At 44.9% G+C, this 45,083-nt stretch carries 43 protein-coding genes and 3 pseudogenes (1 of these 46 only partly in view); 14 read left to right on the plus strand and 32 right to left on the minus strand.

Annotated features, from left to right (window positions below):
* The 5 genes from DKT73_RS15740 to DKT73_RS15760 form a co-directional block, all read right to left on the minus strand.
* A protein-coding gene (locus DKT73_RS15740) for a sensor histidine kinase (protein WP_111639505.1) crosses the window boundary here: on the minus strand, window positions 1-219 show its beginning. Its footprint begins 1,260 nt before the window's first position; only the first 219 of its 1,479 coding nucleotides appear in the window; the start codon lies at window positions 217-219; its stop codon lies beyond the left edge, outside the window.
* Window positions 182-865: a response regulator transcription factor gene (locus tag DKT73_RS15745; protein WP_111639506.1), complete on the minus strand. Its 684-nt coding sequence runs from the start codon at window positions 863-865 to the stop codon at window positions 182-184. Before DKT73_RS15745 ends, DKT73_RS15740 begins: the two co-directional genes overlap by 38 nt.
* A 158-nt stretch (window positions 866-1,023) precedes the next feature.
* Entirely contained in the window at window positions 1,024-2,544 is a 1,521-nt protein-coding gene (locus DKT73_RS15750) for a tripartite tricarboxylate transporter permease (protein WP_111639507.1), read from the minus strand.
* A 1-nt stretch (window position 2,545) separates the two neighbouring features.
* Window positions 2,546-2,986, minus strand: coding sequence for a tripartite tricarboxylate transporter TctB family protein (locus tag DKT73_RS15755; protein ID WP_111639508.1), 441 nt, complete (start codon window positions 2,984-2,986; stop codon window positions 2,546-2,548).
* Between the two features lie 99 nt (window positions 2,987-3,085).
* Window positions 3,086-4,078, minus strand: a complete 993-nt coding sequence (locus DKT73_RS15760) for a Bug family tripartite tricarboxylate transporter substrate binding protein (protein ID WP_111639509.1) — start codon at window positions 4,076-4,078, stop codon at window positions 3,086-3,088.
* 254 nt (window positions 4,079-4,332) lie between these two features.
* Here DKT73_RS15760 and yddG point away from each other — a divergent pair, with 254 nt between their 5' ends.
* Entirely contained in the window at window positions 4,333-5,268 is a 936-nt protein-coding gene (gene yddG, locus DKT73_RS15765; protein ID WP_111639510.1) for an aromatic amino acid exporter YddG, read from the plus strand.
* A 53-nt stretch (window positions 5,269-5,321) separates the two neighbouring features.
* Here the strand turns inward: yddG and DKT73_RS15770 are convergent, their stop codons facing one another.
* Window positions 5,322-6,560, minus strand: a complete 1,239-nt coding sequence (locus DKT73_RS15770; protein WP_111639511.1) for a pyridoxal-phosphate-dependent aminotransferase family protein — start codon at window positions 6,558-6,560, stop codon at window positions 5,322-5,324.
* A 332-nt stretch (window positions 6,561-6,892) separates the two neighbouring features.
* On the opposite strand from DKT73_RS15770, the gene DKT73_RS15775 reads away from it, so the two are divergent.
* On the plus strand, window positions 6,893-7,330 hold the full coding sequence (locus tag DKT73_RS15775) for a DUF3010 family protein (protein WP_111639512.1): 438 nt from the start codon (window positions 6,893-6,895) through the stop codon (window positions 7,328-7,330).
* A gap of 64 nt (window positions 7,331-7,394) precedes the next feature.
* Here DKT73_RS15775 and DKT73_RS15780 read toward each other — a convergent pair whose 3' ends face one another.
* Window positions 7,395-7,634 carry a DUF6429 family protein gene (locus tag DKT73_RS15780; protein ID WP_111639547.1) on the minus strand — a complete coding sequence of 80 codons (240 nt, stop codon included), beginning with the start codon at window positions 7,632-7,634 and terminating at the stop codon, window positions 7,395-7,397.
* 497 nt (window positions 7,635-8,131) lie between these two features.
* Here DKT73_RS15780 and DKT73_RS20505 point away from each other — a divergent pair.
* From DKT73_RS20505 to gloA, 4 genes and pseudogenes are all read left to right on the plus strand, one after another.
* Window positions 8,132-8,902, plus strand: a pseudogene (locus tag DKT73_RS20505) (PAS domain-containing protein); the annotation flags it as partial.
* 105 nt (window positions 8,903-9,007) lie between these two features.
* Window positions 9,008-9,445 (plus strand): annotated as a pseudogene (locus DKT73_RS20510) (methyl-accepting chemotaxis protein); the annotation flags it as partial.
* 213 nt (window positions 9,446-9,658) lie between these two features.
* Window positions 9,659-10,615, plus strand: a complete 957-nt coding sequence (locus DKT73_RS15790) for a ribonuclease Z (protein ID WP_111639514.1) — start codon at window positions 9,659-9,661, stop codon at window positions 10,613-10,615.
* Between the two features lie 90 nt (window positions 10,616-10,705).
* On the plus strand, window positions 10,706-11,230 hold the full coding sequence (gene gloA / locus DKT73_RS15795; RefSeq protein ID WP_111639515.1) for a lactoylglutathione lyase: 525 nt from the start codon (window positions 10,706-10,708) through the stop codon (window positions 11,228-11,230).
* A gap of 118 nt (window positions 11,231-11,348) precedes the next feature.
* Here gloA and DKT73_RS20225 read toward each other — a convergent pair whose 3' ends face one another.
* The 8 genes and pseudogenes from DKT73_RS20225 to DKT73_RS15830 form a co-directional block, all read right to left on the minus strand.
* Window positions 11,349-11,501 carry a hypothetical protein gene (locus DKT73_RS20225; RefSeq protein WP_198666643.1) on the minus strand — a complete coding sequence of 51 codons (153 nt, stop codon included), beginning with the start codon at window positions 11,499-11,501 and terminating at the stop codon, window positions 11,349-11,351.
* Between the two features lie 120 nt (window positions 11,502-11,621).
* Window positions 11,622-11,831, minus strand: a pseudogene (locus DKT73_RS20330) (antibiotic biosynthesis monooxygenase family protein); the annotation flags it as partial.
* A 196-nt stretch (window positions 11,832-12,027) separates the two neighbouring features.
* Window positions 12,028-12,999: a transposase gene (locus DKT73_RS15805; RefSeq protein WP_111639516.1), complete on the minus strand. Its 972-nt coding sequence runs from the start codon at window positions 12,997-12,999 to the stop codon at window positions 12,028-12,030.
* A gap of 415 nt (window positions 13,000-13,414) precedes the next feature.
* On the minus strand, window positions 13,415-16,297 hold the full coding sequence (locus DKT73_RS15810; protein ID WP_111639517.1) for a TrlF family AAA-like ATPase: 2,883 nt from the start codon (window positions 16,295-16,297) through the stop codon (window positions 13,415-13,417).
* A gap of 114 nt (window positions 16,298-16,411) precedes the next feature.
* Window positions 16,412-16,942 carry a hypothetical protein gene (locus DKT73_RS15815; RefSeq protein WP_111639518.1) on the minus strand — a complete coding sequence of 177 codons (531 nt, stop codon included), beginning with the start codon at window positions 16,940-16,942 and terminating at the stop codon, window positions 16,412-16,414.
* Window positions 16,943-17,039: 97 nt separating this feature from the next.
* On the minus strand, window positions 17,040-17,777 hold the full coding sequence (locus tag DKT73_RS15820) for an HNH endonuclease family protein (protein WP_111639519.1): 738 nt from the start codon (window positions 17,775-17,777) through the stop codon (window positions 17,040-17,042).
* The gene (locus tag DKT73_RS15825) at window positions 17,770-19,023 is read right to left on the minus strand and encodes an AAA family ATPase (RefSeq protein WP_111639520.1); all 1,254 of its coding nucleotides are present in this window, start codon (window positions 19,021-19,023) and stop codon (window positions 17,770-17,772) included. The genes DKT73_RS15820 and DKT73_RS15825 overlap by 8 nt, the downstream gene beginning before the upstream one ends.
* A 96-nt stretch (window positions 19,024-19,119) precedes the next feature.
* The gene (locus DKT73_RS15830) at window positions 19,120-20,013 is read right to left on the minus strand and encodes a DUF2971 domain-containing protein (protein ID WP_111639521.1); all 894 of its coding nucleotides are present in this window, start codon (window positions 20,011-20,013) and stop codon (window positions 19,120-19,122) included.
* A 348-nt stretch (window positions 20,014-20,361) separates the two neighbouring features.
* Here DKT73_RS15830 and DKT73_RS15835 point away from each other — a divergent pair, with 348 nt between their 5' ends.
* Both DKT73_RS15835 and DKT73_RS20425 read left to right on the plus strand, forming a co-directional pair.
* A complete protein-coding gene (locus tag DKT73_RS15835; protein WP_111639522.1) occupies window positions 20,362-21,324 on the plus strand; it encodes an integron integrase in 963 nt (320 codons plus the stop codon).
* Window positions 21,325-21,404: 80 nt separating this feature from the next.
* Window positions 21,405-21,530 (plus strand): hypothetical protein, encoded by a 126-nt coding sequence (locus tag DKT73_RS20425; RefSeq protein WP_269814510.1) that lies wholly within the window; start codon window positions 21,405-21,407, stop codon window positions 21,528-21,530.
* 50 nt (window positions 21,531-21,580) lie between these two features.
* On the opposite strand, the gene DKT73_RS15840 is transcribed toward DKT73_RS20425, so the two are convergent.
* Window positions 21,581-23,062 (minus strand): carboxypeptidase M32, encoded by a 1,482-nt coding sequence (locus tag DKT73_RS15840; protein WP_111639523.1) that lies wholly within the window; start codon window positions 23,060-23,062, stop codon window positions 21,581-21,583.
* 138 nt (window positions 23,063-23,200) lie between these two features.
* On the opposite strand from DKT73_RS15840, the gene DKT73_RS15845 reads away from it, so the two are divergent.
* Both DKT73_RS15845 and DKT73_RS15850 read left to right on the plus strand, forming a co-directional pair.
* On the plus strand, window positions 23,201-23,404 hold the full coding sequence (locus DKT73_RS15845; RefSeq protein ID WP_198666644.1) for an addiction module protein: 204 nt from the start codon (window positions 23,201-23,203) through the stop codon (window positions 23,402-23,404).
* Window positions 23,404-23,700, plus strand: coding sequence for a type II toxin-antitoxin system RelE/ParE family toxin (locus tag DKT73_RS15850; RefSeq protein ID WP_111639525.1), 297 nt, complete (start codon window positions 23,404-23,406; stop codon window positions 23,698-23,700). The genes DKT73_RS15845 and DKT73_RS15850 overlap by 1 nt, the downstream gene beginning before the upstream one ends.
* A 95-nt stretch (window positions 23,701-23,795) precedes the next feature.
* Here the strand turns inward: DKT73_RS15850 and dld are convergent, their stop codons facing one another.
* Window positions 23,796-25,535, minus strand: coding sequence for a D-lactate dehydrogenase (gene dld / locus DKT73_RS15855; RefSeq protein WP_111639526.1), 1,740 nt, complete (start codon window positions 25,533-25,535; stop codon window positions 23,796-23,798).
* Between the two features lie 109 nt (window positions 25,536-25,644).
* A complete protein-coding gene (locus tag DKT73_RS15860; RefSeq protein ID WP_232827903.1) occupies window positions 25,645-26,508 on the minus strand; it encodes an alpha/beta hydrolase in 864 nt (287 codons plus the stop codon).
* Between the two features lie 284 nt (window positions 26,509-26,792).
* Between DKT73_RS15860 and DKT73_RS15865 the strand changes: the two genes are divergently transcribed.
* Complete coding sequence (locus DKT73_RS15865; protein ID WP_111639527.1) at window positions 26,793-27,065, plus strand: DUF3800 domain-containing protein; 273 nt, start codon at window positions 26,793-26,795, stop codon at window positions 27,063-27,065.
* 47 nt (window positions 27,066-27,112) lie between these two features.
* Window positions 27,113-27,292 carry a DUF3800 domain-containing protein gene (locus DKT73_RS15870; protein WP_198666645.1) on the plus strand — a complete coding sequence of 60 codons (180 nt, stop codon included), beginning with the start codon at window positions 27,113-27,115 and terminating at the stop codon, window positions 27,290-27,292.
* A gap of 53 nt (window positions 27,293-27,345) precedes the next feature.
* Here DKT73_RS15870 and purU read toward each other — a convergent pair whose 3' ends face one another.
* The 8 genes from purU to DKT73_RS15910 all read right to left on the minus strand — a co-directional run bounded on the left by purU (window position 27,346) and on the right by DKT73_RS15910 (window position 35,946).
* Window positions 27,346-28,212 carry a formyltetrahydrofolate deformylase gene (gene purU / locus DKT73_RS15875; RefSeq protein ID WP_111639529.1) on the minus strand — a complete coding sequence of 289 codons (867 nt, stop codon included), beginning with the start codon at window positions 28,210-28,212 and terminating at the stop codon, window positions 27,346-27,348.
* Between the two features lie 102 nt (window positions 28,213-28,314).
* The gene (locus DKT73_RS15880; RefSeq protein ID WP_111639530.1) at window positions 28,315-28,995 is read right to left on the minus strand and encodes a sarcosine oxidase subunit gamma; all 681 of its coding nucleotides are present in this window, start codon (window positions 28,993-28,995) and stop codon (window positions 28,315-28,317) included.
* A complete protein-coding gene (locus DKT73_RS15885) occupies window positions 28,988-32,020 on the minus strand; it encodes a sarcosine oxidase subunit alpha (RefSeq protein ID WP_111639531.1) in 3,033 nt (1,010 codons plus the stop codon). The genes DKT73_RS15880 and DKT73_RS15885 overlap by 8 nt, the downstream gene beginning before the upstream one ends.
* 12 nt (window positions 32,021-32,032) lie before the next feature.
* The gene (locus tag DKT73_RS15890) at window positions 32,033-32,326 is read right to left on the minus strand and encodes a sarcosine oxidase subunit delta (protein ID WP_111639532.1); all 294 of its coding nucleotides are present in this window, start codon (window positions 32,324-32,326) and stop codon (window positions 32,033-32,035) included.
* A 32-nt stretch (window positions 32,327-32,358) separates the two neighbouring features.
* On the minus strand, window positions 32,359-33,612 hold the full coding sequence (locus DKT73_RS15895; RefSeq protein ID WP_111639533.1) for a sarcosine oxidase subunit beta family protein: 1,254 nt from the start codon (window positions 33,610-33,612) through the stop codon (window positions 32,359-32,361).
* A 458-nt stretch (window positions 33,613-34,070) separates the two neighbouring features.
* Window positions 34,071-34,490 (minus strand): gamma-glutamylcyclotransferase family protein, encoded by a 420-nt coding sequence (locus tag DKT73_RS15900; RefSeq protein WP_111639534.1) that lies wholly within the window; start codon window positions 34,488-34,490, stop codon window positions 34,071-34,073.
* Between the two features lie 60 nt (window positions 34,491-34,550).
* Window positions 34,551-34,790 (minus strand): type 2 periplasmic-binding domain-containing protein, encoded by a 240-nt coding sequence (locus tag DKT73_RS15905; RefSeq protein WP_232827904.1) that lies wholly within the window; start codon window positions 34,788-34,790, stop codon window positions 34,551-34,553.
* Entirely contained in the window at window positions 34,759-35,946 is a 1,188-nt protein-coding gene (locus DKT73_RS15910; RefSeq protein WP_111639535.1) for an MFS transporter, read from the minus strand. The genes DKT73_RS15905 and DKT73_RS15910 overlap by 32 nt, the downstream gene beginning before the upstream one ends.
* A 110-nt stretch (window positions 35,947-36,056) precedes the next feature.
* On the opposite strand from DKT73_RS15910, the gene DKT73_RS15915 reads away from it, so the two are divergent.
* Window positions 36,057-37,043 (plus strand): AraC family transcriptional regulator, encoded by a 987-nt coding sequence (locus DKT73_RS15915; RefSeq protein ID WP_111639536.1) that lies wholly within the window; start codon window positions 36,057-36,059, stop codon window positions 37,041-37,043.
* 17 nt (window positions 37,044-37,060) lie between these two features.
* Here the strand turns inward: DKT73_RS15915 and DKT73_RS15920 are convergent, their stop codons facing one another.
* The 6 genes from DKT73_RS15920 to DKT73_RS15945 form a co-directional block, all read right to left on the minus strand.
* Window positions 37,061-38,131 carry an ABC transporter ATP-binding protein gene (locus DKT73_RS15920; protein ID WP_111639537.1) on the minus strand — a complete coding sequence of 357 codons (1,071 nt, stop codon included), beginning with the start codon at window positions 38,129-38,131 and terminating at the stop codon, window positions 37,061-37,063.
* Window positions 38,119-39,123 carry a glycoside hydrolase family 68 protein gene (locus DKT73_RS15925; protein WP_111639538.1) on the minus strand — a complete coding sequence of 335 codons (1,005 nt, stop codon included), beginning with the start codon at window positions 39,121-39,123 and terminating at the stop codon, window positions 38,119-38,121. Before DKT73_RS15925 ends, DKT73_RS15920 begins: the two co-directional genes overlap by 13 nt.
* A gap of 18 nt (window positions 39,124-39,141) precedes the next feature.
* Complete coding sequence (locus DKT73_RS15930; RefSeq protein ID WP_111639539.1) at window positions 39,142-40,020, minus strand: carbohydrate ABC transporter permease; 879 nt, start codon at window positions 40,018-40,020, stop codon at window positions 39,142-39,144.
* On the minus strand, window positions 40,021-41,103 hold the full coding sequence (locus tag DKT73_RS15935; protein ID WP_111639540.1) for a carbohydrate ABC transporter permease: 1,083 nt from the start codon (window positions 41,101-41,103) through the stop codon (window positions 40,021-40,023).
* Between the two features lie 130 nt (window positions 41,104-41,233).
* Window positions 41,234-42,508, minus strand: coding sequence for a sugar ABC transporter substrate-binding protein (locus DKT73_RS15940; RefSeq protein WP_111639541.1), 1,275 nt, complete (start codon window positions 42,506-42,508; stop codon window positions 41,234-41,236).
* Between the two features lie 119 nt (window positions 42,509-42,627).
* Window positions 42,628-43,674, minus strand: coding sequence for a LacI family DNA-binding transcriptional regulator (locus DKT73_RS15945; protein ID WP_111639542.1), 1,047 nt, complete (start codon window positions 43,672-43,674; stop codon window positions 42,628-42,630).
* Window positions 43,675-43,866: 192 nt separating this feature from the next.
* Between DKT73_RS15945 and DKT73_RS15950 the strand changes: the two genes are divergently transcribed.
* Window positions 43,867-44,931, plus strand: a complete 1,065-nt coding sequence (locus tag DKT73_RS15950; protein ID WP_111639543.1) for an FAD:protein FMN transferase — start codon at window positions 43,867-43,869, stop codon at window positions 44,929-44,931.
* Window positions 44,932-45,083 lie beyond the last annotated feature (152 nt).

The raw sequence follows: 45,083 nt of genomic DNA on the forward strand, positions 1-45,083 counted from the left end.
GTCTATCTGCAGCAAAGCACTGCGCAACAGACGATCATAAGACAAATCCGCAAGCTTTTGACTGTAATCGAAAATCAAATTAATCGCCAAACCTGCAATAATACCGATGACCAGAACACCGGCTAAAATAAAACGAAAACGCAAAGAAGGCGCATTAGCTAATGCCCGTTTTTCCTCTTCTTCACTGAGGTTTTGGTGGTCGAGCGATTTCTGCCACATAACCAATGCCTCTTAGGGTGTTAATGACTAAATCCCCTTTGATCATTTTTTTTCGCAAACGCCCAACGTACAGCTCAATCGCATTAGGACCTGGGGTTTCATTGAAATTAAATAAATGATCGGTAATTTCATCTTTGCTGAGCACTCGCCCCAAGTGCCCAAGAAATATTTCCAGTAATCGAAACTCTCGGTTGGTAATCGCAGTCAGCTCCCCCTCAATAAACACCTGTCGGCTGTCCCTGTTTACCACAATATTGCCATGCTCGGTCACATTCGCCGCATAGCCTTGTTTGCGGCGCAGCAAGGCACGACAACGGGCTTCAAGCTCGCCAAAATCAAAAGGTTTAGTAAGGTAGTCGTCTGCGCCCTCATCCAAAAGACGGATGCGATCCTCTATCTGATCTCGAGCCGTTAAAATAAGAACAGGGGTGTCGTCATCACGCTGACGCAATTTCTGCAGCAACTGCAAACCAGACAAACCGGGTAAATTCAGGTCTAGTAAAATCAAATCAACCGATTGATACCTCAGCAGCTCATCGGCTTTTTTGCCGTCGCCCATCAAATCCACGCCATGTCCTAAGCTCGTTAATCGTTCACAGATCGCTTGCCCTAGAACCTGAGTATCTTCTACCACTAAAATTCGCATAACACGTCAGCCATATCGTTATTATTTTTTTATAAAATATTAAAAATCTTAAATAATAAAAAGCAAAAAATTCGAACAGCCTAAACTGTTCGAATTCCATTTTTGCGTATTAATAGTAACCGCTTAGCGCAGACAATAGTACCGAATAATATGCCGACTTAGTCGTCCTTTTCAGACGCTTTTGCTCTTGCCATTTTAGCCCGAACTAAAGGGCCAACAATGATAGGCAAAATCAAACCAAGCAAGGCAACAGTCCAAAGACCAATACTCAATCCACTGTTGAACAAAATGGTCCAATCACCATCAGAAAGTACCAAAGCATGACGAAGACTACTTTCCATTTCAGGCCCAAGCAACATGCCTAAAATAATAGGTACTAACGGAATATCCACTTTACGAAGAATATAGCCCAACACACCAAAGCCGACCATGAAGTACAGATCCAAGGCGCTGTGACTAACCGAATAAATCCCTACAGAAGCGATCAAAGTTACAATCGGCATCAAATACTTAGGTGGAATACTCAACAATTTAACGAAAATACCGACCATTGGAATGTTGAGCAACAAGAGCACAAAGTTACCAACAAACATGGCAGCGATAACGCCCCAAACAAGATCTGGGTTTTGCTGGAACAACATAGGACCAGGAGAGATGTTCAACGAGATCAACATCGCCAACAGCACCGCTGTTGTACCACTACCAGGCACACCAAGGGTCAACATAGGCACAAGCGCACCGGATGCCGCACCGTTGTTACCCGCTTCAGGCGCCGCCACACCACGTGGATCACCCTTACCGAATTCGCCTTTGTCTGAGAAACGTTTTTCCAAGGTATAGCTCATAAAGCTACCCAAAGATGCACCCGCGCCAGGCAAAACACCCGCAACAAAGCCTAACACCGCGCCCCTGAAAGAAGCAGGCAAGACTTGGATAATGTCTTTTGCGGTAAGCTTTAATTTATTAACCGCCACTTGCTTAAGACCATCACCCGCGTGACGCTCCAAGAAAAACAACAACTCACTGATCGCAAACAAACCCACGATCGCAATAATGAAATCAACGCCTTCAAACAATTCCAATGTACCAAACGTAAAGCGCTGCACTCCCGTTGATATATCGATACCCACGGTCGCAATCATCAAACCAATCGCTGCCGCCATCAGGGTTTTAAATTGGTTTTTACCGGTAATACCGCCCAAAGTCGCAAACGCCAACGCGAACAAAGCGAAGTATTCAGAAGGCCCGAATCGAAGAGCGAATTTCGCCAAGATGGGTGCCAAAATAACCAAACCAATTGTCGCAATAAAACTACCAATGAAAGAGGCAATGGCAGAAATCGCTAATGCTTCAGCAGCCTTTCCTTTTACTGCCATTGGATAACCATCTAAACAGGTCATCATAGCAGGCTCGTCGCCTGGAATATTCAATAGAATAGACGATATACGACCACCATACATGGCACCGGCATACACAGACGTCAACAAAATAAGAGAAGAAGTAGCAGACAAACCTAAACTAAATGCCAAAGGAATCAAAATTGCGACACCGTTAGCAGGACCAAGACCTGGTAAAGCACCGATCAACGTACCTAAAATGGCACCAATGATCGCAAACATAATACTTTCTGGCGTTAATGCGACAGCAAAGCCTTGCATTAATAAGCTCATAGTATCCATATTAAAACTCCAATAGACCTAGAGGCAGTGCTAGTTCTAGCACAGTATTGAAAAGGAAAAAGATAAACACGGAGCTTGTCACACCAGTGATAATACTCTTTGTTATACTTGCCCCCATACGCCAGCTTAAAAAACTCACCACAATAGCGGCGGCTGGCATAAAACCAATTGGTTCAATCGCCCATGCAAAAGCAAGCATGGCAAGCACCACGACACTAAGTTCAATCAACATAGCAGCTGGCGCCCATTTCTCATCCGGATCAGGACGAACAATCATGTAAATAGAACTAATGCCTAAAATGATTGATAGCATAATAGGAAAGGTTTCAGGTCCGACACTTTCGTGTCCACCAAAAGGAATGGGGAATTGCGTCGCTTCCCAGCCGTAAGCAACGGCAAGTATCAGCATCAGCATGCCAAACACACGATCGTTAATACGCATGTCTCTGCTCCGTGTCAGTAAATCAAAGGGTGAGTAACAAGTAAAAACAGGAGGGGCACTGCATCAAAACAAATACCCCTCCAAATAGCGGTTCAAAAATTATTTAATCAAACCGATGTCTTTAGATAAGATTTGGATGTCTAGAATTTGGTTGTTAACGAATTGCGTGAACTCTTCACCAGATTTGTGGAACGGCATCACACCATTTTTCACCATGATGTCTTTCCATTCGTCTGTTTTGTAAAGCTCGTCCATGGTTTTAACCCACCAATCGTAGGATTCTGCACTAGAATTGCCTGGCATATAAAAACCACGCCAGTTTGGTGCAACAGAATCAACACCTTGTTCCATCGCGGTTGGAATCGCAGCAAATGGTTCAGGTAGACGCTCTTCAGAAAGCACCGCTAGAACACGCAAGTCACCAGAATCCATGAAGCCTTTCACTTCAGAAATATCACCAGTGAAAGCATCAACGTGTCCGCCAACCACTTGAACTAAAGCTTCAGAACCACCGCTGAAAGCCAAATAACGTACTTTAGGCAGATCGCCCACGTTGGCTTTTTGCGCAGTCATCAAAACTTTTAAATGGTCCCAACCACCAGACGCACTACCACCGGCAAACTTCACAGACGTTGGATCGCTTTTCAACGCATCTAACAATTGAGTCAAGGTGGTGTATTTTGAATCTTTGCCTACTGCAATGATGCCGTAGTCTGCACCCAAGGTTCCAATCCATTTAACTTGTTTGGAATCCATACCTGGGAACTGGCCTTGAGCAAGGCGTGTGGTTGTCGCCGTACTAGCAGCAACAATTAGGTTATCGTCTTTGTCACGTTTACTGATTGTGTGCGCGTAAGCCACACCACCACCAGCACCGGTCATGTTGACGGTTTGAACATTGCCTTTAAAGTATCCTTGGTCAACCAATACTCGACCCACACTACGGCAAGTAAAATCCCAACCACCACCAGGGTTTGCTGGAGCAATACATTCCGCACTACGAGCGGGTTCATAAGCGTGAGCTTGTCCTGCGATGGTCAGTGCGACAGCACCAGAAATAAGAATAGACTTCAAAGAAAGGGTATTAAGCATGGTTATCTCCTGCTTGTTATTTTTTTTGTTGTTAGCTATTCGAGTTTCTGAAACGCTTATTTTAGAAAACTCGATGAACAAACATTACCTGTCAAACCTGTCACCACCCTGTCAGAAACCATATTTCTGACAGAATTATGGTAAAAAACGCATTTTTGCCAAAACACATTGCGTATTTTTGACAATGTTTTTAACAACCAGACACGGTAATCTGTTGTTTATTTAGACTAGGACAGGTTTTAGGAAACAACAAGATGACCGCACACAATCCACAAGCCACTCTTATTGGCAGCATCGCTATATTGTTATGGAGCAGCCTTGCCCTTTTCACCACGCAAGCCAATTTGGTGCCGCCGCTGTTATTGCTCACACTAACATTTGGTGTCGCCAGCTTACTCTTCTTTATTGTGTATCTATTGAAAGGCGAACTTAAAGCATCATGGCAACACACCCCAAAAAGCGCGATTATCATGGGGGGATTGGGCTTTTACTTTTATCATCTTTGCTATTTTTATGCCTTCCAAAACGCACCACCAGTCGAAGCGGGACTTATCGCCTATTTATGGCCTTTATTGATCGTCTTAATGGCCGGCATGAGCAAGGGCAGTGCATTATCTTGGACACACTTGGTTGGCGCCGTGGTTGCCTTTATTGGTACTGGCATCATGCTGCAATCAAAAGCACAGGTCGTAACAATAGACAGTGACACTCGTTACCATTGGACAGGATACGCAGCGGCATTCGCTTGTGCTTTCATTTGGTCAAGCTATTCGGTGGCAAATCGACGCTTTCAGAGCGTTCCTTCCAGCGCCGTACTCTGGTATTGCCTCATCACCACGCTGCTGGCGGGCGTGTCACATCTTATGTTGGAAGCCCAAGAATGGGCGTCATCTACCACGTTTCCCGCCAGCACATGGATTGCCATTTTAGGTCTTGGCTTTGGACCGGTTGGCATCGCGTTTTTTTGTTGGGACTTTGGCGTGAAAAAGGGCAACCTATCCTTGCTTGGCGTCTTGTCTTATACCGCACCCGCCCTATCCACCGCGTGGCTTGGGCTTTTTACCGAAGCACAACTCACCACAGGACAAATCATCGCCTGCCTATTCATTACCTCAGGTGCCTTGTTTGCCAGCCTAATGCCAAACAAAAAAATGCCCTTGGCTCCGAAACAAAAAGCCAAAGGCATCTGATCAAAAAGGCGCTTAGCATAAATAAGCGCCTTTTATGGTTACGCTATTGTTAATTAAGCCACTTGCACCTGATAAGCGTTACGCGGAATTTTTTGCAAATAAGCTTCCATTTCCGCCATACCGTTGGGTTGATCGACTCTCACCCCCAAATCACGCATGGTACTACCTAACGCGTGCAAAGTACGAAACAGATTATGCTCGCGACACTGCTCACCCATTTGTCCAATGCGCACAATAGGTTGACCAAAAGAGCCTGCGATTTCAACGCGATACATCTCTGATATGTGTCGACAAATTTTGGGGGCGGTTAAGCCCTCAGGAATATTAATCCCTACCACCGAATTCAAGCGTGATGACGGCGGAATAAACAACGCCAATCCCATACCTTCAATACCGGCTTGCAAGGCTTTAGAACAACGCAAATGACGCGAAAAACGATGCTCTAATGTTTCATCACATACCAACTTCAAGGCTTCATGCAGAGCCATGATGCCAGACACAGGCGCCGTATAATGATAGCCGTCATTGTGCCAAAAATTCTCAGCAAGCTGCGCATCAAAGCACCATTGAGCCGTTGGCTTAGTACGACTTTTCACCGCCGCCCATGCCTCATTAGAGAACACCAACAGCGACACCCCTGGAATAGAAGACAACCCTTTTTGTCCCCCCGTAATCACTACGTCCACCTGCCATGCATCCATTTTCAATGGCATGGTACTCAATGTACAGACCGCATCCACCACCACTAAACAACCGTAAGATTTGGCAATCTTCGTAATCTCTTCTAGGGAATGGTTAAACACCGTATTCGATGTTTCACCTTGCACCAAGGTCAATACTTTTGGACGTGTCTCTTCAATGGCTTTTCGAACACGCTCAGGGTCCGCCGCTTCATGGGCACCAACATGCAATTCATGCACATCCGCACCAATACGCGTCGCCATTTCCGCCATGCGATGACTAAAAAAGCCATTGTTAATGCAAAGAATTCGTTCGCCCGGTTGCAATAAATTCGCCACCGCCATTTCCATCGCTGCTGACGCTGGCCCTGCTACACCAAGCACCCATTTAGACTCTGTTTGAAACACATAACGCGCCATTGACTTAACTTGCCCAATCACCTGCGCCATCACACTACCAAGGTGGTTTATCACCACAGAATTGGCCTTGGCAACACGCTCAGGAATAGGAACAGGGCCCGCGCCCATCATCAACAAAGGTTCGTGAGGAAGAATTTCATCTAAAGATTTCACCTGGGGACGAGGAATGCCCATTGGCGAGGAAGCAGTCATTTTATGCAGCCCTATTAGTTAAAAGTAAAAACCGCTTGAAGTTAAAAAACGGTCCAAGTTGAAAAAAACACCTCTAGAGTAAAAATCCTGTTTTTACGCTTTTACAGTAGAAAATGTCGATAAAATGAATTTAACAAAATAATATTTTGAAATAGTACATTATTCATTGTAAAAATAAGAGACGGCAAAATGAAAAGAGTGTAATAAACCACAAGCCTTCACTTTCACCTTAGATCTGACGTGTTTCCATTTCAACAAGCAGTATTTTTTACTCTGCTAGATGGGAATAAAGTATGCGATAATGCGCGAAATTCCCTATTCAGGATAACGTTATGATTACTTGTGGTATCGAAATCAAAGGCAGCGAAGTCATCCTTTGCCTTATGTCTAAACAGGACGGACTCTTTCAAATTCCGGATTGCCGCCAAACTCGACACACATTGAACAACCCAAACGACAGCGAAAGCGTGCGCAAATTTCAGTTTGCACTGAAGAAACTGTTTGAAGACTACAAAGTAAAACGAGTCGTTATTCGTGAGCGCCCAACCAAAGGCAAATTCGCTGGCGGCGCGATTGGCTTTAAAATTGAAGCGGCGATTCAATTGATTGACACCGTTCAAGTGGATTTATTCAGCGGTGCCAAAGTGAAAGAGATTTTACAACATAACCCGATGCCCATTCCATTCAAAGCAACGGGCTTGCGTGCATTCCAGGAAGGCGCCTTCACTGTGGCCTACACAGCCTTGTCTGAGCACATTCCAGAGGCATAAGTCATCAGTATCAGAATAAAAAAACGGACCCGATCAGGTGTCCGTTTTTTGTCTACGCCCTATTTCATTTTCCGGCGTCCTTCGTAAAAAGCGCTTTAAACAACGCTTCTGATTTCGCCAGCCCTTCCTCGGTTAACATCACTGATTTTGACTTACCAACTGGATTATAAATATAACCTTTCTCATGCAATCTATTGGTTATACTCCAATCAACTTGCTTCCAAGCGTGGCCAAAATTATCGTGCAAAGTAAGGTAGAAAAGCGCAAGCGCAGCGTCATCGATTTTGTCTTCATCTATGTCCACAGTGGCTTCCTTATTCAATATAATGGTCAAAAACCAGCTTAACACGCCCTTCAAGCTCCTGACCAGAGACAGAACACAGCGAGTTGTCATAGTAACAATACGATACCGACCCGTGAGATCGTTCTTCAAATAATCGAACGTGGGGCAATTGAGTTAAGGTACTCGCATTAAAAAGCCAATCCCTTGATATGACGGCGTTCTAAAGGTGGGTGGCTTGTTAATACTGCCATGCCCAAACTTAGCCGTCGCTTTCTTGTGATCGTCATGTCACACTTTGTTGTTTTGATTACGTAAATTTAACCTTTAGAGCAAAAAGCTAAGTGGAACATGGTGTTGCTATCGATGGCATTCTTATTATTTTTCAAACAGAGAGAATAACGCGAGAACCAAGCCATGCCTTTACAGCGTAAAAGCACTTGTTTACACCTTAACTATTTAAATAAATACTCAATATCCCGTTCAGCCTGCTTATTATTGAGTGTCATTGGAGTGTTTTAATGTTTAATCGCCATCTCAAAAAAGAACACGAAGCACAGCTTAAGGAATTAGCGGTTCTTCGCCAACTCGCGGATCAGATGGATCGAGGTATGCTTTGCATTACCCTGGATGCCGACTTTCGTATCTCCGCTGTTAACAAAAGCTTTGCGGATGCGCTCGATTTTAAACAAGAGCAACTGGTAGGAAAGTTACTGTCAGAGATTGTGCCGTCTTATGTTTCTAAACTGCCTTGTTTTCGGAACTTCAATGAAGCCATGGCTAAGTTCGAGCCGGTCAGTGACGACTACCGCTACTTCCGTGCAGACGGCTCCCTAGCTTGGATAAATGTCCAATGGATTCCAGTACGAGGAGAAGACCGCACACTCTCCTTCGTAAAGGGCTATGGCCGCGACGTCACAGAAGAAATAGTAAGCGCGAAAGAAAGCGAATCTTTCATTAACGCGCTGATCCGCTCCACCGCGGTTATACAATTCAATCTTGATGGCACTGTGATCACAGCCAACAAACAGTTTCAGCAAGCCATGGGATACCGTTTAGATCAACTCGTCGGTCAACATCATCGAACGTTTTGCACCACAGAAGAAAGTGCCTCCCCTGAATACGCAGACTTCTGGAAAAAGCTCAACAACGGCGCTTATGTGGCAGACCGTTTCAAACGGATAGACAGCAAGGGCGACGAAGTGTGGCTAGAAGCCACCTATAACCCCGTCTATGATGCCGAAGGCAACCTCAGCAAAGTAGTGAAGTTTGCCAGTGTTATCACTGACCAAGTAGCACGCGAGACCCAGGTAAGAGAAGGCGCAAGCGTGGCCTACGACGTTTCACAACAAACGGACATAAGTGCCAAAAAAGGCGCAACGGTCGTACAGCAGACAGTCGAAACCATGCAGCAGATAGCCGCGCAAATGCAGACAGCGACCGAAAGTATTGAAGCACTGGGTAAACAGTCACTACAAATCAACGCCATAGTGCAAACCATAGGAGGCATTGCAGAGCAGACAAACTTGCTGGCCCTAAACGCCGCCATTGAGGCGGCCAGAGCAGGTGAACAAGGTCGAGGATTCGCCGTGGTAGCCGATGAAGTGCGAAAACTAGCGGCCCGCACCAGTTCAGCCACTGAAGAAATAGTGGGCGTGGTAAAGAAAAACCAAGGACTCTCAGATGACGTCATGCGTCAAATGCTCAACTCCCAAGAAAAAGCAGAACAAGGCCTAGAACTGGCGAATCAATCAGGCACCGTGATTGTAGAAATCCAAGAAGGAGCCAAACAAGTAGTGCAAGCTGTAGGTCGCTTTGCCAAAGAATTGCAATAGAAGACACTGAAAATTAAGCGATGTTAGAATCAGATGAAAAAGCACTACTTTCATCTGATTCCAATGATAAGGCCTGAGTGTAAGTCTTTTTTCTAGCCCTTGATGTGGATGCTAGATGGAGTCAGAGTGAATGTTGTATCTGACCCTAATATCTACCTTGAAGACATTAGGCTTAGACACACGCCACCTGTCTTTTATGTATTAAGGTAAAAAATGAATATTGTCTTTCTTGGAACCTCGTCAGGCGTTCCCACTAAAACCCGCAATGTCACTGGCATCGCCGTGCGTGAAGAAAGAGGCAGCGGCTGGTATCTTATCGATTGTGGCGAAGGCACCCAGCATCAAATCCTTCATACCAATTTGTCGATCAACGCCTTACGAGCCATCTTTATCACCCACATTCATGGTGATCATTGTTATGGTTTGCCAGGTCTACTCGCAAGTGCCGCCATGAATGGGCGCAAGGAGCCATTGCAAATTATGGCACCAAGTGGTGTGAAAGAATGGATCGACGCCACCCAGCAACATACACAATTATATCTGCCCTTTGACATTGAGTTCATCTCGACCGATGACCTGCCGTCTGTCGAGTTCAGAAAGGTGCGTGTGGAAACCGCGGTCCTATCTCACAGAGTCCCCTCTTATGCCTACTGTTTTACCGAGAAAGACATCAACCCGCGTTTGGATATAGACAAGCTGAAGCGAGATAACATCCCCAAAGGTCCGCTCTGGGGACAGTTACAAAAAAGAGAAAATGTCGAACTCAACGGCAAGCAAATCCAGTGTGAAGACTATTTGCTATGCGATAAAAACCCGCAAAAAATCATTATTGCAGGCGACAACGACCAACCTGAACGCTTGTCTCAACTAAGTCATGGCGCCAGTGTGCTGGTTCATGAAGCCACCTATACCAAAGACATCGTTACAAAAACGGGTAACAGCTACGGCCACAGTGATGCCGAACGGGTAGCCACCTTTGCCGAGCAAGCCAAGATCCCAAACTTAGTGCTAACGCATTTTAGCCCTCGCTACCAAGCTAACCCGAACGTATCCCCTTCCATCGCAGACATTTATCATGAAGCAAAAGCACATTATTCAGGCAATCTGTTTCTCGCTAACGACCTTGACGAATATCAGCTAAACAAAAGCCATGAATTGACAAAACGGTAACACACTCATCAACGTCATAAAGGGGTTGGAATTTCTCATCCAGTCCCCAACTCCTAAACTATTCATTCATGACTACAAGGGAGTACCACTATGAGTCGTCATTTTGATCAAGCCGAAGGCCTGTGTGAAGAAAAAGACCCCGCAACAAATGGCTTTGTGTTCAACCAAACCATGTTACGCATTGCCGATCCTGTGCGCACGCTCGATTTTTATACCCGAGTGATGGGGATGACGCTATTAAAAAAACTCGATTTTCCAGACATGAAATTCAGTTTGTACTTTCTGACTCACGGTGAAGATTTTTCTGATATCAGTAACAATGAGTCAGAGCGAACAGCGCAAACCTTTGGCCGCCCAGCCATGTTAGAACTGACCCATAACTGGGGCGATACCCCAGACAATACGCAATACCACAATGGTAACAGCGACCCTCGTGGTTTTGGTCACATTGGTTTTCATGTCCCCGATCTAGAAGGCGCATGCCAGCGTTTTGAAGCTTTAGGTGTGCCATTCCAGAAAAAACTAAGCGATGGCAAAATGAATAACATTGCCTTCATTAAAGACCCCGACGGCTATTGGATTGAAATATTCGATGCCAGCCGTATGGCAAATTAAGCGACACAAAGCAAAAGGCCCCTTTGTGTGAACTGACAAAGGGGCCTTTTTCTGCTGTTCAATTTCGCCAAGGCGGTACTAAGAAACCACGCAAAAACCACGTACTGACAAAGTGTTACTAGCCTTTTTTCACGCTGCCTTTATTTGATCTTTCGTTTCTTTTCTGTTTCTTGCGGTTATTTTTCTCAGTGACGATCTTGATGGCTTCATCCTTGGTTAGGTGAGGATGCTTAGCGATCAACTCTTCCACTTTGGTATCAAATACGGTCATTTATAAATCTCATGTAGTGAAGTACGAACTGAGTCGGTATTTTAACTCAGCAAGGGCATAGAAGATAGAATTTCGCGTCAAATGAAAAATCACCCTCTGTTCTATTATCTTCATTACCTATTAAAAACCGTAGTCACGCTCTACCTTCGATATGCGAGTTTTGAAAGATGAATACCATTTCTCATGCCCTAATCGTTGAGCTTCTTCATGCTCCGCATTCGTCTTCCAACGCTTTATAGATTCAAGATCAGACCAATATGAGACGGTAATACCAACGTCCTCGCGTGCAGACTCTACACCCAAAAAGCCCGGCTGCTTTGAAGCGAGCTCGAAGCTTACTAAGACACCCACGTTAAATAATCATACAAAACCATCTTCTTCACAGAAAGAATTTATATGAAAATTCATCTTTTATCGATTCGTTAATAGCTAATTAATTGGTAAACAGGCTGGTTATTAGATTTTTAGGCGAGTGAATTTACTAATACATGATTAGTAAATAAAGACGATGAATGGTGGAATGAAGCTAGGCGAGTAGTCGGTTATGACTGGATCTTGGTTTTCTATTTAGTTTGTTTGAATCACAGTAATGAGCAATAGATTGTTCAGCACCAACCACGGCACCGGTTCTTGCGCCAAATTCTGTCGCGATACAGAGCCAGTTTTCTGAGGATATATTGAGTCGTTGAAGAATCGGTAACAGTGAAGCATCTATTGCGCCACGTTTATCTTCTCGGATGATCCGCCCAGTCATATCAACCAATTCAAGGTAATCTGATAATTCAAAAGGTAGACCATCTGGCATATTTTCTCTAGGGTTACCAACAAATGGATAAAGCAATTTTGGTTGCTTTTGATGCCTTGCAGCGGCGACGCGTTTTTTAACACTGGTGAACCCAGAGGTTTCGGGTGTTTGGCTTATTTTTGCTCTCAGTGGGTTAAGATCAACGTAGGCCATACAAGCCGCTAGCGCAGAATCATCAAGCAACGCTTGAGATTTGAAGCGCCCTTCCCAGAACCTTCCTGTGCAATTGTCTTCAAAATTCGCTTGGCGAGCAATAGGCTCATTCAGTTCTCTCATGAACCAACTAATATCCGTAAGCCGATTTCTAAAGGTTTCGGCCGAGGATTCCACCAACGTCATAGCATAATCAGGCAATGACTCACCTCGCACGAACTGCTGAGTAAAAAAGGTGCCTTTATGTAACTTATGCCATCTTTGCAAAACCTCTAATGTAGACCACTTCGCGGCTTTTTCTGCATTGATATGCAACACAACATGCAGATGATTACTCATTACCGCATACGCACAAACATCGATAGCAAAGACACTGGCTAAAAATAACAAACGCTTTTCAACCCAGCCACGGCGGTGCTCAAAGCTTTCACCAGAGACAGGATCTTCGCCACACAAAAACGCCCTACGAACACAGCGTGAAACACAGTGATAGTAAGGCGTATCTTGTAAACTAATTTGCTGACTTCTTGCCCTTGGCATGACGAAACCTCTCTTCCATAAGAAATATACTGGTTAAATATACAGCATAGAAAGAAATCGTCAAGTTTGTGTGGGTGTCTTGTTAGTCTCAATATATCTTGTTAGTCTCAATATACAGCATAGAAGGAAATCGTCAAGTTAGTGTGGGTGTCTTGTTAGTCGCAAACAGCAAACCGAATACTCCGGTTAAGCTCAACTGCTGACTCGTACTGCTGCCTGCAATATAAAAGAAACATACTAAGAAGAAGAAAAACGAAACTGCAAAAAACTTGGTTTTGTCAGAATGCTTTAGTGCAAGTTCATGCAATATTTCAGGTGATACCACTTACTACCTCGTGCAATTTAACGCTCCACTCACCGGAATTTTTGGAGCGAAGCGAGTAAAATTTCCGAGTGCAGGTGCTTGTTATATGCGTCACGCAATCTGGTACTTATCTTTTCTTAAGGAAAACGCCGGTATAGTACCTTCTAGAACTTCTACTATCTGCTCATTAATCTTTGGCTTCTCTATACCACCTGATATAAAACAGAATTCGTTGCCATTTTCCTTATCTATACTAACTTTTATAACCTGCTCAGAATCAGCGACTACGGCCAAATTAGGGTTGTGAGTTACCATAATTATCTGGCGATGTTTTTTAGCTTCTTTTATATAAGGAACAAGGACCTTAGCAACGCTATTATTATCTAAATTATCTTCTGGTTGATCGATAACCAGAGGAATATCCTCTTTATCAAGCACTAGATAAAAAACAAGTAAAAGAGCACCTTTTTCTCCCGGAGATAGCTGCTCCAAACTCTTACCCTTTTGACGCAAGTCATAATAAGGTTCAATAAAGCTCAACCCATAAACATAACTATATAGCTCACCTCTATCCTTAGTGACCTCCCCGATAAACGTTTTTTCATTCTTAGAACTTGCACGCTTATCAAACTCCAAATATTCAATGAGTCGACGTAGAAAGGTTTCCACGGACGCCTCGTCATTCCAGTTAGTTGCTGAAATTAACTCTTCCTGAAGCAATGTTAATCCATCTTCGCTACCATAAAAAGAACCTACTCTATTTTGCTTTATATTTCGCAGGATCGTATTTTTAAATTCATTTGAACAATAGAAAGAGCTAGCTATGCTTAATCCTGAAACATCAGATCGTGATAATTTTTTTGATATTTCCTCTTTTATCTCTTCATAAAACTCTTGAATTTCCTTCTTTTTCGAAAATATCGAGATAGATTTCTTGATTCTTAAATCTCTTTTTTCGCTAATATCTGATTCAAGTGTTTTGTCTAGATAATCTAACTTTTCTCGCATATACATCAAGCTGTCAGCAGTTTCAGAATCGCCCATAATTTCATTTTTTCTTATCTCCCACTCTGCCAGAGCACTTAAATAGTCCTGAAATGCCTTTTGCTCGCCGGTAAATTCGGAATGAATAGCCTTTATCTTAGCTTTCAGAGATTCGAGTTTTGAGGCTGGCGAAAGTGACTCATATTCCTTTTGTTCCCAATCATCTTCCACCTTGATAAGATCAGCGTCTTTCGCGTTCATTTCCTTCAACAAGAGAACTCTAGAACTAATTACATTCTCGTCAAAATCAATACGAATCGCTTTAGAAATATCGAATCCGCACTTATCAGAAAAATCGCTACTTTCAGATATTATTGAGGTTATCTCACTGAACTTGTTCTTCAAGTCGCGATTTAGCTTATCTGCCTCGACAATTAAATAGTTCCTATCCGATATTTCCTTAGTTATAGATTGAATCTGTTTTTCGATCGCTAATTTCGAAGATTCTAATTCTCCGAGTACCTTTTTCTTCGTTTTGCTATCTTCTGACTCAGCATGCTTTGACGGATCCTCTACAGCTTTTGGCTTCGAAGACTCATGGGCAGTAAGCTCATCTTCCTTAACTTTAATTTTACTAAGAAGATTTTTTCTAAAACTTGGATCAATTTGATTCTCAAGCTTTATAATTTCATCATTAAGCTCGAGTATCTGTTCATGGATATGATGAATCTCTTTATCAGCAGATTTCTTCTTTAAGTCAATGAGCTCTTCAAACGTAGTCTGTCCCATTTTTTTCTCCGTAGGGACATATTGAAATACGACCTTCTCAATCTCTGAGCGAAAAGCATCCACTTTATCAATTTCATTACAAACTTTCTCAAAGTAGCTTTGCGGTAAGTATCTAACGAGTCTTTCTTGGCTTTCATCTATCACATGCGTAAGCAATCGCTCTTCGGTCCTTTTCCCACTCTCAAACTCAACAAAAGCACTAAACCGATCAGCAAGTCCTTTCTTTTTAAACTTTTGCTTATGGAGAAATATATAATCGTCAGAATGATCTGCGTCTGAGCATAAAGCTAGAATGTCAGACAGAGCACTCTTGCCACTTCCTTTATGGCCGATCACAGTAACAAGTTCGCTGTTCATTGGTATGGAAATATCTTCAAACCAAATTGAACTGGCATCTTCTTTTCCTGTTCTCCGGATGTTGATGGACTTGATATACTTGGTAGGATTACTTCTAACCCGCTTTAGTATTTCCGGTTCATCACCAATATAGAACCGACTCTCTGGCTCATTTAAGGCATATTTTAAGCCTTTGAAAGATGGATCACCCTTGATCCATAACTTCTGTTTTAATTGGTATTTTTTAATATTGTGATTATCAGAGCAAATAATCATTGGTATTGTTTTGCCGATGTTTGGAAAAACAAACTTTCTGTACCCGTCTTGGTCATTTTCCTTGCCGAGCTCATATATATCAACAGCCTTAGCAATTTCTGTTTTCTGGGCGGTTCCATGTGGTAGTGAATGTGTAATATTCTCTACAGTCCCACTCTTTTCACCGGCATGTATTGTAACAATTCCACCCAATTCCTTTACCAAATTTATTGTGTCTTTAAGATCACAATAAACTTGATTTTCTCTAAGGCCTTCCGAATCCACTTTATTGATATCTGTTTTGTGCTTAATTTGCCCCCAAATATGTTCTATATTTGAATCTTCAGGAAATATACCGATAAAGTGTACAGGGTCTTTACCTCTTGCATCTGAAAGAAACTCGATGCCAGGTAAAACTGTAATTCCTTCCTTTCTACCCAACTCTTTCAGTTCTTTATATCTATTTATATCAATTACATGATGATCGGTAACAGCAAACGCCGCTATTGAATTTTTTTTCATTTCATTGACGATATCGACATTTGAAACTGTCTTATCTTTATAGTCATACGAGGATGGAGTGTGAAAATGTAAGTCCCACCTATTCCATTCCGAACCTTTACTATTCATCACATTCCTTACAAATCAAATTATTGAAATATTTAAGTACTCACTTAAGCATATAACGCCCGCAACACCGGCGAACCGGCGCGCAGCATAGGTTTGTCCGAGTGCTTGCGATTGTTAGCTCTTTGGGGCCGCCCACATGTTTGGTTGGCGAGTTCCAGAAAGCCAATCCTCGTATGATGGCATTACATCCCATGATTCCTCCTTGCTCAAAGTAACGACACCTGTATCCCTCTCGTTTAATTGCTTCGCCAATAGGCGTGCTTTCTGGGTGAATCCTTCCCTAATCTTAAGGGGACGATCATCGTAGCCCTTAGCGTCATTGGAATCTCTAACGAAGAGAATTTTCTGCTCTCCATCCACGTTAAAAGTCGGATCTCTGAGAACGCCCTCATGCTCATGCACGGTGTGGCGCTCAGCCTCAATGTACTTACCTTTTACGTACCAGATTTTGTAACCGTGAACCTTCTTTCCACCTAGCCGCTCGATTAGCTTCTCTGCGTTCATCTCACAACAACTCTGCCGACACCAAGTCTCTGGGGTTACCTCGATAAAAACGGGAGTTGCACTGCTCAGCTTCCGACAAAAAGAGGATACCTTTTGGTCTATGTTGTTCGGTGTAGTTAGACTTTTTGGATCAAGTTGCATCTGCGACCTCTTTTGCAGCTAACGCTGCCAGCAGGGGTGGAAAAACCAGAGCGAAGCGGCGGTTTTGACATCCCTCTGGCTGGCCTTGTTATGCAATCTATTCACCAACGAGTCTTTTTGCTTCATGATATGGAGTGCATTTTTGTAGATACGCTTTGCAAAAACCTGAAAACTTCTCAGAGGGATTCGCCAGAACTTCTATAGCTTCCAGTGCCTCTCTTATTTTCCTCTTTCTGTTTTGCTTCTTAATATCCGTTTCAGCTTCTTCATAATCTTTTATTGCTTCATCAAGTGCTTGGCTAAAGCTATGTAGGCTTACTAAAATATCAGCCCTAGGCTTCATCAATCTCACAGAATTTAGACCGCAGACCCTTATAGTTCGCTCACCTACTTCTTCATGCGCATCATTTGCAGCGATCTTTATATCGTTGTAATGAAATATATCTTCCGGATTTTCATCATAGGGATTAACTATAGGAAAATTTCCCGTGTCATGGTCATCTTTGCTTCCATTACATTTTCTACATGCCGGAAGAAAGTTTTCCCACTTGAATGCTAGCTCAGGATAAATCGACTTAGGAGCAAAATGCTCCACCTCGATATTTCCACTTTCTCCGGGCTTTGTCTCACAGAATGCGCACTTTTGAAGTGAACTTTGAAATAAGACGCTTTTTATTTCTTGGTGTCGATAATGAACAAGCAGCTTTTCTTTTTTCTCATTAGGGATTTTTGAATAATCTCCGAAAGCAGTGATGGCATCCATTAGTTGGGACGTCCACGAATGTTCGTTATTTATTAATATTTCTGGCTTAGCATCACGATTTAGCTTAATCATTCGACAGTGCCACCATCGATGCATATCTGGTATTGAGAACGGTCAAAATTGAATCGCTCGGATGAGCCACCTCAGACAGTCTATCAATGGCACTCCTTAAGCCTTTAATAGATCCCTCTTCAACTTTATCAAAGGCTTCGGAGATAAGTAGCTCGTAGTCCTTATTATCCAGACTGACTACACCCATAACTTCGGAAAGTATTTGATCAGTACTCCAGCCAGAAAATCTCTTAGAAGTCGGCTTTAGAAAATATTCACTTTGGCCTCTTTCTCGACCCATTATAATTACTTCACCTTCCTTTGCAGATGAAAGTAAATGTGGCGAATGAGTCGTTACTATAAATTGAATTTTAGGAAATAAGCCCTCCAATCCATCTCGCAGTGTAAATTGCCACTCAGGATGCAGGTGAAGATCAAGCTCATCTATTAAAACTGAACCTGTAGCATTTACAGCTAATCTTCCACCTCCATTTCTTGTTCCTTCAATCCATTCAAAAATATTTGCAACTATTGATAATACAGCCTGGAACCCGGCGGACAGTTCCTCCATGTAACACTCTTCGCCATAAATTGAAAATATTGGCTCGAGTTCCTTCCCTGTTCGAACATAAGAGAAATCACTATTAAATGGTGCCAAAGTAGGAAGTTGCTCTATTAGTCTATTCCAATTCTCTCTTTCTTCTATTGCCCATTCCTTATCAATCATAAAATATCGGTTAACAAACCACTGTTTGATATTGCTAGGATTTTCTCCATATAATGATGCCGTACCCCTTGATGAATACTGCTCGAGCTGCTGTTCAAAGCCTTGCTCTCGAGTCATTCCATGTATCTGCTTATATTTAATACTTCTTTCCGCTCCAATAAATAATGGGCAGAACCCATCCAGCTTTTCATTAACCTCGTGTAACACAATAGACTCCCGGCCTTCTTCCGGGTCAGGATAATTCCATGCCTTTATCGACTGCTGTCTATAGCCCTTGTCGGCGATTGAATTCTTTCCTATACCAACTCTTTTCTTCCTTCCTGAAACTATCAGGTCTGTCCAAAACTCTGAGTCCTCTTGGAATCTGGAATACTGAAAGGTAGAGTGGTGTAAGCAGTGAGATATTCCAGCAAGAATTGAAGTTTTGCCGCAGCCATTTGGTCCGGCGATAAAATTAAAGTTTTTGTTGAATTCGACATTTAGACTTTTGAACTGCCTAAAGTTTTTCAGATGAAGCTTTTCGATGTAGCTTGATGTCAATTTATACCTCCATCTATACGTGCATAACGCCCGCAACAGCGGAAATTTAGGAGCGCCAGCGAGTAAATTTTCCGACTGCTTGCGCTTGTTAACACTTTACAGTGTGTGATTAGCAATATCGCTCAATTTATGCTCTTTAATCATCCAGCGAGCCATTTCACCAAACTGATTTTGAAGCTCGGTAAATATATGGGCTGTTCTTGGGCTAATCAAAGGATTCATTTCAGAAACAGGCTGATTATATTTAATCGGTTCCTTTCTGAACTCGTATCCCCAGTTTGCAATGGCAGCAAGATTTAATGAGATATTCGTATTCTTGATTTTATGCCATATTTCTCTTTGAGCTTCTACAGGCATCCTTTCGCCAAGGGTAATAGACTTTATCGCATCTAAGGGAACGTCCATTACATATACGGGAAAACCATTATATTCACCAACTTTCTTACAATCCGATAGATTTCTAACAATTCTAAATTCTTTTTCATACTCCCAGTCCTTGGGTTTTACACAAAGTTCGGCTATCGGAATTGGTGATTCACAACTTACATAAGAACTGATGTCCTTCTTAGGTCTGTGCTCTCGATAATCTATATCAAATAGGCCCTTGAAAAATTCATGCTCTTCATCAAACTCAATAACTGCTCCTGAGTACTCACCAGCATAGTGAGACCACATTAATAGAGATGACTCATTTTTAGATAAGCACAAAATGCCAATGGACTGATTCAACGACCTTAAAATGTTTCTAGAATTTATGTCATTACAATGCTCAGACTCAAAGTCAACCGCCAATTCACCAACACTCGGCTGTCTTCTTGGTGCAAGGATATCAAAACTTATAAATATATCTTTAGGTTCGAAATCTTCTGGTACATGTAGTTCAGGCACCATTTCAAACGGATCATTAAATGCCCCTGGTTGAGTAAACCTTACAGTTCCGTCTAAAACTCTCAACGCATTTTCGGTTGTCAAATACTTATACAGAGGCACAGTCTCTCCTTGAGTGTTAACATTTTAATAGTGCGCATGCGCATCTACGCTGTTTTTAATTTCCATATAAATCCCTATAAAAAACTGATTCTATGGCACTTTTTAACCTTTCCCACAGGCTGGTTAATTGGAAATCCGAGCGGGCGGGTTTACACATTTATTCACAGCCTGTTATTTCGTCTGCCAATATTCTTATCCATTGATACTAAAAGACTTTCTGACTTGCTGCCAGTACAAACGAGCAAAAATATGATTATTTTTTAGGCAAAGCGTGCCAATAATTGGCAAATATAAAAATAAACTGTATATTTGTACAGTTTTCGATCAATTATCCACAAGGAGTGTGTGATGTCTTCTAGCCCTTTTCTCAATTTTATTCGTAATGAACTTCGCCTACGTGGCTATAGCTTAAAAACAGAGAAGTCTTACCTGTATTGGATTAAATATTTTATTCGTTTCCATAAGCTGCAACACCCTCAAAACATGGGCGCAGAAGAGGTAAGAGCATTTTTGTCGTTTCTAGCCGTTGAGCAACATGTCGCCATTAATACACAAAAATCTGCCTTGAATGCCCTCGCTTTTTTGTACAACAAGTTACTGGATCAACCATTGGGAGATTTAGGGTTTCAGCATGCTAAGCAAGGTCGACGTTTGCCCATTGTTTTGGCTCCCAATGAAATTCAAAAAATCCTAAGCTGTTTGAATGAACGGGACCATTTGATTTTTTCATTGCTGTATGGATCGGGGCTTAGGATTAGTGAATGTTTGCGGATTCGCATCCAAGATATTAATTTGGATCAGGGCAGCTTGGCCGTTCGGTGCAGCAAGGGCAACAAAGACAGAACCACCATTCTTAGCCGTAAATTAGCCGAATCTTTAAACAAACAAAAATCCTATGCTCAACAAATCCAACAAAATGACAACGCCAAGGGATATGGCCCATCTTTGCCCTTTGCGCTGTCTAAAAAGTACCCAAACGCATTTCGTCAATTAAGTTGGATGTTCTTATTTCCCTCTACATCAATAAGTCCACATCCTTTGACTGGTGAACTATGCAGGCACCATTTACATGATTCTGTGCCTCGTAAGGCGTTGAAAAAAGCGGTCAACAAGGCAGGGATCAATGAAAAAAGAGTTAATTGTCATACTTTCCGACATTCTTTTGCGACTCATTTACTCATGGCAGGGCGAGACATAAGAACCGTTCAAGAGTTGTTAGGTCATAACGATGTATCGACAACACAAATTTATACTCATGTTATAGGTCAGCATTTTGCGGGAACCAATAGCCCTCTTGACCAAATTTTATAAACCATGAGCAGATAAGGGGTATTCGTCATTTTGCCCATAATTACCCTAAAGGCTTGGTCAATTGAGGGGCGTGGAAGATCATGTGGCATGTCGATAAGGTAGACGGTAATTATGAGTTTTCAACGCCTGATTACGGTCGTGCCTCCCTCATGCAGGCCTACGTGGACTTTGGTGTTCGACAAGTTAAGATAAAAGCAAAACAATAACCCCACCCTAGCCCTCCCCTTGGAAGACATAAGGGGAGGGAATAGATCTATTACAAATACCGCCCTTCTAGGTGTTTTCTAAAATGTGCGGCGTTTAGGGTTTCACCAGTAGCGCGTTTAACTAGTTGATCGGTGGTGTGAAGCGAGGCTTGTGACCAGATGTTGTCGCTGAGCCATTGGAAGATGGGGGTTAGGTCGCCACTTTGGATAGAGGCGTCGAAGTCGATGCTTTGTGTCATGGTGGCTTTGTATTGGGCGGCGTACATGGCGCCGAGTGTGTAGCTTGGGAAGTAGCCGAAAGCGCCGTCGGTCCAGTGGATGTCTTGCATGCAGCCGTTTTTGTAGTTGTCTTTGGTGGAGATGCCAAGGGCGGCTTTCATTTTCTCATCCCACAGTGCGGGTACATCTGTGTGTTCTATTACGCCGTTAATGAGGTCGCGTTCGATCTCGTAACGCAAGATGACGTGCGCTGGGTAGGTTAGCTCGTCGGCGTCGACACGAATGAAGCCTTTTTCCACTTGGGTGTAAATTTTGTAGAGGTTGTCTTCGGCAAAGACGGGGTCGTTGTGTGCGTTGAAGGCTTCGGCAGAGAGTCGTGATAAGTGGGAAATAAACGGCTTGCTGCGCCCTATTTGCATTTCAAAGAAGAGCGACTGAGATTCATGAATGCCCATGGAACGGGCTTCGCCAACGGGTAATCCGGCAAAAGCTTTTGGTAGACCTTGCTCATAACGGGCGTGCCCTGTTTCGTGCACTATGCCCATTAAGGCTTGCACAAAGTCTTGTTCGTCATAACGTGTGGTAATGCGCACGTCCGTTGGAACGCCGCCACAGAATGGGTGAACGCTTTGGTCGAGTCGGCCACGGTTAAAGTCGAATTGCAGCAGCTTCATGACTTCTAAGCCAAGGGCTTTTTGCGTTGCGGTGGAGAAAGTACCCGATGGCAGTAGGATGGATTCAGACTTCTGCTTTTCCAGTACTTTTTCAATCAATTCTGGCAGCCAGGTTTTCACATCGGTAAACAAAGTATTAAGAGATGCCGTTGTGGTGCCCGGTTCGTATTTGTCGAGCATGGCGTCATATGGTGTAAGGCCAAGTGCTGCTCCGCGGATTTTCGCTTCTTCACGGGATAAGGCAACGACTTCTTTCCAGTTTTTTTCGAAGCCTGTCCAGTCGTTTTCTTGACGTTGTGAGCGCCACGCATGTTCGCATTTAGAACCCGCAATGGATTGCGCTTGCACTAGGTCTTCTGGCACTACGGTGGCTTGTTGCCATTGGCGTTTCATCTCACGTAGGCTGGCTTGTTGTTCTGTGCTTAAGGCTTCTTGTTCAGCCTTACCAAACCATTCTTCTAGTTGGGGTTGTGTCGATAGTCTATGAATGTGAACCGATAATTCCGCCATAGCATTGGAGCGCGCTTCGCTGCCGCCCGATGGCATGTTCGCGGCCGCATCCCAGCCCAACATGGCCTGTGCGTGGTTAAAATGACTGAGTGTTTGATAGTGTGACGTTAACTTGTCGTAATGAGACATGGTTGTTTTTATCCTAAGTAAAAGTTGTTCTGCTTGTCGGATCGATATAAATAGTGATAGTGGGTTAAAGTTTGTCATCCGTTACATTTAGTCTAAATCGTTTTATACTTCTTAGACATGAAATATTGCTAGGTGACAATGATGAAACTAAATGATTTAACTGCGAGCGAAAAAGTGACGTTAGCTCAGCAGCTTTGGGACTCTGTCGCAAGTGATCAAGATGCCATAAAGCTCACTACAGCCCAAAAAAATGAATTAGACAATAGACTGGCACAATTCGAATCCGATCAAAATGTCGGCTCAGACTGGAACACAATAAAATCTAAAATATTAGGCTCATAATGCTATATAAAGTAAGGATACGCCCAGAGGTCGAGGATGGCCTGAAAGAAGCTTACTCATACTTCGAACATTGCAAAGCAGGACTTGGCACTGAATTTATGCTTTGTATTGAGGATACGTTGTCAAAAATTTCAACTCATCCAAAACAATACCCGATTGCTCACAAGACACTTCATAGAGCTTTAATAAATAAATTTCCATACGGTATTTTCTATACTATTCAGCAAAACATGGTTGTTATTTTTGCTGTCATGCATTGCGCTCGTGATCCCAAAAAATGGATATTGAGAAGCTAAACTAAAGATTTAAACTCACAACTTATCAAACAAAAAAACCGAGACCTCTTTAAAAGAAACGTCTCGGCTTTTTGCATTTACTGCTGTTCTAACGCTTATTTATGACAGCCACAGCCTTTATGTTCGTGACTCAGTTCTTGCCAGTTTTTCAATTTACTGGTGCCGCCGATGCCTGAGTTGAAGCTGTTGGTTGGGTCGGTTTTTTGGTAAAACTCGCGCAATGCTGGTTTCGCCATGTATTCGTGCCCTACGTTATGCTCGGCTGGGTATTCCGCACCGCGGGCGTCGTAGCTTGATAGAATCTGCTTCTTCACCGCTTTGGCGTCGACACCTTTTTTCATGATGTAGTTTTGATGCATGACGTGACAGAAGAAATGCCCGTAGTACATTTTAACGGCGACTTTGTCTTCGATGTCTTTGGGTAGTTCTTCAAACCAATCACGTTCATTACGTGGGAAGGCCACGTCAATGGTCATGATCGAACCGAGCTCTTTGCCGTTCATTATGTGATAACGGGTCAAGGCACCACCGGTAACGAAGCGATGTAAGATGGCTTGGTCTGCTTCACGCTTGGTACAAGCAAAGAAGTCCCCTTCGTTCTCTTTAAAGAAGTTGTCTAAATAGGCTTGTGCTTCCGCGACACCGTCATTGCTGGTTTCGACTATCCAATGGTGCTCGTATTTTTCACGGAAATCTTCCATGCGTTTTGGCAGGTGGTTCGGGAAAAGCTGACTGGCATATTGCATGACGCGATCAGAAAACTTGTTCGGCATGAACTTCACTTTGCCTGCCCATCTGTCTACCGTTCGTTTTAGAGCAAACATTTTCGGGATGTATTTGGTGCCCAGTTTGTCGATCACCAAATAGCTGTCTTTACCGTATTTTTTACTGATGTCATAACTGCTGCTGTGCATGTATTCGCCTGACACAGGCAGATTTTTAAAGGTAGACAACATGTCACGGCGCATTTGTTCCATCACTGCGGGATCATTCGTGCCAATGTAAAAGACTTGATACTTTTCAGGAATGGGGAAGGTATCGATACGCACGGCAAACACCGCCAATTTCCCCGCACAACCAGATGCTTCGTACAAACGACGTGGGTCGTTATTAAAACGTGATGGAGTATCTGCATCTACGTCTCGAATACGCTCGTGGTATTCGTTGTCAGAAGCACGTTTATCTGGGAACTGAATGTCTTTTTCTTGGTAGGTTTTGTTTTGCAAATTGCTCAGAATTTCTTCTGGATCGCTGCCCAACTCAATGCCTAAGTTGTTCACCAACTGCAGTTCGCCATCTTGTGTGACTTGGGCAAACAAGGACATTTCTGTGTACGCAGGACCACGTTGCACTAACGCGCCGCCAGAGTTGTTACACACACCACCAACAATTGACGCACCAATGCAGGAAGAACCAATAACAGAATGCGGTTCACGACCATAGGGTTTTAACGTGTCTTCTAAACCAAACAAGGTGCTGCCGGCAAAACCGACAATTTGTTTGCCTTGGTCAAGCAGCTGAATGTCGTCGATGCGCATGGTACTAATGATAACGATAGGACGATCATAGTCCGCACCATTGGGCGTTGAACCACCAGTCAAGCCTGTGTTAGCCGCTTGCATAATAACGATAACATCGGCTTTCACACAGGCTTGCAGACACTTCCAGATTTCAACCAAGCTACCAGGACGAACAACTGCATACGCCTTGCCACCGCCGAGACGAAAACCTTGGCTATACGGCTTGGTCTTGTCTTCGTCTGTTAGCGTGTATTGATTTCCTACGATGGCCTTTAACTCAGCGGCCAAATCTAAGCTGAAACTGGATTCCGTCATAAAAGGGTACTTCGCAATGTGTCGGGGGAAAGAGCCGAGTATACTAAACTTAACGGCTTCTAAAAAACACTCTAACCATAGAATTGGGAATCATCTTCATAAGGAATGCTTATGCTGATGAATTGTGACGCCAAAAAAACGCATCCACATCCTCTAAAATTGGCGCTTTGCTTTTCAAAAACCACACAAGGCTAGACACCATGTCGGCATGGCCGACACCGTCGTAGATTTTGCTTTCCACCATGCCCTGCTCGGCGTGAATTTTGGCGATTAACTTGTCCATATTGCTTTTACCCACGACAGTATCGTCAGCGCCCCAAAGCAGTAGCATTGGCGGCTCTTTGCCATCAATAAAGGTCGTTACCTGCATATTTGGGTAATTTTCTGGTGGGCCAAACATATCCATATAGTCTTCTTCGTAAGGCACAAAATCATATGGCCCCGATAAGCCAGCAAAGGCTTTGATAATAGAAGGCGTTAAGCCTTCAGCTTGCAAGTATTGTTTGTCTGCCGTGATCATGGCACCGATGTGTGCGCCAGCAGAATGTCCGGCAATAAACAAACGTTCTGGATCGCCTTGGTAATCGGCTATATGCCGATAGGTCCAGGCCACTGCCTTAGCGCCATCTTCAACAAAGGTAGGAAATTTCACCTGCGGGTATTTGCTGTAATCGGCAATCACCGCGATATAGCCTTTGCTTGCTAGGGCTTCCCCCATAAAGGGATACATGTCTTTCGAACCATCTTTCCAGCTACCACCATAAAAGAAAACCACCACAGGAAGGGATTGACCTGAAGAATGAGGCGGAACATAAATGTCTAGTTTTTGCCAAGACTCAGTACCATAAGCAATATCTTTTGTTGTCTCGGTATCGCTGAATGAATTAGGTAAATTGGCAACACCCAACCCAACTTTAGTACAGGCAACGAGCAATAAAGAACTCAGCGCCACACACACTTTTGCTATCGTCAAAACTGACCTCTTGCGTCTCTTAAAATGAATTTATTAGAAGTCATACGGAGTAAAAACAAAAATAGACCAGAATTCTCATACTTTAATTTGCACCCAAAAAACATCAAGCGGTTGAATTAACAAAGCATATTACCTAAAATCCTTAATATGCGGTTGGAAACAACTCAGATTGGCGGGCTGCCTTAATGCGGTGCGCTGAGCATTAGCTCTTTCCCCCGCCTTTTTTCTTGCACCTCATAATTCAAGTATACTCGTTCAGAAAATCGACTTCTTAAGGACTAAGAATGTTTTTACTCTATGCGGATGAATCCGGAACTCCCGGCGGAGCAGATCAGGAACATTTCGTTCTTGCTGGAATAACAGTATTTGAAAGAAAATCCCATTGGCTATCTCTCGAACTAAACAAAATAGCAGCTCGTTTCAGTAATCAAGATCCCAATTCTGTTGAGCTGCATGGTGCCCCAATGCTCTCTGGCAGAAAACATTGGCGGAAATTTGATAAAGAGGACTTATCCTCTTTGACAAAAGCAGCAAAGAAGCCCCTATCCAAGCCCTAGCTACAGAATTCAAAATAGATGGACACGAATGGGGAAAATTACGCAATATGGCTGATGTCCCCGTTTTTATAGATAGCCATGCAACAAGATTAATTCAACTAGCAGACCTAGTCGCTTACGCCATATTTAGAAAGTATGAAAAACAAGATAATCAGTTCTTTGATCTGATTGAAAACAAGTTTGATTATTTTGGTGGCGTTCAACACGGCTTGCATGTCAGCGTGTAAGAAGCCGCTCCCCCGAACGGCTTTTCACTTTACGCCACTTTTAAATAAGCAGATTACCCACCAAACACAACGGTACGTTTGCCATTCAAGAACACACGTTTTTCCACGTGGCATTTCACCGCATTAAACAAGGTAACACGCTCGATGTCTTGGCCTTTGGCGATGAGGTCTTCAGCATAGTGAGCGTGGTTCACCACTTGAATGCCTTGGGAAATGATTGGCCCCTCATCAAGATCGTTGTTCACATAGTGTGCGGTTGCGCCGACCATTTTCACGCCTTTTTCCCACGCTTGATGATAGGGTCGAGCGCCTTTAAAGCCAGGCAGCAGTGAGTGATGGATGTTGATCGCACGACCATCAAGGTATTCACACATGCTCGGCGAGAGCACTTGCATGTAGCGCGCCAGTACGACCAATTCGGTATCGTATTGTTCGATCAAGTCACGCACTTGCGCTTCTTGCTCTAGCTTAGTGTCAGCCGTGATTGGCAAATGGTAGTACGGAATGCCATGCCATTTAGCAAGGTCTTCCAAATCGGGATGATTAGAAATAATCACGGTAACATCGATGTTTAGCTGACCGGTACGAAAGCGATACAACAAGTCATTCAAACAATGGTCGTACTTAGACACCATGATCGCCACTTTGGGTTTGTGATTGGGCGCCGTTAACGACCAATCCATATCAAATTCTGCCGCGCGGGCTGTGAATTCGGCATTAAAAGCGGCTTCGCTAAAGTCCACATTTTGTGGCAAAAATTCTATGCGAATAAAGAAGCGACCAGACTCTCTATCATCAAAAGAATGGATTTCGTCAATATAATTGCCCGCTTGCGCCATATATCGAGTCACAACATCGACGGTTCCTATGATGCTGGGGCAGCTGGCGGTAAAGATCCAAGGCGCGGTTTTTGATTTCATAAAATAGTCTCTTATTGTCTTATGCTGTTTACGTCACAAAACAGGCTGACCACCAACAGTGGCCAACCCAAACCGTGAATGACACAAATGGATGAATAGTCGTCAGTGGTGAACGACCAAACCGTATTCTCGACTGGCGTCTTGAATCCATAACCAGAGATAGTCGGCAAAACTGCGACGGACCACTAATTCAAACTGGTCTTCTGCCACACGACAAATCATTGCCCCGCTTTTAGCAAACACGGTAGACACGACTTTACCGACAGGAAATTCACTCCCATGCAAATCCACTGGTGTCGACTTTTTCAGCATGTCGACCACATGACGGCCAGACACATCAAAAATCGTTGTGCCGCCACTGATGTTCACTAATGAATAATGCCCCGTTAGTTGCTCAAAAAAACGCGTTTCCAATTCAAAAGCCTGCTCACCCGCGACAATAATGAGCCATTCGTCTGGTGATACCCAGCGAACGGAAACCTTACCTATTGGTGAATCATCCGCTGTTACTGACGTCAATGGCTGCATTGGCAATGCCACGCCTAATAAGGCTTTTATCACTTCTTGCTGCTCTGCAGATGGCAAACAACGCAAGGTTAATAATCCCATCAGCTTACGTTCATGAAAGTGTACGCCGCCTTCCTGCGGGCCATGCTCAGCCACGCTGATAAGATCCGCGTGGTGCAAAGGGCTTTCCCCCACAATCTCGGCCGCAGGCAATTGCTTGGTCACCAACTTGTCTACTGGCGCTAATTCAACCGCTTCTACTTTGACATCAGACATGTTGACGCTCCCCTTTTGGATCTAAAAATACTGGGCTGCAAATTTCAGCTTCAATAACACGGCCATCCGCCAATGGATAAAAGACTTTTTCACCCATCTTATCTAAGCCACCTTTCACAAAGCCCATGGCAACGGAACGCTTCAAATTCGCACTCCAATAACTAGACGTAACATGCCCAACCATTGGCATGGGAATGGGCGCTTTCGGATCCAATACACCTTGGGCGCCTTCTGGTAAGACTACATTGGGGTCAAGGGTTTTTAACCCCACCAGCTGTTTACGATCCGCCCGAACACAGTCTTCCCGTTGCATGCCTCGCTTACCGATAAAGCTAAAGGGTTTCTGCATCGATACCGCCCACGACATGCCCAAATCAAACGGATGCACGGAACCGTCTGTGTCTTGCCCCGCAATGATAAAGCCTTTTTCCGCCCGCAAAATATGCATGGTTTCTGTGCCGTATGGCGTTAGATTAAATTCTTCACCCTGCTCAAATAACGCTTTCCAAACGTGCATACCATAGTTGGCCTGAACGTTGATCTCGAATGACAACTCGCCCGTGAAAGAAATTCGGAACACCCGTGCTGGCACGCCCGCCACTGTCATGGGCTTCCAGTCCATAAAGGCCATGTTTTCTTTGGAAACATCATAGTCTGTTAGTTTTTCCAATAGCTTGCGGCTGTTTGGTCCAGAAATTGTCATGGTTGACCAATGGTCGGTGACACTGGTGAAGTACACCTCCAACTCAGGCCACTCGGTTTGGTGGTAAATCTCTAACCAAGACAACACACGGGCAGCACCGCCTGTCGTTGTGGTCATCAAGAAATGGTTTTCCGCCAAACAGGAAGTCACACCGTCGTCGAACACCATGCCGTCTTCACCACACATCAAGCCATAACGACATTTACCAACGGGTAATTTCGCCCAAGCGTTGGTGTAAACGCGGCCTAAGAACTCTCGTGCGTCTTTGCCTTGTATATCGATCTTACCCAACGTAGAAGCGTCCAAGATGCCGACCGATTCACGTGTCGCTAGGCATTCTCGGTTGAGCGCTTCTTGCATGGTTTCATTGCCCTTAGGGTAATACCAAGCACGTTTCCACTGCCCTACGTCTTCAAATTTTGCTCCGCGCTCAACATGCCAAGCATGCATGGCTGTGTAGCGCTTTGGATCAAACAATTCTCCGCAATCTCGTCCAGCAATCGCACCAAACGTCACCGGTGTGTAGTTTGGACGGAAAATGGTTGTGCCGGTTTGAGGAATGGTTTGCTTGAGCATTTTCGCCGCAATCGCCATACCATTGATATTGCCTAGCTTGCCTTGGTCCGTACCAAAGCCCATGGCGGTATAGCGTTTCACGTGCTCAATCGATTCAAAACCTTCACGACACGCCAGCTCAATACCTGCTGCGGTCACGTCGTTTTGATAATCGACAAACTGCTTGGGTGCTTTCGATGTGGGTTTGGTATGAGGAAGGTGGAACAAAGCCATGGCTTTGCCCTCTACTATCGCCTCCGTTTCTGGCAATTCGATATCTGATTTAGCGAGCCCTAAATTCGACAAAGCATCTAATGCTGCACTGGCACCTTCAGACAAGGCTTCCTTCGTCGCAAAGGCACCATTAATTGCACCAGCAGTCAGTTGCTTTTGATAGGTTTTGCCCGGCGTAAAACCAAGGATATCGTCATTCCAAACCGGACGAGATCCTGTGTGGCAAGACAAATGAATCACCGGACTCCAGCCGCCTGATGTGGCCACTGTGTCTGCGGCCATCTTAACGATAGGCCCTACCACGGCATCGCCCGCATCGTTCAATGGTGCAATAGAAACGCCCGTCACTCGCTTATTGCCGTGTGCTTCAATAACGCCAGAACCCACCAAAATACTGATACCACGCTCCCGCGCAGCTTCAACAAAGGTGCCTTTTGGATTCTTGCGCGAGTCAACAATAGCAACCACTCGACGACCTGCATCATGCCAATCTAGCGCAGCGCGATAAGCATTGTCGTTTGATGTCATCAACACCAAATCCTTACCCGGTGCCACGCCATAACGATTAATATAAGTCGATACCGCATTCGCCACCATGCAACCGGGTATATCGTTATTGCCATACACCAAAGGACGTTCATGAGCGCCCGTCGCCAAAATCACCCATTTGGCTCGCACTCGATGCAAGCGTTGAGCAATTTGACCATTCGGCGCGCGATCTGCAAATTGATCGGTACAATGCTGTTGAATGGTTAAAAAGTTATGATCGTGATAGCCGTTGACCTGAGAATTCGGCAGCATCAATACATCATCAAAACCAGACAACTCTTGAACCACGTCCTTGACCCATTCTGCTGCAGGTTTGCCATTCAGCGTTTCTTTGCTGCTGAGTAAGCTTCCGCCAAATTCATTTTGCTCATCGGCAATAATCACGCGAGCACCTGCTCGTGCGGCTGTCAATGCGGCCATTAAACCCGCTGGGCCAGCCCCCACGATCAACAGATCACAGTGTTGGTTCATCTTGTCGTAGATGTCTGGATCATTTTCCTTTGGCGCGCGACCAAGACCGGCCGCTTTACGAATATAAGATTCGTAGGTTTCCCACATGGACTTTGGGTACATGAAAGTTTTGTAATAAAAACCCGGTGGCATCATTTTTCCACCCACTTTCCCCACCAAGCCCATCAAATCCATATCGACGTTGGGCCAACCATTGGTACTGCTCGCCACTAATCCCGCATACAGCGACTGTTGTGTGGCACGCACGTTTGGAATTTGCGTCGCTTCAGTAGAACCAATTTGCATGATGGCGTTTGGTTCTTCCGCGCCCGCCGCGACAATACCCCGCGGACGACTGTATTTAAAACTGCGACCAACAATGTCCACGCCGTTCGCCAACAAAGCAGAGGCCAAGGTGTCGCCTTCGAAGCCCTTGTATTGTTTGCCATTGTAGGTAAAAGTCAGCGGTTTAGCGCGATCAATACGGCCACCTTCTAGGAGACGATTAGACTGCTTACTCAAATCTTGTGTCATGATATCGCGCCTCTATTTCGCTTGGTCGGCTACAACAGAAGGCTTTTCACCCACCTTGTAGACTTCTTTTATTTCGTAAGTTTGGGTATCTCGTGTGACGTTGAAGTATTTACGACAACCCGCCCCATGCACCCACAGTTCGTGATGAATGCCACGCGGATTAGCGCGAAAATACATAAACTCACCCCATTCTTTATCGGTGCAAGCATCGGGATCTAATGGACGGGCGATATGTGCCTGACCCGCCACATGAAACTCTTCTTCTTCACGGTATTCGCAACAATACGGGCAATAAATATGAAACATAGTATTTCTCTCCTAATTCGGTCTTCGCCCGCTTAATGTGCTACGCCAGCCGCGCCGTGTTCATCCACCAGCGCGCCATTATGAAAGCGGAACATAGAAAAAGGTTTTGCTAATGGATGCATTTCGCCTTTCGCCAAAGACGCAGCAAACACATGACCCGAACCCGGTGTCGCTTTAAACCCGCCCGTTCCCCAACCACAGTTGAAAAACAAATTCTTCACAGGCGTCTCGCTGATAATCGGACAGGCATCCGGACAAGTGTCGACGATGCCGCCCCACTGGCGATTCATGCGCACACGACTGAAAACGGGAAACATTTCAACAATCGCCTGAATCGTGTGCTCAATAGTGGAATAAGAACCACGCTGACCATAGCCGTTGTAACTGTCGATCCCAGCCCCGATCACCAAATCGCCTTTGTCCGATTGCGACGCGTATCCATGTACTTGGTTCGACATCACCACCGTATCGAGGATTGGCTTGATGGGTTCTGATACCAAAGCTTGTAGAGGATGAGATTCTAGCGGCAATTCAAAGCCCGCCATTTTGGCCAATACGCTGGAGTTCCCTGCGACGACACAACCCACTCGGTCGGCACGAATTTCGCCATAACGGGCAGTACGCACACCAACAACGGTGCCATCTTCGATAATGAGATCTTCCACTTCTGTTTGCTGGATCAGATCCACACCATGAGCATCAGCACCGCGGGCAAAGCCCCACGCCACCGCATCATGACGCGCCACACCCGCACGAGGTTGCCACGATGCTCCCAACACTGGGTAACGTGCACGATCAGAACAGTCCAGCACGGGGACAATTTCTTTGACTTGCTGCGTGTCTAACACTTCACCATCGATGCCATTTAAACGGTTGGCATTCACGCGACGTTGAATGTCGCGCATGTCTTGCAAGGTGTGGCCTAAGTTCAAGCAACCACGTTGTGAAAACATCACGTTGTAGTTCAAGTCCTGCGACAGACCTTCCCACAGCTTCATTGCGTGCTCATACAAATGCGCTGCTTCATCCCACAGATAATTAGAACGGACGATCGTGGTGTTTCGCGCCGTATTACCGCCACCCAAGAATCCTTTTTCAATCACGGCCACATTCGTCACACCAAACTCTTTTGCCAAATAATAGGCCGTCGCCAAACCATGTCCGCCACCGCCTACGATAATGACATCGTATTTCTTTTTCGGGGTCGGATTACGCCACACCCGCTGCCAATTTTCATGATGGCTAAAACTGTGCTTTAACAACCCAAAGCCTGAATAATGCTGCATCAGATCAGCTCCTTATGTGGACAAAAAAATGTGATGAATGAACGCGCATTAACCACCTGTTGCGACTGATGATAAAGACAATGATTTCTTATCTAATGCTTGGAAGCGTCCAGCGAATGACAAATTACGACAGAGAGCATGACGGCTTTGGATAGGGCCATAAACTAGATGGGGTTATGATTTAATAGTTCATTCTTATCGAAAGCCGAAGACCCCCATTTGACGAGTCCCCCAACCTATAAACTAACGTTCATAATAGTACTTTGTTCGAAAGCCGCGTTTACACACAAATCACTCTCATATCAGTCAATCACTCTTAGAAACCTCAGAAGCATCACGAAAAATCAATTTGGCAAGAGAGATAAACAACCTCAATGACACAATACCAAGTCAAATTACTAAGCTATTTCCAGCAGATAACCCAATAGAATTGCATTAACTAAATCTAGATTTTGCCATCAAGCCGAACGACTTCGATATAACGCTGCATGCTCAAGGCCATACTCGCCAGCGAGCTCCTGCATGACTTGCGCACCTTCAAGCATTTCTGGTGGTTTACCATAAGCTAAGACACGTATCTCATCGCCAGTTTCTAGGCAAATAACAGACATATTCACCTTACGATAACCATCGGGCGCCGTGATTCTTTCCAGCATATCCATTTCCACTAAAACATCGTCTGATACCTCAAACACCTGCCCTCTGACGTGATGCCCCTCGCCTGCTTGCAATACCAACCAAGGTGAAAAACGCTGACCCACAAGATACAAAGGGAAACGTTCTTTGGTTTTAAAATCACCGCGATAACGAATACCCTTATTGGTTCCAAAGTTAGGAAACCCTTCTTTTAACGTCCCAAAGACAAAAATTTTGTGCATGTCGTCATACTCCAACAAAAAACATTAATCTGCATCAATATACTTAGGCTTCCGTTTAGCCTAAAGCGTAACCTGCCCCATCAACCAGTTAGAGAATGCCGCTATTCTGGGATCTTGGTTCGGGTCGTCAAGCGTTAATAAAGCATAGTTATACCCTGTCGGCTGCATGCCTAATGGCGCAATGAGACGTTGTGTTTGTAGATCATCAGCAACCAAGGGCGTAGAGCCAATAGATGCCGAAGTGATCCTGCGCGACTGTTTAAAATAATCAAGACGCTGAATCCGTTCGTAGTCCCACACTGACCGCTAAACCGGCGACCAAAAGAATCAGGGCAGCGATAGAGAAAACGCCAAGCGCTCCAGTGATATCATAGACAAGTCCGCCTGCTGCGGCGCCCATGGCAATAGCCACTTGAATGGTAGCGACCATCAATCCGCCGCCACTTTCCGCTTCATCAGGAACACTGCGTGTAATCCACGTCGACCAAGCAACAGGGACACCGCCAAAAGCCATTCCCCAAATGACGACAAACAGTGCTGTGGGCACAACGCCTTCGAAGCTCACCATGCCAAGGCCTGCTAAGCCCATCGCCAGCGGCATAAGAGCCAAGGTGAGACGCAATGATCGGCCGATTAAGCTGCCGGCTAGGTGGGTACCAATAAAGTTAGCGATACCAAAGCCTAGCAGAATACCCGAAATACCAGCGGTTGCGACTCCAGTGACGTTTTCGAGAAAAGGTCGGACATAGGTAAATAAGGCGAAATGCCCCGTAAAAATCAGCACTAACACAAATAATCCAAACTTCATTCGTGGACGATTCATCACTGCGATAAGGGTGCCTAATGTTGCTCTTCCTCGCGGCGGTATGCTAGGTAAAGTGGCAAATTGGACAACAAGCGTCAGAACGCCAAGCAAAGATGCCAGTAAAAAAACATCACGCCAACCGATCAGGCCACCAAGATAACTGCCCAGGGGAGCGGCAAAAATCGTCGCTGCTGATACCCCACTAAACATAATAGCCAAGGCGCGCGGTACATTGCTTTCAGGCACCAAACGTATAACCGTTGCGGCAGCCATGGTCCAGAAACCACCCAGCGCAATACCAAGCAGCACACGACCAGCAAGCAACAAAATGAAATTCGGAGCAAACGCCACCAACACATTCGAAATAATGAGCAACACCGAAAATCCTAGCAAGACATATCGTCTATCGATCTTGCGGGTAACGGTGGCGGTCAAAAGGCTAGCCACTACCGCAAAAATCGCTGTAGCAGAAACCGCCTGACCCGCCATACCTTCGGTGATAAAAAGGTCGGATGCCATGGGCGTTAAAAGGCTGGCAGGCAAAAACTCTGCTGTAACCAAACCGAAAACACCTAATGTCATGGCAATTACCGCCCCCCAAGCAGGCACCTCTTGTACCATGTCTGGAGAGCCATTTACTGTATTCATCATCAAAAGTCCTCTTAAAATCAATGCATGTATAATGCTGATAGAATAATATGGACAAGCCAGACGATATATACCAGTATGTCTTAAATTCATACCATATCGTCCGGAGCACTATGTCACCCTCTCACTCTCATCACACAACCAACGGCCCCCATTACGATATGGTAAATGAGCTTTTATCTGGCGTGCGTCTCAGAGGACTTGAGTACAGACGAGTTGAAATTTCCGCGCCATTTGGGCTTCGATTTGGTGAAGAGTCAGATAAAAAATTAGCCTACTTTCATTTTATCGGACAAGGCTCGGCTCTTCTGCGAACTCGAAATGGTACTGTGCAACAACTGGCTTGCGGTGATGCCGTATTGATACCTTGTGCCGGAGCCCATGATCTTTACAGCGAGGAAGGCGTATCACTGTGCAGCATTGATACGTTTGAAACAGTCCCTTTGTGTGATGCCACATCGGAAATTAGTGCTTGCAACCTCGATATATGTCGGTCAAAAGACAACTTTATTTTCAGTTGTGCCATGGAGTTCGACTTAGGCTGGCTGCACCCATTAGCGCATTTGAAACCAGAAGTCATGCACATTGAAACCGTTCCTGATTATGACCCACAAATCCCTACTATTCTTGATGTGATGACCAAAGAGTTAATGGCCAAACGACCTGGGTATGGTGTCATTTTAACTCGACTTGCCGATGTGATTGCGGCCGCTATTTTGCGTCGTTGGGTTGAAAGTGGGTGCAATGTATGTGGCTGGGTTGAAGCGATGCGCGATGCAAAGTTGTCTCAAGTGTTATCCGCTCTGCATCGTGACCCTGGTCGACAATGGACCGTCGCAGACATGGCGCATGAAATGGGGGTATCGCGTTCTGTTTTTGCCGAACGTTTTACAGAACTCACCCATTCCACACCACAACAATACTTAAGCAATCTACGCATGCGCCTCGCCAGCCAATGGATCAGTCGAGACAACCTGCCTCTGGATGACATTGCCGATCGACTCGGCTATGGATCTGTCGCATCCTTTAGCCGAGCCTTTAAACGCATGACTGGCACCTCACCGGGTGCCATCAGAAATGGCATACTTCCCGAGTCTTGAGACGAAACTTAGGCACCTCACTGCGTCGCAAAAACATGTGCTCGCTCTGGGTCAAAGGACAAACTGATTGCCTCGCCTAGTGGAAAGACTTGATCCTGCCCAATGGCGGCAATGACTTTTTTGCCATCCGCGAGACTGACATCAATCACGGTTTCAGTTCCAAGACGTTCAGTTAATGACACCCGTCCATGAAGGCAACCCTTTACGTCACCATGCTGAGGTTGTAAGTATTGCGGACGAATACCCAGCTCCACCTTTTGCCCAACATTGACCACTTGCTCCACTCTTGGCAATACCACAGGGTCTAATACAGTGGACCCCAGCGTCATGCTATGGTCATCGATTGCCAATACATCAACGTCAATAAAGTTCATGGATGGCGAGCCTAAAAAGCCAGCTACGAAGCGATTTGCAGGGTGATGAAACAACTCCATTGGCGTGCCAATTTGCTGTACCTGCCCTTCTTTTAAAACAACAATTTTGTCCGCTAACGTCATGGCTTCTACTTGATCGTGCGTCACGTAGATCATGGTTGCAGCGAGCTTTTTATGAAGTTTGGCAATCTCCATGCGCATGTCCATTCGCAATGCCGCATCCAAATTCGACAGGGGTTCGTCGAACAAAAACACTTTGGGGTTGCGCACAATGGCGCGACCAATGGCAACACGCTGACGCTGTCCTCCCGACAGCTGGCTCGGACGACGCTCTAGAAGATGCTCCATTTGCAAAACTTTAGCGGCTTCGTTAACGCGTTGATCTTTTTCTTGCTTGGAAATGCCCGAGATCGTCAAACCAAAGGCCATATTTTCCCGCACCGTCATATGCGGAAAAATCGCATAAGATTGAAAAACCATGGCGATGCTTCGGTCTTTGGGCTGCAAGTGATTAACAATCTTGCCATCAATTGAAAGCGTGCCGTCTGTGATGTCTTCCAGGCCGGCAATCATGCGCAGCAAAGTGGATTTACCACAACCAGATGGTCCAACAAACACCGTAAACTCACCGTCTTTGATATCGATATCCACGCCTTTGATGATATCTGTTTTATCGTATCGCTTTACCAGCGCTTGTAGTGTCACATCGGCCATGAGTCGTTATCCTTTTTATTGTCTTTGACGATTAATAAACCTGCCGCATCCACCTCAATCGCCACTGGGTCAAGGATTTCGCCCACAAATCCATGCTGATTTTGATCGTGAAACCCTATGATGCAGTGGCCTTGCTCGGTTTCAAGGATTCGCGCCGCATAACGGTGACAAGGATTGTCGCCATCAAAGAAAGCACCGGGGGCAACCTGCCAAGGGCCTGTTGGGCTGTCCGCAACAAGATAATGGTTACCTGTGACGAACTTACCCGCCTGACTCTCCGCGTAAGCCTCGCTCCAATGTTGACTAGAGGTGCAAAATAAACAATACCAACGCTCACCAATCGCAAACACTTGTGGTACCTCTAATTGACCAAAATCCCCCACAAATACGGGCGCTTGTAACGTCCAGTCGTGTAAGTTGGTCGAGGTAGCAAAACCAATCGCACCGCCCGCATTGGCTTCATCAATACCAGGGGCTCTGGCGGTAAAAAACATCAACCAGCCATCGCCATTGGGATTCTTCATTACCCAAGGATCCCGCATGGCTCTATCATGCCAAAATCCCTTTTGATGCTGATGTTCATAATAAGCAGCGTTCTCACCCACTAAATCCAAACACAGACCATCACCCACACGTTGCCAATGGTGTAAATCCGTACTGGTAGCATGACCAATGCGCTGATACAGACTGTCTTCAGCCAAACAGGTTCCAGTGTAAAATAAATGGTACAAACCGGATTCGTCACACACGACACTTCCCGTCCACGTGGTGGAATCATCCCATGCGGGTGAAAGGGCTGGCGCAAAACAAGTACCATGATGCTGCCAATGAACAAGATCTGTCGACGTAGCGTGGCCTTGACTAACGTTTAAATGCCGTCTCTCTGGGTCGATTAACGCTTTGTCGGCTTTTAAAAAGTAGCCATGCCACGTATCCCCTTCGCGAAAATACCAGCTGTCCCAAATCCATTGATCTTTTAATGCTATTGTCATATTAACTCTCCTAAAAAATTAACCCTTGACGCCTGTTGAGGCAATGGACGCGATAAACGCTCGTTGCAATACCAGATAAAACGCCAAAACAGGCAAGGTAATCAGCGTTAGGTACGCCATGACCTCTCCCCATGCGGTATTGAGCTGGAAAAAATACTGTAGCCCGACTAATACGGGTCGATATTGTTCTTGCTGTGTCACCATGATGGGCCACAGATACTGGTTGTACATGACGAGAAATTTTAGAATCGCCGCCGTCGCAATAACGGGACCAGACAAAGGCATCACGATGCGCCAATACACCTGCCACCAACTACTGCCCTCAACACGCGCCGCTTCAATTAACTCTCGCGGTAAATCTTTAAAATATTGAGTAAACAAAAAAATCGTCAAACCATCGGCAATAAAAGGAATCACTTGTACTCGATAGGTATTCAACCACCCCCAAGTCAGGCCATCAAAGCCAATCCAAGGCAGTTTAGACACCATGAGCAACATAGGAATGGCGATGGTTTCAAAGGGTACGATCAAGGTCGCCAAAATGATTGAAAACGCCACGCTTTTTCCACGCCAGTTTAAATAGACAAAGGAAAAGCCTGCCATCGAGCAACAAAACAGACTCAGTACAACCGTCACTGCGGTGACTAAAAGCGAGTTCATCATGAAAAGAACGATGGGAGCGCGTTCAAAAGCGCCGTAATAATTCGCTAAACTGATCTCACCTACCGGTAAAAAAGCCCGTAGTGACGCCGTGTCCGCTAACAGTTGGTGGTCCGGTTTTAGCGAAGACACCAGCATAAAAATCAGCGGAAAAATAAACATCAAAGCAATCAACGACAGCAAGGTGTAACGCACTACTAAGCGAAGTCGATGATGATCTACTGAGGAATGAGACATTTATTTTTTCTCCCGTGTAAAGTGACGCTGAAGCAAAGAAATACTCAGCACAATGACAAACAACACCACAGAAATCGCCGATCCACCCGAGATATCTTGCTTGCCATAACCTCTCTCAACCGCTTGGAACACAATGGTTTGTGTGCTGTCCAACGGCCCACCATTGGTCATCACATCAATCTGAGCGAACAAGGCAAACGCTTGCATGGTAATCACGATCAACACCAAAACAGCGGTATTTTTAAGCCCTGGCCAAGTCACATAACGAAAAGTTTGCCAGCCAGAAGCGCCTTCTATTTTGGCGGCCTCGTACAGAGTCGGAGAAATGGTCTGCAAACCTGACAACCAAATCACCATGTGAAACCCAACTGCTTGCCAAATGGACATGGCCATAATAGACCCTAGTGCGGTATCTGGATTGCCCAGCCAATCCACTGGCGCAAGATGACCAAACGATACGCTGTGCAGTAGATTGTTGAGCAAGCCATTTTGACCGTCGTAGATAAAACGCCAAAGAATAGAAACCACCACAATGGACACCACCACGGGCATAAAGTAGATGGCCCGATACACATTGATGCCTTTCAGGCGCTGATTAATCAGCAAGGCAAGGGCTAAAGCGAATGCGCCTTGTAATGGCGCCACCACCAGCACAAAGAGAAAGGTGTTCACAACGGCTTTCATAAACACAGGATCACTCGCCAAAATAGCCACTTGTTTGTCCTGCCATTGCCATGAAAACCACTCTTTCATGCCTTGCAAATGCGGATAGTCTGGATTGTTTCGAGTAAACGTGCGTATGCGAGGATACGTCAGTGTACCGTCTGCGTTTTGCTTAAGCTCACCCGCCTCAGTACTCACAGGGTCGAGCACAAGGAGATTCACGCTTAACAATTGACGATAATTTTCAAAGCCGACAAATTGCGTTGGATTGGGCGAAATCAAACGTTGATTGGTCATGGAAAACACAATTGCAAACACAAATGGCACCACAATAAACAGCATCATCAAACCAAAGCCCGGCAAAGCAAACAGCCAGCCGCTGCGATTATGCTGGGTTAGAGACGAAGAATTTTTTTGCATAATTAAATTGCCTTTAAGACGATTAATCCATCATGGCGTCTGAAGAGCGTTCATTCAGAACACTCTTCAGAGCGCATTTCATCTTGCCTGAGACCTAGCAACGTAAGGCTTATAAGCAAAACGTACAGGTTTAGTGGCCATAACCAAGGTTCCGACGAATGTCCTGATTGATTTCATCTGCGGCATTGTCCAGCGTATCCACTACATCCGCGCCATCGGCGATATCCGCTAAGGCCTTTTCAAACACTTTAGCGGCCACCACATAACCCGGTGTTACAGGACGCAACACAGCCTGCTGTGCCGATAACTCAAAAAAAGTTGCCATGGGAGCACCTTGTCGATAATGCTCACTGGCTGCGGCGGCTGTTTTGGTTGGCGGGATTAACCCTATGGCATCCGAAAATGCCGTCATGTAGCGATCTTGTGTGGCAAACTGAATAAAGTCCGCCGCACCTTGCGGGTATGACGTGCTTGCTGAGACGCCAAATTGCCAACTGGCTGCACCAATTTTAGGACCATGACCGAAATCAGGGGCGGGCAAGAACAACACATCATCGCCAAACGCTTTTAGCATATTCAATGCCGTCCAATTGCCGTTCCATTGGATCGCATACTTGCCTTCCACTAAACCGGTTTCACGGTCCGCACTGTCTTGTGAGTTGCCTGGGCTATACCCTTTTTGAAATAACATTTGCCACCACTCGCCAAAGGCAATGGCCTCATCGCCGTTGAGAACGCCTTCGGCAGTTTGATAGCTCTCACGGTCAATAATGTCGCCACCAAAACTTTGCAAGAATGGGCTAAAGGCATAGGGAAACCATTCCCCTTTCCACGCCAAACCTGGGTCAAATGGATAATCGTATTTACCCGTCTGCTTTAACGTCGCCAACGCCGCATTAAACTCGGTTAACGTCCATGGCTGCGCTAATGTCGGAATACGGATATTAGCCTCCATTAGAGTCGACTTACGTGTAATCATCGCCACAGCGGCGTCCCATAATCCTAAAGAATAAAGCTGGCCATCCCAGTAACCCTTTGTGCCCGGCAAAAAGTCTTCTATTGCTGCACTATTGATATTCAAAGGCTGTAAATACCCCGCCCACGCCCAATTAGGCATAACCGGCCCGTCTACATCCAGAATGTCGGGTAAGTTACCCGCTAGAGCAGCGGCAATAACCGAATCGTTATAGGATTCTTGGGGAAAGCTTTGCAGCGCCACTTTCCAATTCGATTGGCTGGCGTTGAAGTCCGCCACAATTTGATCAATGATTTTTGCTTCTACTGGATTGCCTGCACCGTGATACCACAAGGACAATTCTGTCGCCGCAAAGCCATTGATAGAGCCCATGCTCAATAACGGAATAGTCGAAGCCAATAGTACGTTTTTCATTATTTTTGTTTTCATCGTTCACGTCTCCAAAGGGGTAACATTTAATGACATCGATGTCATTTTGGGGCATTTAAAAAGACACGAGTGTCTTTTTAAAATTAACAAGGGATAAAACCGCCTAGCCTACATCTCACCTAGCTAGACTGAGGCTGCACAGAGTGACGCCATACAACTGGGCTTGCAACATAGCTAGGCGTTGCCAATGATTGATACTGTTTCGTATCAATTTGTTTTAACAACAACTTTGCTGCCTCCATTCCAATCTCACGATACGCTAAATCCACAGTGGTTAAGGATGGATACAAGCTCTCCGTAATCGCCAAATAATTATCATATCCCGCTACGGATATATCTTCTGGAATTCGAACACCACGAGACCGCAGTATTCCATAAAGTTTCAATGCCATTTTGTCGTTACCACAACAAAGCACCGTAGGGGGATAAGACAAGGACAATAAATGATCAACCGCCCTCTCCAGTAAAACCTTGTTATCTACCTGTTCAAGCGTGTCAGCACAAACAATCAAAGCATCGTCGACCGCAATGTTTGCTTCTTGCAAAGCACGATAATAACCTTTTGTCCGCAAGTCTGTTGCGACCATGCTTTTATCAAGACTTAAGTACGCAATTCTACGATGACCCAATGAGAGAATCTGTTTTACTAGATGATACTGCCCCCATTCATCGTCCGGTATCACGGCAGGTGTTTGCTGAGAGTCAAAACAGTTTGCCAACACAATGGCCATGTCCTTACTCTGAACTGGCAAACTCACTTGCTGGTGATAATCTGCCACATAAATAATGCCTTCCACACGATGCTCTTGAAACGTCCGAATTAAATGCGCCACTCGCTGACTATCATCGCCCGTATCCGCGATTAATAAGGTTTTACTGGACGCTTGGATAACCGCTTGAATACCTTGCACAATGAACAAATCAGGCAACCCTGTTGGACCCGCTGTAGCATTGTGGGAGATTGCTCCCGTTATCACACCAATTAAGCCAGATTTATTAGAGCGCATGGCTCTTGCCGCGGTGCTGGGCACATAGCCTAACGTATCAATAGCAGCCTGCACCTTTAAACGCGTTGCTTCACCTACAGGTGCGTCGTTATTGAGCACTCTAGAAACCGTCTTAGGCGACACATTGGCTATTTTCGCAACATCGTAAATGGTGGACATGAATCATAAAACCTCAAATGACATCGATGTCATAATAGTTGCAAAAAACCATTTGTCAATAAAATTATCACCCACTAAACATTGAAACACCCAAAAAATGCACATTAGTGTGGATGATAAAACAGTTCGATAGAGTTCGTCACAAACGGCTGTTAGAATGGCTGTGTCTCATTTTTCACAAGGCTTAAATGCATGACTAGATTCATAAAGTACCGTTTTAACCGCATTTCTTTAGGCGGAGTCTGTGCCCTACTAATGACAGCATTTCTAATGGGATGCAGTGAACCACCAAAAATAGAAAGCGTTGAAGGCTATGCTCAAGGCACAACGTATCAAGTGCTTTTCTGGGCGGAAGATGGCACCCCAGCTAGCGAGGTACAAACTGAATTCGATATTACCCTTGCACAGATTGACAAAGAACTCTCTACCTACCGTTCGGATTCGTATATTTCCGAATTTAATGCCAATCCCTCTCTGGCATGGCAACCCGCTTCTCAGGATTTTATTGACCTAATCAAGATATCTAAAGACATTCACAAAAGCTCCGCTGGCTGTTATGACCCCACCGTTGGCCCACTGTTTGATTTGTGGGGATTTAAAAAAGCGACGCTTCATATTCCAACAAACGAAGAACTAGCAACGGTAAAAGCGGAGCTAGGCATAGATAAAATTGAAATAGACGATAACAGTAACCGTATTCGCAAAACACGGCCTTTTTTACAACTTGATTTTTCCTCCATGGGCGAAGGCTACACGATCGGCAAGCTAAGCGAAGTGCTAGAATCAAAAGGCTTCCAGAATTACATGGTACAATTTGGTGGTGATATGAAAGTAAAAGGCCACAAACCAAATGGCGACGAATGGCGCATCGCCATTCAACAACCCATTCCGTCAAAAGATGGTCTACCTAAAATCCATAAAATCATGACCGTAACCAACTACCAAGGCATCACGCTTGATACCTCTGGCACCTACAACCGCCACTTTGATGATAATGGCGTGGAATACTCTCATATTATCAACCCAAGCACAGGCAAACCGATCAAACATGATCTTGTCTCAGCGTCTGTCTTTGGAACCGATGGTAGAGTCAGTGACGCATGGGCAACCGCTATGTTATGCCTTGGCCCTGACGAAGGCGCCAAAATCGCCAAAAACGAAAACCTAGAAGTCTTCTTTATCGAAAGAAAACAAGACAAATTAATCGATTCCAGCAGCGCCGCCATGTTAAAAACAAACAAAGTTGAATTTGATTAAGCTGCTGCTTCAATAACATAAAAAAAACCAGTGACATAACCAACAGATCCCCAATAACTGAGCCTTTCGCTTATTGGGGATTTTTTATTTAAAAACACTGAGACACGCACTAGAGAAATAACAAGACACGCACTGTAAAAAATACTCATCCA

Source organism: Marinomonas shanghaiensis (assembly GCF_003259175.1).
Taxonomy (GTDB): Bacteria; Pseudomonadota; Gammaproteobacteria; order Pseudomonadales; family Marinomonadaceae; genus Marinomonas; species Marinomonas shanghaiensis.

What these genes read in the sequence shown, in the direction of transcription:
- DKT73_RS15745 (WP_111639506.1), bottom strand. Translation starts at nt 865, where the DNA reads ATGCGAATTTTAGTGGTAGAAGATACTCAGGTTCTAGGGCAAGCGATC.
- DKT73_RS15750 (WP_111639507.1), bottom strand. Translation starts at nt 2,544, where the DNA reads ATGGATACTATGAGCTTATTAATGCAAGGCTTTGCTGTCGCATTAACG.
- DKT73_RS15755 (WP_111639508.1), bottom strand. Translation starts at nt 2,986, where the DNA reads ATGCGTATTAACGATCGTGTGTTTGGCATGCTGATGCTGATACTTGCC.
- DKT73_RS15760 (WP_111639509.1), bottom strand. Translation starts at nt 4,078, where the DNA reads ATGCTTAATACCCTTTCTTTGAAGTCTATTCTTATTTCTGGTGCTGTC.
- yddG (WP_111639510.1), top strand. Translation starts at nt 4,333, where the DNA reads ATGACCGCACACAATCCACAAGCCACTCTTATTGGCAGCATCGCTATA.
- DKT73_RS15770 (WP_111639511.1), bottom strand. Translation starts at nt 6,560, where the DNA reads ATGACTGCTTCCTCGCCAATGGGCATTCCTCGTCCCCAGGTGAAATCT.
- DKT73_RS15775 (WP_111639512.1), top strand. Translation starts at nt 6,893, where the DNA reads ATGATTACTTGTGGTATCGAAATCAAAGGCAGCGAAGTCATCCTTTGC.
- DKT73_RS15790 (WP_111639514.1), top strand. Translation starts at nt 9,659, where the DNA reads ATGAATATTGTCTTTCTTGGAACCTCGTCAGGCGTTCCCACTAAAACC.
- gloA (WP_111639515.1), top strand. Translation starts at nt 10,706, where the DNA reads ATGAGTCGTCATTTTGATCAAGCCGAAGGCCTGTGTGAAGAAAAAGAC.
- DKT73_RS20225 (WP_198666643.1), bottom strand. Translation starts at nt 11,501, where the DNA reads ATGACCGTATTTGATACCAAAGTGGAAGAGTTGATCGCTAAGCATCCT.
- DKT73_RS15805 (WP_111639516.1), bottom strand. Translation starts at nt 12,999, where the DNA reads ATGCCAAGGGCAAGAAGTCAGCAAATTAGTTTACAAGATACGCCTTAC.
- DKT73_RS15810 (WP_111639517.1), bottom strand. Translation starts at nt 16,297, where the DNA reads ATGAATAGTAAAGGTTCGGAATGGAATAGGTGGGACTTACATTTTCAC.
- DKT73_RS15815 (WP_111639518.1), bottom strand. Translation starts at nt 16,942, where the DNA reads ATGCAACTTGATCCAAAAAGTCTAACTACACCGAACAACATAGACCAA.
- DKT73_RS15820 (WP_111639519.1), bottom strand. Translation starts at nt 17,777, where the DNA reads ATGATTAAGCTAAATCGTGATGCTAAGCCAGAAATATTAATAAATAAC.
- DKT73_RS15835 (WP_111639522.1), top strand. Translation starts at nt 20,362, where the DNA reads ATGTCTTCTAGCCCTTTTCTCAATTTTATTCGTAATGAACTTCGCCTA.
- DKT73_RS20425 (WP_269814510.1), top strand. Translation starts at nt 21,405, where the DNA reads ATGTGGCATGTCGATAAGGTAGACGGTAATTATGAGTTTTCAACGCCT.
- DKT73_RS15840 (WP_111639523.1), bottom strand. Translation starts at nt 23,062, where the DNA reads ATGTCTCATTACGACAAGTTAACGTCACACTATCAAACACTCAGTCAT.
- DKT73_RS15845 (WP_198666644.1), top strand. Translation starts at nt 23,201, where the DNA reads ATGATGAAACTAAATGATTTAACTGCGAGCGAAAAAGTGACGTTAGCT.
- DKT73_RS15850 (WP_111639525.1), top strand. Translation starts at nt 23,404, where the DNA reads ATGCTATATAAAGTAAGGATACGCCCAGAGGTCGAGGATGGCCTGAAA.
- dld (WP_111639526.1), bottom strand. Translation starts at nt 25,535, where the DNA reads ATGACGGAATCCAGTTTCAGCTTAGATTTGGCCGCTGAGTTAAAGGCC.
- DKT73_RS15865 (WP_111639527.1), top strand. Translation starts at nt 26,793, where the DNA reads ATGTTTTTACTCTATGCGGATGAATCCGGAACTCCCGGCGGAGCAGAT.
- DKT73_RS15870 (WP_198666645.1), top strand. Translation starts at nt 27,113, where the DNA reads ATGGCTGATGTCCCCGTTTTTATAGATAGCCATGCAACAAGATTAATT.
- purU (WP_111639529.1), bottom strand. Translation starts at nt 28,212, where the DNA reads ATGAAATCAAAAACCGCGCCTTGGATCTTTACCGCCAGCTGCCCCAGC.
- DKT73_RS15880 (WP_111639530.1), bottom strand. Translation starts at nt 28,995, where the DNA reads ATGTCTGATGTCAAAGTAGAAGCGGTTGAATTAGCGCCAGTAGACAAG.
- DKT73_RS15885 (WP_111639531.1), bottom strand. Translation starts at nt 32,020, where the DNA reads ATGACACAAGATTTGAGTAAGCAGTCTAATCGTCTCCTAGAAGGTGGC.
- DKT73_RS15890 (WP_111639532.1), bottom strand. Translation starts at nt 32,326, where the DNA reads ATGTTTCATATTTATTGCCCGTATTGTTGCGAATACCGTGAAGAAGAA.
- DKT73_RS15895 (WP_111639533.1), bottom strand. Translation starts at nt 33,612, where the DNA reads ATGCAGCATTATTCAGGCTTTGGGTTGTTAAAGCACAGTTTTAGCCAT.
- DKT73_RS15900 (WP_111639534.1), bottom strand. Translation starts at nt 34,490, where the DNA reads ATGCACAAAATTTTTGTCTTTGGGACGTTAAAAGAAGGGTTTCCTAAC.
- DKT73_RS15910 (WP_111639535.1), bottom strand. Translation starts at nt 35,946, where the DNA reads ATGATGAATACAGTAAATGGCTCTCCAGACATGGTACAAGAGGTGCCT.
- DKT73_RS15915 (WP_111639536.1), top strand. Translation starts at nt 36,057, where the DNA reads ATGTCACCCTCTCACTCTCATCACACAACCAACGGCCCCCATTACGAT.
- DKT73_RS15920 (WP_111639537.1), bottom strand. Translation starts at nt 38,131, where the DNA reads ATGGCCGATGTGACACTACAAGCGCTGGTAAAGCGATACGATAAAACA.
- DKT73_RS15925 (WP_111639538.1), bottom strand. Translation starts at nt 39,123, where the DNA reads ATGACAATAGCATTAAAAGATCAATGGATTTGGGACAGCTGGTATTTT.
- DKT73_RS15930 (WP_111639539.1), bottom strand. Translation starts at nt 40,020, where the DNA reads ATGTCTCATTCCTCAGTAGATCATCATCGACTTCGCTTAGTAGTGCGT.
- DKT73_RS15935 (WP_111639540.1), bottom strand. Translation starts at nt 41,103, where the DNA reads ATGCAAAAAAATTCTTCGTCTCTAACCCAGCATAATCGCAGCGGCTGG.
- DKT73_RS15940 (WP_111639541.1), bottom strand. Translation starts at nt 42,508, where the DNA reads ATGAAAACAAAAATAATGAAAAACGTACTATTGGCTTCGACTATTCCG.
- DKT73_RS15945 (WP_111639542.1), bottom strand. Translation starts at nt 43,674, where the DNA reads ATGTCCACCATTTACGATGTTGCGAAAATAGCCAATGTGTCGCCTAAG.
- DKT73_RS15950 (WP_111639543.1), top strand. Translation starts at nt 43,867, where the DNA reads ATGACTAGATTCATAAAGTACCGTTTTAACCGCATTTCTTTAGGCGGA.